55 protein-coding genes and 1 tRNA gene (2 of these 56 cut by a window edge) are annotated in these 57671 nt (G+C 59.5%); 12 read left to right on the top strand and 44 right to left on the bottom strand.

From position 1 onward, the window contains the following. The 15 genes from MLD04_RS03525 to flhA form a co-directional block, all read right to left on the bottom strand. Positions 1–959, bottom strand: partial view of an ATPase, T2SS/T4P/T4SS family gene (locus MLD04_RS03525; protein ID WP_248154813.1) — the 5' end (the start) only. The gene continues 1324 nt to the left of window position 1, outside the view; 959 of the gene's 2283 nt are visible here — the first part of the coding sequence; the start codon lies at positions 957–959; the stop codon falls past the left edge of the window. Positions 960–985: 26 nt separating this feature from the next. Next, on the bottom strand, positions 986–1378 hold the full coding sequence (locus MLD04_RS03520) for a DUF2802 domain-containing protein (protein ID WP_248154811.1): 393 nt from the start codon (positions 1376–1378) through the stop codon (positions 986–988). 65 nt (positions 1379–1443) lie between these two features. After that, positions 1444–1932, bottom strand: coding sequence for a chemotaxis protein CheW (locus MLD04_RS03515; RefSeq protein WP_008938792.1), 489 nt, complete (start codon positions 1930–1932; stop codon positions 1444–1446). Positions 1933–2067: 135 nt separating this feature from the next. After that, positions 2068–2892 (bottom strand): chemotaxis protein CheW, encoded by an 825-nt coding sequence (locus tag MLD04_RS03510; protein ID WP_248154809.1) that lies wholly within the window; start codon positions 2890–2892, stop codon positions 2068–2070. Then, complete coding sequence (locus MLD04_RS03505; RefSeq protein ID WP_008938794.1) at positions 2885–3682, bottom strand: ParA family protein; 798 nt, start codon at positions 3680–3682, stop codon at positions 2885–2887. The genes MLD04_RS03510 and MLD04_RS03505 overlap by 8 nt, the downstream gene beginning before the upstream one ends. 187 nt (positions 3683–3869) lie before the next feature. Further along, positions 3870–4652 (bottom strand): flagellar motor protein MotD, encoded by a 783-nt coding sequence (motD, locus tag MLD04_RS03500; protein WP_248154806.1) that lies wholly within the window; start codon positions 4650–4652, stop codon positions 3870–3872. Between the two features lie 15 nt (positions 4653–4667). Then, complete coding sequence (locus tag MLD04_RS03495; RefSeq protein ID WP_248154804.1) at positions 4668–5408, bottom strand: flagellar motor protein; 741 nt, start codon at positions 5406–5408, stop codon at positions 4668–4670. Then, on the bottom strand, positions 5408–6544 hold the full coding sequence (locus MLD04_RS03490; protein ID WP_248154802.1) for a protein-glutamate methylesterase/protein-glutamine glutaminase: 1137 nt from the start codon (positions 6542–6544) through the stop codon (positions 5408–5410). Before MLD04_RS03490 ends, MLD04_RS03495 begins: the two co-directional genes overlap by 1 nt. Positions 6545–6594: 50 nt before the next feature. Next, a complete protein-coding gene (locus MLD04_RS03485) occupies positions 6595–8712 on the bottom strand; it encodes a chemotaxis protein CheA (RefSeq protein ID WP_248154800.1) in 2118 nt (705 codons plus the stop codon). Between the two features lie 16 nt (positions 8713–8728). Continuing rightward, the gene (locus MLD04_RS03480; protein ID WP_248154798.1) at positions 8729–9514 is read right to left on the bottom strand and encodes a protein phosphatase CheZ; all 786 of its coding nucleotides are present in this window, start codon (positions 9512–9514) and stop codon (positions 8729–8731) included. A gap of 20 nt (positions 9515–9534) precedes the next feature. Further along, complete coding sequence (gene cheY, locus MLD04_RS03475; protein ID WP_008938800.1) at positions 9535–9918, bottom strand: chemotaxis response regulator CheY; 384 nt, start codon at positions 9916–9918, stop codon at positions 9535–9537. Between the two features lie 162 nt (positions 9919–10080). After that, complete coding sequence (locus MLD04_RS03470) at positions 10081–10824, bottom strand: RNA polymerase sigma factor FliA (protein ID WP_248154796.1); 744 nt, start codon at positions 10822–10824, stop codon at positions 10081–10083. Between the two features lie 34 nt (positions 10825–10858). Next, positions 10859–11671, bottom strand: coding sequence for a MinD/ParA family protein (locus tag MLD04_RS03465; protein ID WP_248154794.1), 813 nt, complete (start codon positions 11669–11671; stop codon positions 10859–10861). 103 nt (positions 11672–11774) lie between these two features. Then, the gene (gene flhF / locus MLD04_RS03460; protein WP_248154792.1) at positions 11775–13061 is read right to left on the bottom strand and encodes a flagellar biosynthesis GTPase FlhF; all 1287 of its coding nucleotides are present in this window, start codon (positions 13059–13061) and stop codon (positions 11775–11777) included. A 57-nt stretch (positions 13062–13118) separates the two neighbouring features. Continuing rightward, positions 13119–15302: a flagellar biosynthesis protein FlhA gene (gene flhA, locus MLD04_RS03455; RefSeq protein ID WP_248154790.1), complete on the bottom strand. Its 2184-nt coding sequence runs from the start codon at positions 15300–15302 to the stop codon at positions 13119–13121. Between the two features lie 231 nt (positions 15303–15533). On the opposite strand from flhA, the gene upp reads away from it, so the two are divergent. Genes upp through MLD04_RS03440 form a run of 3 tightly spaced genes read left to right on the top strand, consistent with a single transcriptional unit; the run spans position 15534 to position 18273 of the window. Continuing rightward, positions 15534–16172 (top strand): uracil phosphoribosyltransferase, encoded by a 639-nt coding sequence (gene upp / locus MLD04_RS03450; RefSeq protein ID WP_008938805.1) that lies wholly within the window; start codon positions 15534–15536, stop codon positions 16170–16172. Between the two features lie 3 nt (positions 16173–16175). Beyond that, positions 16176–17432 (top strand): uracil-xanthine permease family protein, encoded by a 1257-nt coding sequence (locus MLD04_RS03445; RefSeq protein WP_248154788.1) that lies wholly within the window; start codon positions 16176–16178, stop codon positions 17430–17432. Further along, positions 17413–18273 carry a class I SAM-dependent methyltransferase gene (locus MLD04_RS03440; RefSeq protein ID WP_248154787.1) on the top strand — a complete coding sequence of 287 codons (861 nt, stop codon included), beginning with the start codon at positions 17413–17415 and terminating at the stop codon, positions 18271–18273. Before MLD04_RS03445 ends, MLD04_RS03440 begins: the two co-directional genes overlap by 20 nt. On the opposite strand, the gene flhB is transcribed toward MLD04_RS03440, so the two are convergent. The 23 genes from flhB to MLD04_RS03325 form a co-directional block, all read right to left on the bottom strand. Continuing rightward, positions 18270–19406: a flagellar biosynthesis protein FlhB gene (gene flhB, locus MLD04_RS03435; RefSeq protein ID WP_248154785.1), complete on the bottom strand. Its 1137-nt coding sequence runs from the start codon at positions 19404–19406 to the stop codon at positions 18270–18272. The two genes, MLD04_RS03440 and flhB, sit on opposite strands and share 4 nt — an antisense overlap. A gap of 16 nt (positions 19407–19422) precedes the next feature. Then, positions 19423–20208, bottom strand: a complete 786-nt coding sequence (fliR, locus tag MLD04_RS03430) for a flagellar biosynthetic protein FliR (protein WP_248154783.1) — start codon at positions 20206–20208, stop codon at positions 19423–19425. A 3-nt stretch (positions 20209–20211) separates the two neighbouring features. Further along, positions 20212–20481 (bottom strand): flagellar biosynthesis protein FliQ, encoded by a 270-nt coding sequence (fliQ, locus tag MLD04_RS03425; RefSeq protein WP_008938810.1) that lies wholly within the window; start codon positions 20479–20481, stop codon positions 20212–20214. Positions 20482–20491: 10 nt separating this feature from the next. Continuing rightward, complete coding sequence (gene fliP / locus MLD04_RS03420) at positions 20492–21259, bottom strand: flagellar type III secretion system pore protein FliP (protein ID WP_282451714.1); 768 nt, start codon at positions 21257–21259, stop codon at positions 20492–20494. Between the two features lie 8 nt (positions 21260–21267). Then, the gene (gene fliO / locus MLD04_RS03415) at positions 21268–21708 is read right to left on the bottom strand and encodes a flagellar biosynthetic protein FliO (RefSeq protein ID WP_248154781.1); all 441 of its coding nucleotides are present in this window, start codon (positions 21706–21708) and stop codon (positions 21268–21270) included. 1 nt (position 21709) lies between these two features. Beyond that, a complete protein-coding gene (fliN, locus tag MLD04_RS03410) occupies positions 21710–22216 on the bottom strand; it encodes a flagellar motor switch protein FliN (RefSeq protein WP_248154779.1) in 507 nt (168 codons plus the stop codon). Continuing rightward, positions 22209–23207 carry a flagellar motor switch protein FliM gene (gene fliM / locus MLD04_RS03405; RefSeq protein ID WP_248154776.1) on the bottom strand — a complete coding sequence of 333 codons (999 nt, stop codon included), beginning with the start codon at positions 23205–23207 and terminating at the stop codon, positions 22209–22211. The genes fliN and fliM overlap by 8 nt, the downstream gene beginning before the upstream one ends. 41 nt (positions 23208–23248) lie before the next feature. Continuing rightward, positions 23249–23749 (bottom strand): flagellar basal body-associated FliL family protein, encoded by a 501-nt coding sequence (locus MLD04_RS03400; RefSeq protein WP_248154774.1) that lies wholly within the window; start codon positions 23747–23749, stop codon positions 23249–23251. Positions 23750–23934: 185 nt separating this feature from the next. Beyond that, positions 23935–25155: a flagellar hook-length control protein FliK gene (locus MLD04_RS03395; RefSeq protein WP_248154772.1), complete on the bottom strand. Its 1221-nt coding sequence runs from the start codon at positions 25153–25155 to the stop codon at positions 23935–23937. Positions 25156–25251: 96 nt separating this feature from the next. Beyond that, positions 25252–25599 carry an Hpt domain-containing protein gene (locus tag MLD04_RS03390; protein ID WP_248154770.1) on the bottom strand — a complete coding sequence of 116 codons (348 nt, stop codon included), beginning with the start codon at positions 25597–25599 and terminating at the stop codon, positions 25252–25254. A gap of 16 nt (positions 25600–25615) precedes the next feature. Then, positions 25616–27382, bottom strand: coding sequence for an ATP-binding SpoIIE family protein phosphatase (locus tag MLD04_RS03385; RefSeq protein WP_248154769.1), 1767 nt, complete (start codon positions 27380–27382; stop codon positions 25616–25618). Next, on the bottom strand, positions 27379–27684 hold the full coding sequence (locus MLD04_RS03380) for an STAS domain-containing protein (RefSeq protein ID WP_008938819.1): 306 nt from the start codon (positions 27682–27684) through the stop codon (positions 27379–27381). Before MLD04_RS03380 ends, MLD04_RS03385 begins: the two co-directional genes overlap by 4 nt. Before the next feature lie 132 nt (positions 27685–27816). Continuing rightward, entirely contained in the window at positions 27817–28260 is a 444-nt protein-coding gene (gene fliJ, locus MLD04_RS03375; protein ID WP_248155393.1) for a flagellar export protein FliJ, read from the bottom strand. Next, positions 28260–29651, bottom strand: a complete 1392-nt coding sequence (fliI, locus tag MLD04_RS03370; RefSeq protein ID WP_248154766.1) for a flagellar protein export ATPase FliI — start codon at positions 29649–29651, stop codon at positions 28260–28262. Before fliI ends, fliJ begins: the two co-directional genes overlap by 1 nt. After that, positions 29632–30525: a flagellar assembly protein FliH gene (locus tag MLD04_RS03365; protein ID WP_248154764.1), complete on the bottom strand. Its 894-nt coding sequence runs from the start codon at positions 30523–30525 to the stop codon at positions 29632–29634. Before MLD04_RS03365 ends, fliI begins: the two co-directional genes overlap by 20 nt. Further along, positions 30525–31565 (bottom strand): flagellar motor switch protein FliG, encoded by a 1041-nt coding sequence (gene fliG / locus MLD04_RS03360; protein ID WP_008938823.1) that lies wholly within the window; start codon positions 31563–31565, stop codon positions 30525–30527. The genes MLD04_RS03365 and fliG overlap by 1 nt, the downstream gene beginning before the upstream one ends. Further along, positions 31558–33294, bottom strand: coding sequence for a flagellar basal-body MS-ring/collar protein FliF (gene fliF, locus MLD04_RS03355; RefSeq protein WP_248154761.1), 1737 nt, complete (start codon positions 33292–33294; stop codon positions 31558–31560). Before fliF ends, fliG begins: the two co-directional genes overlap by 8 nt. Before the next feature lie 15 nt (positions 33295–33309). Then, complete coding sequence (fliE, locus tag MLD04_RS03350) at positions 33310–33678, bottom strand: flagellar hook-basal body complex protein FliE (protein ID WP_008938825.1); 369 nt, start codon at positions 33676–33678, stop codon at positions 33310–33312. A 250-nt stretch (positions 33679–33928) separates the two neighbouring features. Further along, positions 33929–35383 (bottom strand): sigma-54-dependent transcriptional regulator, encoded by a 1455-nt coding sequence (locus tag MLD04_RS03345; protein ID WP_248154759.1) that lies wholly within the window; start codon positions 35381–35383, stop codon positions 33929–33931. An 18-nt stretch (positions 35384–35401) separates the two neighbouring features. Further along, positions 35402–36634, bottom strand: a complete 1233-nt coding sequence (locus tag MLD04_RS03340) for a sensor histidine kinase (RefSeq protein WP_248154757.1) — start codon at positions 36632–36634, stop codon at positions 35402–35404. A 221-nt stretch (positions 36635–36855) separates the two neighbouring features. Further along, positions 36856–38304, bottom strand: a complete 1449-nt coding sequence (locus MLD04_RS03335; RefSeq protein WP_248154755.1) for a sigma-54 dependent transcriptional regulator — start codon at positions 38302–38304, stop codon at positions 36856–36858. Between the two features lie 70 nt (positions 38305–38374). Continuing rightward, on the bottom strand, positions 38375–38704 hold the full coding sequence (fliT, locus tag MLD04_RS03330) for a flagellar protein FliT (RefSeq protein WP_248154753.1): 330 nt from the start codon (positions 38702–38704) through the stop codon (positions 38375–38377). A gap of 76 nt (positions 38705–38780) precedes the next feature. Continuing rightward, a complete protein-coding gene (locus MLD04_RS03325) occupies positions 38781–40139 on the bottom strand; it encodes a DUF1329 domain-containing protein (protein ID WP_248154751.1) in 1359 nt (452 codons plus the stop codon). A gap of 202 nt (positions 40140–40341) precedes the next feature. Here MLD04_RS03325 and MLD04_RS03320 point away from each other — a divergent pair, with 202 nt between their 5' ends. Together MLD04_RS03320 and MLD04_RS03315 are read left to right on the top strand one after the other, a co-directional pair. Continuing rightward, positions 40342–40854, top strand: a complete 513-nt coding sequence (locus MLD04_RS03320) for a DUF6586 family protein (protein WP_345799600.1) — start codon at positions 40342–40344, stop codon at positions 40852–40854. Between the two features lie 51 nt (positions 40855–40905). After that, positions 40906–41166, top strand: a complete 261-nt coding sequence (locus MLD04_RS03315; protein ID WP_248154747.1) for a hypothetical protein — start codon at positions 40906–40908, stop codon at positions 41164–41166. 38 nt (positions 41167–41204) lie between these two features. On the opposite strand, the gene MLD04_RS03310 is transcribed toward MLD04_RS03315, so the two are convergent. Further along, the gene (locus MLD04_RS03310) at positions 41205–41696 is read right to left on the bottom strand and encodes a cell division inhibitor SulA (protein WP_248154745.1); all 492 of its coding nucleotides are present in this window, start codon (positions 41694–41696) and stop codon (positions 41205–41207) included. Between the two features lie 32 nt (positions 41697–41728). Further along, positions 41729–42337, bottom strand: coding sequence for a transcriptional repressor LexA (gene lexA / locus MLD04_RS03305; protein WP_248154743.1), 609 nt, complete (start codon positions 42335–42337; stop codon positions 41729–41731). A 199-nt stretch (positions 42338–42536) separates the two neighbouring features. Here lexA and MLD04_RS03300 point away from each other — a divergent pair, with 199 nt between their 5' ends. From MLD04_RS03300 to MLD04_RS03290, 3 genes are read left to right on the top strand one after another with little or no spacing between them, the layout of a single operon-like run. Further along, positions 42537–43538: an amidoligase family protein gene (locus tag MLD04_RS03300; protein ID WP_248154741.1), complete on the top strand. Its 1002-nt coding sequence runs from the start codon at positions 42537–42539 to the stop codon at positions 43536–43538. Next, positions 43531–44265 (top strand): gamma-glutamyl-gamma-aminobutyrate hydrolase family protein, encoded by a 735-nt coding sequence (locus tag MLD04_RS03295; protein WP_248154740.1) that lies wholly within the window; start codon positions 43531–43533, stop codon positions 44263–44265. Before MLD04_RS03300 ends, MLD04_RS03295 begins: the two co-directional genes overlap by 8 nt. A gap of 13 nt (positions 44266–44278) precedes the next feature. Beyond that, complete coding sequence (locus tag MLD04_RS03290) at positions 44279–44971, top strand: SIMPL domain-containing protein (RefSeq protein WP_248154738.1); 693 nt, start codon at positions 44279–44281, stop codon at positions 44969–44971. A gap of 6 nt (positions 44972–44977) precedes the next feature. On the opposite strand, the gene MLD04_RS03285 is transcribed toward MLD04_RS03290, so the two are convergent. Beyond that, positions 44978–48721, bottom strand: a complete 3744-nt coding sequence (locus MLD04_RS03285; protein WP_248154736.1) for a translocation/assembly module TamB domain-containing protein — start codon at positions 48719–48721, stop codon at positions 44978–44980. Next, positions 48718–50397, bottom strand: a complete 1680-nt coding sequence (locus MLD04_RS03280) for an autotransporter assembly complex protein TamA (protein WP_248154734.1) — start codon at positions 50395–50397, stop codon at positions 48718–48720. Before MLD04_RS03280 ends, MLD04_RS03285 begins: the two co-directional genes overlap by 4 nt. A gap of 245 nt (positions 50398–50642) precedes the next feature. On the opposite strand from MLD04_RS03280, the gene MLD04_RS03275 reads away from it, so the two are divergent. The 3 genes from MLD04_RS03275 to MLD04_RS03265 all read left to right on the top strand — a co-directional run bounded on the left by MLD04_RS03275 (position 50643) and on the right by MLD04_RS03265 (position 54579). Next, positions 50643–51650, top strand: a complete 1008-nt coding sequence (locus tag MLD04_RS03275; protein WP_248154732.1) for a hypothetical protein — start codon at positions 50643–50645, stop codon at positions 51648–51650. A 36-nt stretch (positions 51651–51686) separates the two neighbouring features. Then, the gene (locus tag MLD04_RS03270) at positions 51687–53156 is read left to right on the top strand and encodes an amidase (RefSeq protein ID WP_248154730.1); all 1470 of its coding nucleotides are present in this window, start codon (positions 51687–51689) and stop codon (positions 53154–53156) included. A gap of 85 nt (positions 53157–53241) precedes the next feature. Beyond that, complete coding sequence (locus MLD04_RS03265; RefSeq protein ID WP_248154728.1) at positions 53242–54579, top strand: peptidoglycan DD-metalloendopeptidase family protein; 1338 nt, start codon at positions 53242–53244, stop codon at positions 54577–54579. Between the two features lie 125 nt (positions 54580–54704). Here the strand turns inward: MLD04_RS03265 and MLD04_RS03260 are convergent. Both MLD04_RS03260 and MLD04_RS03255 read right to left on the bottom strand, forming a co-directional pair. Then, positions 54705–54781: transfer RNA gene (locus MLD04_RS03260), tRNA-Met, on the bottom strand. A gap of 91 nt (positions 54782–54872) precedes the next feature. Continuing rightward, a complete protein-coding gene (locus MLD04_RS03255; protein ID WP_248154726.1) occupies positions 54873–56198 on the bottom strand; it encodes an acetyl-CoA C-acetyltransferase in 1326 nt (441 codons plus the stop codon). Positions 56199–56514: 316 nt separating this feature from the next. On the opposite strand from MLD04_RS03255, the gene MLD04_RS03250 reads away from it, so the two are divergent. After that, a protein-coding gene (locus tag MLD04_RS03250) for a 3-oxoacyl-ACP reductase (RefSeq protein ID WP_248154724.1) crosses the window boundary here: on the top strand, positions 56515–57671 show its 5' portion. The gene runs 250 nt beyond the window's last position; the window shows 1157 of its 1407 coding nt (coding positions 1–1157); it begins with the start codon at positions 56515–56517; its stop codon lies off the right edge, out of view.

The raw sequence follows: 57671 nt of genomic DNA, 5'->3' as shown, positions 1-57671 counted from the left end.
GTCAGATCCAGGGACGACCAGATGCGCCGGAAATCCGTGGGCGTGACCAACAGGCATTGGATCGAAGACTGGGGTGTCAGTCGTTCAAGCTGATCGGTCCGGACATCGGGATCGTCGGTGATGACAGTGATCTGCCCGCCGCTCTCGCTGACCGGAACCATTCGTGACAAGTCCAGGAACGTCCGCGAAAAACGTCGGAACAGCGCCGGCTGCAATTGGGGCATCAGTTCCTCGGCATCGACGAACGTCATGCCACGTTGCTGTGCCAGCTTACGATACAGGTCAATCTCGTCGAGATTGAGCTTTCGACGAACCAGGTCGAGCACCCGGGTGTTGCTTTTTGCGGCCTCGGTCCGGGCCTCGGCGAGCATTTTCTCGTCGATGACCCCGAGATCGATCAGGATCTGTTCCGCATTGCGGTTGAAGTCCACCCAGCCCAGCGTCCTGACCCGGTTCAGTGCCTCACCCCGCTTTTCAAACATGGCCAGGCTGGGCACCGGCCCGGCCCGCCCCTCCAGACACAGCAGCGAGCCCCCCTCCCGGAGAAAAGGCGCCATAATCTCCGGCTTGGGTACGAATGTCGTACAGAGGATGAGATCACAGTTGTCATCAAGAGCGGGCAAGTCGGCGATGTCAGAGGCAATCACGTCCACGTTGTGCATGCCGAGCCGGAAAAAACGGGCCCGGGCTGCCTCCGCCACCACCGGATTACGCTCCACGTAGATGACCCGATGCGCCAATTCGGACAACACCGCGGCCAGGTAGCCGGAGCCGCCGCCCACGTGCATGACCGTCTGGTCCGGCTCGATTTCCGGCATCAGCGACAGCAGGTGTTGAACGATTTCTTCTCGGGGAATGGAGTGGCCGGTAATGGAAGGAGTGAGATCGGAACCGGCGACGAATTCATGACGGGAAACAGCAAGGAGGGCCGCCTGGGCCCTCGGGGAGATCTTCTTCATCCACAAACGTCCATTACGTCGAAGAGTCAGGCCACCTGTCGTTTCCTAAGAGCAGACACGAGTTCGGCCTCGGGACGGGATATACCGCATGTGTTCATAAGATCGTCGATATCGGCGCCAAGATCAACCAGGCGCGATGCTTCATCGTAGGAAATCCGGAGGGGATCGTTCTGGCGCATCTCGTCGATAACGGTGCGCAGTTCATGGAGCTGGCGTTCGCAGGTAACCACGCGCTGGCCCATGCCCATACTGCCACTGGCGGTGGCGTGCAATTCCTTGCCAAGGATATCGCAACGCTCCTTGACGGACCGCTGCAACCGCTCAACCTGACGACGATGAAGGATACCCTGGACAAACAGCAACACGAACGCCGCAGCCGCGAAGGTCCAGGGAAGGTAGGCAGAAATTTGGTCGAACATGACGGACGTCTCCCGTTTTGTCGAGGAGAGGGACATCCGTCGTTCGTCTGTATGGCTACCGGGCCTTACAGAGTGGCGATTTCAGCCCACTCGTCCTCTGACAGCATCTTGTCGAACTCAACCAGAATGATGAGTTCACCGTTCTTGTTGCAGACACCCTGGATGAACTTGGCGCTTTCCTCGTTCCCCACGTTGGGTGCCGTCTCGATTTCACTGGCTTTCAGGTACACCACCTCGGCCACGGAATCCACAAGGATGCCCATCACCTGGTTCGAAGACTCCATCACCACGATCCGCGTAGCATCGGTCACTTCGGCGTCAGCCAGACCGAAACGGCGACGGGTGTCGATCACCGTAACCACGTTACCCCGAAGGTTGATGATGCCCAGAACATAATCCGGGGCACCCGGCACCGGGGCAATCTCGGTGTAGCGCAACACTTCCTGAATCTGCATGACGTTGATGCCATAGGTTTCGTCATCCAGCTTGAAGGTTACGTACTGCAGTACCTGATCATCCTGGACCTGATTCTGTTGTCCGCTCGGGGATGCCATAACGCTCTTTCTCCTCGTTGGCTGCCCGACGGGCAACCTGATCGTCAAAAATCCATCATCAGTGCCCAATACTATCGTTAAGGGCACAAACCGTGCCACCCTGGCACGGTTTCAATCCGTAACCGTTGTGTACACTCAACTAAGATCCAGATGATGCTCCCTTTCGGCCCGGACCAGCAGGTTTGCCATGGTCCGGACATCAATAAGCGCGCACATCTGATCGATCACCGTACCCGCCAGCCAGGGGCGCTTGCTCCTGGCCGTCCGCCAGCGCACCTCATCCGGCTTGAGCGTGAAAGACTGGGCCACATCATCGCACGCCAGTCCCCAGTCACTATCGTCCAGACGGATCACGAAACGGTAGTTTTCCCGGGCGCCGGCAGGTACACGACCGGCCATAATCCATTCTGCCGTATCAACCACTCTCAGATTCTGGTCGGCGTCCGCCCGGATGCCCATGTACCACCGAGGACTACCGGGAATGGGGCGAATCTCCTCTTCGATCCGGTGGATCGCCCCCAACAGGACGAGTGGCACGGCAAGCTGAAGCCCGGCAACGGTAAAGATAAGGCATTCAAACGGGGATTCCGACCAATCGGGACGTGCCGGAGGCCCGGATTCCGGACCGGGCTGGGCTTTCAATTCCGCTTCTGTATTGGTCTTGGGAATCGACGGCGCCTCGGGAACCACGGTTTCCCGGACTGGAGCCCGGGCCGGTGTCGGTCTTTTGACATCGTGCGCGACGCGGCGGGCGCGCTCTCGCGGAGGTGCCTTGCTGACACTTTCCGCTTTGGTCCTGACGTCGGTCCTGGTCTGGATCTCTGGCTCGGTGGTTGCGGCTGCCGGGAGCTCAACCTCCTCCTTCGACGCCGCATCCGTTGCCGTGTGAAGCAGCTCATCGAGATAACTGGCGATGGCTGCTTCCGGATCCGCCAGCCTTGTCAATTTTTCGTCAGCCATGCTGACGCTCCTTCACCGCGCCGGCCCGGGCGAGGAGATCGTCCAGAAGGTGGGTGTAGGCCCGGACGCCGTGGGTTTCGGCATCCAGCGCCGACGGCACAATACCACCCTGACTGGCATCACGGAATTTGGTATCCACCGGGATCGCGAATCGCCAGAGTGTGTCCGGATAGGTTTTACGCAACAGGTTAAGACTCTTGACGGAAGCCTGCGTCCGGCGATCATAGAGCGTAGGTACGATGGTATAGGGAAGCTCGTTCTTCTGGGACCGCATGATCATCTGCAACGTGTGCAGCATGCGCTCCAACCCCTTGATCGCCAGGAATTCGGTTTGTACCGGAATGATCAGGTGCTGGGCCGCGGCCAGGGCATTCACCATAAGCACACCGAGCGACGGGGTATTATCGAGCAGCACATAATCGAAGTCATCCCAGAGCTGGGCAAGGGCCCGGGAGATAATCAGCCCCATGCCCTCGACGCCCACCATTCGCCGCTCAAGGGTTGCAAGGGCGGTGCTGGCAGGCAACAGGGACAACCCCGGGCACGATGTCTCGGTAACCAGCTGTGCCGGCAGGCCTTCAGGGACCTTGCCCTGGTGTTGAAAAAGGTCGAATACGCTGTGCTTGAGCGTGTCCGGATCGTAGCCAAACCAGCTGGTGAGAGACCCATGGGGATCCAGGTCCATCACCAACACCCTGTGGCCCCGCTCTGCCAGCAGCCCTCCCAGGGTGACGACGGATGTCGTTTTACCAACCCCGCCTTTTTGATTCGCTACTGCCCAGATTCGCACTATTGTGCCTCCAATACCTTTCTGCCACCGGAACGCCGGCGCTGTTTCGCGTTTATCGGCCGGAGTGATCTCAACTTGAGTTCCTCCTGACCTGACGGCCACGGCAAACCCTTGCCGCCTACCGACCCTGAACAGCTATTAATACAGAAATCATGCCATCAACCTATACGCATCCGCCGCAGAGGCATTAACGCATGGCACCGCGGATACTGGCATCCCTGGAAATCAACAAGACCACGCGCCGGTTTCGACGCCGCCCGGCATCGGTGTCGTTACGTGCAACTGGCTGATACTGGCCATAGCCGACGGCGGCCAACCGTTCCGGCTCGACGCCCTCACGGACCAGCATTCGGACAACCGCGGCGGCACGGGCGGCAGACAGTTCCCAGTTGGACGGAAATTTTGACGTGCTGATCGGCTGGTTATCGGTAAACCCCTCGACCCGAACCGCGTTGTCACGATCCCGGAGAACGCTGGCAATCTTTTCCACCACGTCAAAGGCATCGTAGTGAGGTTCCGCGTCACCACTGCCGAACAGCATGCTGTTGGGAAGGTTCAATTCCAGCCACTTGTCGCTGGTTTCGAGAGTAACCACACCCTGGTTGATCAGTTCGTCGAACTCCATGGTCAACTTATCCGCCATGGCACGCAGGGCCCTGGTCCGGGCCTGGAGATCCGCTTGCGGATTTTGCGGCGCTTCAGCGACCGGAGGGGGAATTACGTTGTCGGCTGGCGCGTTCACCGATCGCTGCGGACGTTCGCCCACCGTAATCGGATTCACGGAATGCTGGGGCGCATTGAAAACGCCATTCAGGGTTTCGGAGAGGACCTTGTACTTCCCCTCGTTGACCGAAGACACCGAGTACATGACCACGAAGAAAGCGAAAAGCAGCGTGATGAAATCCGCGTAGGAAATCAGCCAGCGCTCCTTGTTATGCAATTCGTCAGTGGATCGCCTGCGTCGCCGCATAGAGCCCGCCTGTTCCTACTGCAGGAATCCCCGCAGTCGCAACTCAATGGATTTGGGGTTTTCGCCTTCGGCAATGGCAATGATGCCGTCAATCATCATGTCCTCGTAACGGGTTCGCTCCCGCACGATGCCCCGAAGCTTGTTGGCAACCGGAAAAAACAGCAGGTTGGCAAGGGCCACCCCGTATATGGTGGCCACGAACGCGGTCGCGATGCCGCCGCCGAGGGTCTGGGGATCTTCCAGGTTGGTCATCACCTGAATCAGGCCCATGACCGCACCGATGATGCCGATGGTCGGAGAATATCCGCCCATGGCATCGAACACCTTGGCCGACTCGAGATCTCTCTGTTCACGGGACTCCAGGTCCACTTCCATGATGCCCCGGATGGTCTCTGTTTCAGCGCCATCAACCAGGAGCTGGAGCCCTTTACGGGCGAAAGGCTCAGGCTCCCGTTCTGCAAGGGCTTCCAGACCGAGCAAGCCTTGCTTGCGGGCCTTGACGCTCCAGTCGATTACCTTGCCAATCCCGTCCTCCATACTGACAAACGGCGGCAGGAACACCCAGCGGGACTGCGCAAACGCCCGCTTCAGCAGAGGCCAAGAGGTTTGCAGAATGGTGGCTGCCAGGGTACCGCCGATGACAATCAGAGCCGCCGGACCGTTGAACAGAGAGCCCAGTGCCCCGCCTTCCAGGAGATTGCCTCCCAGAATCGCCGCGAATGCCAGGATGATGCCAAGGAGGCTGAGGATATCCATCAGCACACACCTTCGACCAGACGCGCCCCGATTTCGTCCAGCGACAGGACTTCGTCCGACAGTCCCGCCTTGGCCACCGCCATGGGCATGCCATAGATAACGGAGGACTTTTCATCCTGAGACCAGATATCGGAACCGGTCTGCTTCATCATCCGACAGCCTTCCCGACCGTCCGCGCCCATACCCGTCAGAATGACACCCAGGGTCTTGCCGGGGAAGCTACGGGCAAGGGATCCGAAAGTCACGTCCACGCAGGGCTTGTAATTGAGACGTTCGTCACCGGGGAGGATGCGCACGCGGGGCTGACCGCCGCGGCTTTCAATCATCATCTGTTTGCCCCCGGGGGCCAGCAATGCCAGGCCGGGGCGAAGCACATCGCCATCCGCCGCCTGGCGGACCTCGATCTTGCACAGTCGGTTCAGCCGCTCGGCAAAGGCCGGGGTGAAGCTTGCCGGCATATGCTGCACCAGGACGATCGGAGCCGGAAACGAAGCCGGCAGGACCGTCAAGACTTTCTGGAGCGCAACCGGACCGCCGGTCGACGTGCCAATACCGACAACGCTGTAATGCTTTGCCGCGCGATGTACCGTTCTTCGGGGCGGTTCCGGCTCCCGGACAGGCCGCTCCACACGCTCACGAACCGGGGCTGCGGGCCGGTGTTCGGCACGGGGTCTCTCTGTCGGGCGCGGCGACTGCGGTTCGGCCGGTCTGGCGCGGGTCGCCGATGCGCCGCCAGGCCGACTCCTGGCAACATCAAGCACCCGGTCAATGAGGATTTTCTGGAGCTGGCTGGAGTCCCGGGCGATCTCCTCGAAGTTCTTGGGCAGAAAGTCGACGGCCCCCGCCTCCAGGGCGTCGAGCGTTACCCGTGCGCCTTCGTAGGTCAGGGAAGAGAACATCAGGACCGGCGTGGGGTGCCGGCGCATGATTTCACGGACCGCCGAGATGCCGTCCATCACCGGCATCTCGTAGTCCATGGTGATCACGTCGGGACGCAGGCGCTCCGCCATGTCGACGCCTTCGCGCCCGTTGGAAGCTGCGCCCACAACCCGGATCTGCCCGGAAGCGGACAGAATTTCCGTCAGACGTTTGCGGAAAAACCCTGAATCATCAACGACCAGGACCGAAACTGTCATCCATTTCTCCTACCCAATACGCCGGCCTTCCGGTCTCCGGACGTGAACAATCAACTGTAATTCTGCAAAAGGCTGGGAACGTCAATAATCAACGCGATGCGACCATCGCCGGTGATTGTCGCGCCCGCCATACCCGGTGTGCCCTGCAAAGCCCTGCCAAGGGGCTTGATGACCACTTCTTCCTGGCCAATCAACTGGTCCACCACGAACCCCACCTGCTTGGTGCCCATGGCGACGATGACCACGTGGGCATTCTCCGGTTCTTCCTGCCCGGCTTCGCCACGAACCAGCCAGCGTTTGATGTGGAACAGCGGGAACACCTTGTCCCGGACAACGATACACTCGCGCCCGTCGACAATGTTGGTCTTGGTGAGATCCAGGTGGAAGATTTCCACCACGTTCACCAGAGGCAACGCAAAGGACTGATCCCCCAGCATGATCATCAGGGTGGGCATGATGGCGAGCGTCAGCGGCACCTTGATCAGGATGCGCGTACCCTTGCCCAGCTCCGACACGATGTTGATCTGGCCGTTGAGCTGACCGATCTTGGTTTTCACCACATCCATGCCCACACCGCGACCGGACACATCGGAGATCTGGTCTTTGGTGGAAAAACCGGCGGCAAAGATAAGATTGAAGCACTCGTTGTCGGTCAGACGATCGGCGGCGTCCTGATCGTAAATCCCCTTTTCAACCGCCTTCTGGCGAAGTTTCTCGGGATCCATACCGGCACCGTCGTCCTCGATGGTCAGGAGGATATGGTCCCCTTCCTGCTCGGCCGACAGCGTGACCGTACCGGCCCTCGGCTTGCCGGCTTTCTCGCGGACGTCCGGTGACTCGATACCGTGGTCAACGGAGTTCCGGACCAGGTGAACCAGCGGATCCGACAGGGCTTCCACGAGGTTCTTGTCGAGGTCGGTCTCCTCACCGTGCATGACCAGGCTGACTTCTTTCTTGAGGCTTCTGGCCAGATCGCGCACCACGCGCGGGAAGCGACCAAAGACCTTCTTGATCGGCTGCATGCGGGTCTGCATAACCGCCGACTGCAAATCGGTGGTGACCACGTCGAGGTTGGCCACCGCCTTGTGCATCTGTTCGTCTTCACTGGCGTTACCCAGTCGCTGCAGGCGGTTACGGACCAGCACCAGTTCGCCCACCATGTTCATGATGTCATCAAGGCGTTTGGTGTCGACCCGGACGGTGGTCTCGCCCGCTGGCGCAGCCTCCCGGGGCGGCGTTGGCGGCTTCGCAGCGGCTTTCGGAGCAGCAGGCTCCCTGGCTGTCTCGGGCTCGGGGCGGGATGCGGATTCCGGTTTCGGTTCCGGTTGGGATTTGGCCGGTGATTGGCCGCCGGCCGCGCTGTCGGCTCCAGTAGGGGCGCCGCCCTTGCCATGCAGTTCGTCCAGCAGCTTCTCGAATTCGTCGTCGGTAATCAGATCGTCGCCGGCAGCAGAGCCGGCATTGTCACCCGCGCCTTCCGTGGAAGGCTTTTCAGGCGCGGCATCTGCGGGGGGCGCTCCGGAAAACTTGCCTTCCCCATGCAATTCATCCAGCAGCTTTTCAAATTCATCGTCGGTAATTTCATCATCACCGTCTTCTGCGCCAGCACTCTCTTCGGCGGCCGGGGCAGAAGGTGCAGACTGATCGCTCTGGTCACCACCATCAAGTGCATCAAGCAGTTGCTCAAACTCGTCGTCGGTGATGTCACCACCATCTGTTTCAGCAGACGTTGAAGCAGGCTCGGACGCCGGGGGTTCGGCACTGACGCTAGCCGCTCCCTCGGGCTGTGCCAGGGCATCAAGGGCCGCGATCAGCTCATCGGGAGCCGGCGTAGGCTCTTCGTGGTTGCGAACTTCCTCGAACATGGCGTTAACGTTGTCCAGGGCCTCCAGAACAACGTCCATCAGCTCGGCATCAACCTTGCGTTTGTGGTTACGCAGGATATCGAACACGTTTTCCGCGGAGTGGCAGCAATTGACCAGGGCGTCGAGCTGGAGGAAACCGGCACCGCCCTTTACGGTGTGAAAGCCACGGAAAATGGCGTTGAGCAGATCGCTGTCATCGGGATGCTGTTCGAGATCGACCAACTGCTCCGACAATTTTTCGAGAATCTCTCCGGCTTCGACCAGAAAGTCCTGGAGAATCTCTTCATCAGCATCGAACGCCATGTACTACCCTCTTTCGTCAAAAACCGAGACTGGACAACAAATCGTCCACGTCGTCCTGTCCGGAAACCACGTCATCACGCTCTTCGGCGTTCATCTGCGGCCCAACACCCTCTTCGGCCGAAACCTGTTTGTCCTCGATCTGATGGACCGTACCGGTGAGCTGATCGACGTGGCTCGCCATGACCACCAGGCTCAGAAGATGCTCCTCAACCTCCTTGACCAGGTTGGTCACCTTCTGGATAACCTGACCGGTCAGATCCTGGAAGTCCTGCGCCAGCAGAATTTCCGAGAGGTTGCTGTAGATAGTATCGGCCTCGGTGGAAAGACTTGAGAAAAACCGGTCAATCCGCCCGTACAGCTCGCGGAATTCCGCAGGCGCCATTTCCCGACGCCGCAACCTCGCCCACTCGGCACTGAGCGCCCGCGCCTCATCCCGGATGGCGTGGGCCATCGGCATGGACACTTCAACCAGATCCATCGTGCGGTTGGCCGCCTGGCCCGTCATCTGCACGACGTATTCGAGCCGGTCCGAGGCATCCGACATTTTGGAGAGCGCTTCTTTCTGCTCTGCGTTGCGGGGATCGATCTGGAAGTTCCGGATGGCCTCGTGCAGGCTCCGGGTAAGACGACCGACTTCCCGGTACAGACTCTGATCCCTCGTGTCACTCAGTTCATTGATCAGGGTCATCGCCCGGGCATAATCTCCGGCCTGAACACTCTCGGCGAGTTCCGCCGACTGGCTTTCGAGCTTCGCCGCGACTTCCGGATCGAGGCTCTGATGGTTCTTGTTGCTATCGCTCATGAGAGCCATCCGACCTCTGGTTACTGGATTCGTTCGAAGATCTTTTCAATCTTCTCCTTGAGAACGGCGGCGGTGAACGGCTTGACCACGTATCCATTCACACCGGCCTGGGCGGCGGCTACGATCTGGTCACGCTTGGCTTCTGCCGTGACCATGAGCACCGGCAGATTTTTCAGGTTCTCATCTGCACGAACCGCTTTGAGAAGATCGAAACCGGACATACCTGGCATGTTCCAGTCGGTGACCAGAAAATCGTATTTCCCGCTTTTCAACATCGGCAGCGCGGAATTGCCATCGTCCGCTTCATCCGTGTTGGTGAAACCGAGATCGCGCAACAGGTTCTTGATGATGCGTCTCATCGTAGAAAAGTCGTCCACGATGAGGATTTTCATGTTCTTGTCCAATGGGACCTCCAGTTAGTCACTCCCGGCATTCATTTGAGCATAGTGCCCAACCCCCGGCACCACTTGAATCAATCGCTTATTGTCGGGCGTTTACGCCGGTTGTAAAGCGCTGTTTACCAAAAAGCTACAGACCGGAAAGCACTTGCAACACAGAGCGCTGTTTCAGACGCCCGATTCATCCCGCCAGTCTGTCAGCCTGCCCCGCAGGCGCAATGCCGCCTGACTGTGTATCTGGCTGACGCGGCTTTCGCTGACCCCGATCACCGCACCAATTTCCTTGAGGTTCAGTTCTTCCTGGTAATACAGGCTGAGAACCAATTTCTCGCGCTCGGGCAACTCCTCGATCGCCTGCGCCAGGCTCCGGCGAAATGCGTCCGAAGACAGCCCCTCAAAGGGATTATCACTGGTTTCTGAATGTTCTATCGGCAGCTCGCCGGATTCATTGAGCTCATCAAGGCTAAAAAGTCGTCCGCCGTTCGAGTCACTGAGCGACGCATGGTATTCGGCAAGGTCCATGCCCAGCTCTTCAGCGACCTCGCTGTCCTGGGCCTCCCGGCCCAGCCGGTCCTCCACGACCTTGATGGCCTGGGAGATGCGCCGGGCATTGCGGTGGACAGATCGGGGAACCCAGTCGCCTTTGCGAATCTCATCCACCATCGCACCACGGATGCGGATGCCCGCATAGGTTTCGAACGTCGCACCGCCAGTGGAACTGTATCGCTGTGCCGCTTCCAGCAAACCAATCATGCCGGCCTGCATGAGATCTTCCAGTTGAACCGAAGCAGGAAGACGGGCCATCAGGTGGAGGGCGATTTTCTTGACCAGCGGAGCATGCTCCTCAACCAGCCCGGAGGGTGTCGAGGCAACAGCTTGATGGTACATTCCCAGACGTTTCGCCAATGTCATCTATCCGGTGTTTTTATCGTTGACAGGATCCGATTCAGACTTCGACGAGCCGCTCCACAAAAAATTCCAGATGCCCCCGGGGAGAAGAAGGTAATGGCCAGTTATCGACCTTTTCGGCCAGCGCCTTGATGGCGAGGGATGCCTTGGCCCGGGGATAGGCATCAAGAACGGCACGCTGTCTTTGCACTGCTTTCCTGACTGCTTCGTCGTACGGCACCATACCCACATATTGTAGTGCCACATCAAGGAACCGCTCAGTGACCCGGGTCAGTTTCTCGAACAGGTGACGGCCTTCCTGATCGTTGCGAACCTGATTGGCCAGGATCCGGAAGCGGTTGACGCCGTAGTCCCGATTCATCAGTTTGATCAACGCATAGGCATCGGTGATCGAGGTCGGCTCGTCACAGACAACCAGCAACAGCTCCTGGGACGCACGAAGAAAGCTGACCACCGATTCGGATATACCCGCTGCGGTATCCACGATCAGCACATCGATCTGATCGCCCAGTTCGCTGAACGCGTTGATCAGGCCGGCATGCTCCATCGCCGTAAGCTGGGTCATCCGCTGGGTACCCGAGGACGCGGGAACGATCTTGATGCCCCCGGGGCCATTGACCAGCACGTCCCGAAGATCACACTCCCCCGCCAGAACATCCTGCAGGTTCCGGTTGGCCGTTATTCCGAGCAGGACGTCGATGTTGGCAAGGCCCAGATCCGCATCCAGCAGGACCACCCGCCGGCCTTTCTGCGCCAGTGCGATCCCGAGGTTGACCGAGACGTTACTCTTTCCCACCCCGCCTTTTCCGCCGGAAACTGCAATCACCTGAACCGGATGTGCTTTGCTCATACTGTCTATTGTCTCTTGCCACGTTTCAACGAACGCTCATTGTTCTGTTAACCGCACTTGATGCCCGCAGGATAAACCGTCATCCGGCACGGCGGAACCCCGGTCAGGCCCCCTCGGCAACGGCCTGCTGTCGCTGCAGCATCTTGAGCCGTTCAACGGCCAATCTCACCAGTGGGACGGCCTCTGCGTGATGGAGGTCTTCGGGAATCCTCTGGCCATCTGTGTACCAGGCCACCGGAAGTCCCGTTTCCATCACAAACCCGAGGGACTCACCCAGGGTCAGGGCTTCATCGATCTTGGTCATGACGCAGCCCGCGAGTTCTGCCATCTTATAGCAATGCCAGACGGATTTCATGATACGGGGCTGGCTGGTGGCCGAAACCACAAGGTGGGTCCGGACGTTGTGATGACTCCGGGCGAGTTCGGCCAGCTGTTCCTGGTAACCCCGATCACTGCTGGTCAGGCCGGCGGTATCGATCAGGACCAGGTGGCGGTCGGACAATTCGTCGAGAATATCATCCAGGGAATGGCTCTCATCGACCACCCGAACCGGCACATTGAGGATGCGACCGAAGACAAACAGCTGCTCGTGCGCGGCCACGCGGAAGCGATCGGTTGTCACCAGCGCCAGGGAATCGGCGCCGTGGCGAAGCACATAGCGAGCCGCCAGCTTACCGATTGTCGTGGTCTTGCCGGAACCGGTCGGGCCAACCAGCGCATAGACGCCGCCTTCATCCAGCCAGTCCTGGCGGGAGGTCCGAACCCCGGTCGCCAGCATTTTCAGCGACTGTTTCCAGCCATCCTCAAGCTTTCCACCCCGGTGACGCCGGGACAGTGACCCGGCCAGATCCGCGCCAAGACCGAATTCCTGCAACCGTTCCGCCAGCCTCTGCTGAACCGCATTGCCTGGCGATTTTTCGACAGCAGGTTGCTGACCGCGAACCATGTCCCGGAGGGAACTGATTTCGGCACGCATCTGGGCCAACTCGTCGGAATACCCCGTTTGGGCGGGAGCGGCTTCGGCGGGCTGGAAAGCCTCGGACGCTGCTTCCTGCAATTCGGCAAAGGATGCGCTCTCGTACCCCTGACCCTGTGCGGCCCGCTTCTCGCGGACTTCACGGATTCGGTCCCGGGACCGGTTCAGCTCTTCCTCAAGCCGGCGATGCTGCTCAGCCTGGAGCTCCGCCAGACGGGAACCATTGCTTGCCTCCGCAGCTTTTTCACCAAGCCGCTGACGCGCCATATTTTCGTCGTAGTCCAGCGCCGTCACTATTTCGACGCCGCCATCGACCCGGCGATTGGAGAGAATCACGGCATCCGGCCCCATTTCGTGGCTGACCTGCTTCAGCGCTTCTGCCATTGTCTGAGCGAAAAACCGTTTTACCTTCATTATGCTTCCTCCAGCGACATCGCGTTCATGACGCTTGCCGACTCACACCCGCCAGGCTCACTGCCCCACGGATGCCACGATGGTGACCTGTTTGTTATCCGGTATTTCCTGGTACGACAACACGTGCAATCGTTCCACTCCGTAGCTGGCGAACCTCGCCAGAACCGGGCGAAGGGGCCCGGACACCAGAAGAATGGCGGGCTTGCCGAGCATCTCCTGTCGCTGCACGCTGTCCTGCAGGGAGCGCTGGAGCTTTTCAACCATGTTCGGCTCCAGCACCAACCCTATGTCATCCTGACCGCCGGATTGTTGACTCTGTTGAACAGACTTAAGCAACAACTGTTCCAGGTCCGGGTCCAGCGTAATCACGGGAATCTCGGACTCGTTGCCACAGATGCTCTGGACAATCATCCGGCGCAGGGCCTGACGCGCCACGGTAGTCAGTATCTTGGGATCCTGACTGCGCGGATGAACGTTCACGATTGCCTCCGCAATCGAACGCATATCCCGGATCGGAACTTCTTCCTTGAGCAGGTTCTGCAGGACTTTCAGAAGCAGACTGATCGAAATGGTGGTCGGCACCAACTCTTCCGCGAGCTTGGGTGAAATCTTTTCCAGCTGATCCAGCCACTTCTGGGCCTCTTCGTGCCCGATCAGTTCGTGGGCGTGCTTCTGAAGAATCTGGTTCAGGTGGGTGGCGACCACGGTACTGGCATCCACTACCGTGTATCCGAGGGTCTGGGCCTGATCCTTCTTGTCCGGCTCAATCCAGGACGCATCGAGCCCGAAAGCCGGGTCCTTGCCTTCAATGCCGTCGATCTTCCCGAACACCTGGCCCGGATCAATGGCCAGCTCACGATCGGGGTGAATTTCAGCTTCGGCAATGGTCACGCCCATGAGCGTGACCCGATACACATTGGGCATGAGGTCCAGGTTGTCGCGAATGTGAACGGACGGCATCAGGAAGCCGAGATCCTGAGACAGCTTTTTCCGGACGCCCTTGATCCGGCTCAGCAGTTGACCGCCCTGGGATTTATCCACGAGCGGAATGAGCCGGTAACCGACCTCCAGACCCACAATATCGACGGTGGCGACGTCATCCCAACCCAACTCCCGGTTCTCACCGGCCGGAGCCGGAAGCTGTGCATTCTCACCGCCGCCACTGTCGCTACCCGGCGGCAGATCACGGCCAGAGGGCGCCTGCCCTGACAATCCCGGTCCCCGCGACGGGAAACCGCCGCCCTCTTCCACGGTCTGCCGATCCTGCTTCCAGATATACCAGGCGGCACCGCCTGCAATGGCACCCAGACCAAGGAACGCCAGGTGCGGCATGCCGGGAATCAGCCCCAGCAGAATCAGGATGCCGGCGGCAATCGCCAGTGCCTTGGGCGCACTGAACATCTGCTGGATAATCTGACCGCCCAGCTCCTGACTGGAGGTTACCCGCGTGACCATGATGGCAGCGGAGGTGGACAGCAGCAGGGAGGGAATCTGGGCCACCAGGCCGTCACCGATGGTGAGCAGTGCATAGCGCTGCATGGCCAGTCCGAAGGTGAGGTCGTGCTGCATCATCCCGATGGCAACGCCACCGACGATGTTGATCGCGAGGATCAGCAAACCGGCAACGGCGTCGCCCTTGACGAACTTGGAGGCACCGTCCATGGAGCCGTAGAAGTCGGCTTCCTGGGCCACTTCCGACCGGCGATGCTTGGCTTCGTCCTGGTTAATCAGCCCCGCATTCAGATCCGCGTCAATGGCCATCTGCTTGCCGGGCATGGCATCGAGGGTAAAGCGGGCGCTCACCTCCGAGACCCGGCCGGCACCCTTGGTAACCACCATGAAGTTGATGATCATGAGAATGGCGAACACCACCAGCCCCACGGCATAGTTGCCGCCGATCAGCACCTCACCGAAAGACTGGATCACCTTACCCGCAGCATCCCCGCCCTGATGCCCTTCCAGAAGCACAATACGTGTGGATGCAACGTTCAGCGCCAGTCGAAGCAGCGTCGCGACCAGAAGCACGGTCGGGAACGAGGCGAACTCCATAGGCCGCAAGGCGTAAACACACACCAGCAGAATCACGATGGACAGCGTAATGTTGAACGTGAAAAAGACGTCCAGGAGGAACGCCGGCATGGGCAGAATCATCATGCCCAGAAGTCCCATCAACATGATGGGAATGCCGAGGTTGCCTCGCGTCAGGGATTTGACGTTGTGAAGGACTAACGCTCTGTCCATTCGGGAAACTTCTCCGGTTTGCCGTGCCCCATGGGCCACGACGTGGTCGAAAATCTGACGCCGGTGCGTCGTTTGGAGGGTTCTTCGCAAGATCCGTACCACTCCTTACGAAATCGTCCCGGGCAATACCGCCAACAAGCCTGACGGGACCCGTCAGATACGGTATCCTTGCGCCATTTGTTCGCGCCCGTCGCGAACACGACCCACACAGACAGACACACAGGTGACACCATGCCAATCCACGAGGTAAAGCACCCCCTGATCCGACACAAACTCGGTCTTATGCGCCGGGCGGACATCAGCACCAAGAATTTTCGTGAACTGGCACAGGAGGTCGGCGCCCTGCTGACTTACGAAGCCACCAAGGACTTCAATCTCCAGGAAAAAACCATTGAGGGGTGGGCGGGCCCGGTTTCCGTCGAACAGATCCACGGCAAAAAAGTCACCATCGTGCCGATTCTCCGGGCCGGTCTGGGCATGCTGGACGGCGTCCTGAGTCTGATTCCGGTGGCGCGGGTAAGCGTGGTCGGTCAGATTCGTAACGAAGAAACCCTGGAGGCCAGCACCTACCTGGAAAAACTGGTCGGAGAGCTGGACCAGCGCATGGCCCTGATCGTCGATCCGATGCTGGCGACCGGCGGCTCCATGATCTCCACCATCGACCTGCTGAAGAAGGCCGGCAGCACTGAAATCCGGGCCCTGGTTCTCGTCGCCGCCCCCGAGGGTGTCGAGCGGGTGCTCGAAGCGCATCCGGATGTCTCCATTTACACCGCCTCGGTGGACGACCACCTGAACGACAAGGGTTATATCCTCCCGGGTCTGGGCGACGCCGGCGACAAGATTTTCGGCACCAAACAGAAGGACGTCTGAATCATGCAGGACCATTCGAACGACCCGATCTGGAAGCAGGTCATCGCGGGCTCACAAATGTTGCTGGTGGCATTCGGTGCCCTGGTGCTCATGCCCCTGATTACCGGCCTCGACCCGAACGTGGCATTGTTCACGGCGGGGATCGGCACCCTGATTTTCCACATAGTGACCGGCGGCCAGATTCCCATCTTTCTGGCGTCCTCCTTCGCGTTTATCGCTCCGGTGATCGCCTCGAAAGGCAAATTCGGCCTGGAAGAAACCCTGGGCGGCCTGATGGCGGCTGGCATCCTGTACGTTCTGCTCAGCGGCGCTATTCGCCTTCGCGGTACCGGTTTTATCCGGCAACTGCTGCCGCCGGTGGTTATCGCTCCGGTGATCATGACCATCGGCCTGGGTCTCGCCCCGGTGGCCGTCCACATGGCGTCCGGCAGGACCGGTGATGGTTCCAGCCAACTGGTTCCCCACGACACCGCGATCTGGATCTCGATGATTTCACTGGCCGTGACCATCGTGATGTCGGTCTGGGCCAAGGGCATTTTCCGCCTGATTCCGATCATGTTTGGCGTCGTGGTGGGCTATGTCGTGTCTGCGCTCATGGGCATTGTCGACACCACCCCGATTGAGAACGCGCCCTGGTTTGCCGTCCCCAACTTCGTGACCCCCGAGTTCAGCTGGGGCGCCGTCCTGTTCATGATTCCGGTGGCGATCGCACCGGCCATCGAGCACATCGGCGACATCCTGGCGATTGGCAACGTGACCCGCCGGAACTACCTGGAAAAGCCGGGACTGCACCGGACCCTCCTCGGGGACGGCCTCGCCACAAGTGCCGCAGCACTCTTTGGCGGCCCGCCCAATACCACCTACTCGGAAGTCACCGGCGCCGTCATGCTGACCCGCAACTTCAACCCCAGGGTCATGTGGTGGGCCGCCATTGTTGCCATCGTACTGGCTTTCATCGGCAAATTCGGCGCCGCCCTCCAGACCATCCCGGCGCCGGTCATGGGCGGGATTCTCTGCCTGCTGTTTGGTTCGATTGCCGTGGTCGGTCTGAATACCCTGATCCGCCACCAGGTGGATCTGTCGGAATCCCGGAACCTGGTCATCGTGGGTGTTACCCTGGTGTTCGGGATCGGCGGTATGGTGCTGGGCCACCTCGAGGGCATCGCCCTGTGTGCGGTGGCGGCCATCATACTCAACCTGGTACTGCCGGGCCGCCGCGAAGCCTGGGGCAAGGCCATCTATGAGCAAGCGACGGACTGACAGCTCGGGCATCAGCTTTACCGCCCTCTATACCGGTGCCGTCTGGCACCGGTATGGCCTTTCCGACGATGCGCTGACAACCCGGGAAGGCCAACTCCTCTATCACCTGATGACTCCGTTCGAAGCCGCAAGCAAGGCGGCCATCGGGGGCAACATCCGTACCTTCCTGCTCCAGCGTCACCTGATCATTGATCATCTGATCGAGACGGCGATCCGGGAACAGGGCATCACCCAGGTCCTCGAAATCGCCGCAGGCATGTCTCCCCGTGGCATCCGACTGCGAGAGCGACACCCAACGCTGCACATGGTGGAAGCGGATTTGCCCGACATGGCAGCCAGAAAGGCGCTTCGGCTTATGGCGGCGGGCAGGCTGGGGCCCCACCACCAGATCACTCCCATCGACATTCTGGCTGAGCAAGGAGAGCAGGCCCTCGAAACGGTGATTGACCGGGTATTCGACAATGACAAACCAGTGGTGGTCGTGACCGAAGGCCTGACCAGCTACTTCCCACTGACGGTGATCAGCGATTTCTGGCGGCGACTTGCGAAAGTGCTGAGCAGGCGCCCGGGATCGGTCTACCTGTCGGAGAGTTATTACCGCCCGGGTCAGCCGCTGCTGAATGGCACGCTTAACACCCTGGGCCACCTCCTGGGCGCGGCGACACGAAGCCGGGTCAGCTTCCATTTCAGATCGGATCCGGAGGCCCGGCAACATTTTTCAGGCTGCGGCTTTACGGACGTCACCGTTCACGACCCACGGGCCTGGTATGGCATCCTTCCGATCCCTGAAAGCCGGGGGGAACCCATGGTCCGCGTCATCGAAGCCCGCGTGCCGGCCTAGACATCCCGCCTGAGGTCGGAGGGAATCGGGAAATCCGGCATACCCGGCTTGGGGCCCCTGCCCTTGCGGAATTGCCGGAGCTGGAACACGTAGGCCAGAACCTGGGCGATGGCCATGTAGAGCCCGTCCGGGATTTCCTCGCCAATCTCGGTATTGTGGTACACCGCCCGGGTCAGCGGCGGTGTACGAAGGACTTCCACCTTGTTCTCCCGGGCGATTTCCATGATCTTGAAAGCGATCTGGTCGGCCCCCTTGGCCACGACTACCGGCGCGGCCATGGCCTTCTGGTCGTACTTCAGGGCAACGGCGTAGTGAGTAGGGTTGGTGATCACCACGTCGGCCGTGGGCACATCCTGCATCATCCGGCGCTGGGCCATCTCCCGCTGGAGCTGACGTATCTTGCCCTTCACCTCGGGCTTGCCCTCCGTGTCCTTGTACTCGTCCTTGACCTCCTGCTTGGTCATGCGCAGCTTTTTCTGGTGGTCGTAGATCTGGAAAGGCACGTCGATCGCGGCGATGATAATGGTCGCTGCCGACAGCAGGAAAAAACTCCAGCCAAGCGTCCATAGCACATGCTTCATCGCCGGCACCGCTGGCTCTTCGGCAATACTGAGCAGGTCTTCGGTACGCACATTGAGAATCAGAATGGCGATGACCAGTACCAGCCCCACCTTGGCGATCGCTTTTACCAGTTCAACCAGCGAACGGGCGGAAAACATCTTCCCCACGCCCTTGATCGGGTTCATCCGGCTCAGCTGAGGCTGAATGGCCTTGCCACTGAACAGCAAGCCTCCGATTCCGATGGATCCGGCAATCGCGGCGATGAGCACCAGCACAAGGATCGGCGCCAATGCCCAGGCAGCTTCCTTGGCCGATGCGATCAACTGGACACTCATGTGGCGGGTATCGAAGATAGCGGAGCGCTCAAGCACAAAGCTGTCGCGCATGATGGCCTCAAGCGCGGCGCCGAGATGCGACCCAAACATGAGGAGACCACCCGCTCCGGCCATCAGCACCGCCATGGTGGCGAGTTCCCGGGATCGGGCCGTCTGCCCCTCCTCCCTGGCTTTTTCAAGTCGTCGGGGGGTCGCTTCTTCCGTTTTTTCCTGACTGTTGTCGTTCTCTTCAGCCATGCGTCATATCCACCGGTCAGGGCACACCCTGCAACTGCCGCATGAAATCGTAGGTCTCCCGGGCATACTGCTCGAAATGCGGCAGGAAATTGGCGTGCAGTACCCAGATAGCAAACAATCCAAAAATCAGGCCAATTGGAAAGCCGAGGGAGAAGATGTTCATCTGGGGTGCCGCCCGGGTCATGACACCGAACGAAATATTGACGATCAGAACCGCAGTCACCGCCGGCAGGGCCAGCAGCATGGCAGACGCAAACATCCAGCTGATCCGGTGCGCCAGCTCCCAAACACCGGCCTGACCCAGCCCTTCCATTCCGATGGGCAGAGTCCGGAAACTCTCCACGAACACCTCCAGTGCCACCAGGTGTCCGTTCATCGCCAGGAACAGCAACGTGATGGTGATGGTGTAAATCTGGGACAGGACCGGAACGTTAACGCCGTTGGCCGGATCCACCATGGACGCAAACCCAAGTCCCATCTGCATGGCGATCATCTGCCCGGCGATAACGAACAGCTGCCACAGGGCCGTCAGGGCAAACCCCAGACCAATGCCGATGAGAATCTGCTGCAGGGTGATAACCACCGCATCGGCACTGAGCGCATCCACCGCCGGCGCCTCGGGAATCATCGGCACCACAAGGATGGTCATCAGCAGAGCCAGTCCCAGCCGGACCCGGGCCGGAACCAGCTGAGTACCAAAGATGGGAATCACCATCAGAAAGGAAGCAATCCGGAACAGCGGCCACAGGTGCTGCCCCACCCACTGGCCGATCAGGTCTGCACTGAGCTCCGCCGGCAGCATCCGTCAGCCGATCAGGTAGGGAATGCTGGAAATCAGCCGGTGCGCATGATCCAGCAACTGGGTGAGCATCCAGGGGCCTGCCACGATAATCACGATCAGGGTCACCAGCAGACGCGGCAGGAAGCTCAGCGTCTGCTCGTTGATCTGGGTCGCGGCCTGAAAGGTACTGACGATCAGACCGACCACCAGCCCCGGGCCGATGATCACCGATGACAGCATGACAATCATCCAGAGTGCTTCCCGGAGAATGTCGATTACGGTTTCCGGCGTCATGGCACCTCCTCTAGAGCCCGTAACTGGCGGCGAGAGTGCCCATGATCAGGGCCCAGCCATCCACCAGCACAAACAGCATGATTTTGAACGGAAGCGAGATGATGATGGGCGAGAGCATCATCATGCCCATCGCCATGAGGACACTGGCCACCACCATGTCGATGATGAGGAACGGAATGAACAGTATGAACCCGATCTGGAAGGCGGTTTTCAGTTCGCTGGTCACAAAGGCCGGCATGAGCACCCAGAAAGACACGTCTTCAGGCGTGTCGTATTTTACGTCCGCCATTCGCATGAACAGGGCCAGATCGTCTTCCCGGGTCTGCGCCATCATGAATTTCCGGAACGGCTCGCTGGCGAGCTTCACGGCCTCAATGGAGGTCACCTGCTCCTGAAGATAGGGCTGGAGAGCAACCTGGTTGGCCTCTTCAAGAACCGGCTTCATGATAAAGATACTCAGGAACAGCGCCAGCCCCAGAAGGATCTGGTTCGAGGGCGTTGCCTGCAGCCCGAGCGCCTGGCGCAGGATGGCGAACACCACGATGATGCGGGTGAAGGACGTCATCATCATCAGCATGGCCGGCAGGAAGGTCAGCGCCGTCATCAACGCCAGAATCTGCAGGGTGACGGAATATTCCTGGGTTCCGTCGCCCTCGCCCGGCGTCATGGTCACCGCCGGAATACCGGGAATCGCCTGGGCATGGGCCAGGGGGGCCCACAACACACCGAGTAACGGTACCAGAATGGGCAGCATTCGTTTCAGGAGGGAAAACGTCATCGCCTCGGTTATTCCTTGTGGGACGGGTTCCAGGATTTACCGATCATACCCTGCAGGCGGCGGGCGAAGTCGCCCGACGGAGGGTTGGCGGAATCCACCACGGGCTCGTCGAAAACGTGCAGGGTCCGGATAGCGGACGGCGTGATACCCAACAGGATCTGTTGTCCGCCAACTTCGATCAATGCCAGGCGTTCCCGTGCGCCAATGGCCATCACCGAGACCACCTTGATCGCGTTGTTGTTCATGCCGGTCATGCCGTTCATCCGGCGAATCAGCCAGGCACAACCGTAGATGATTGCGATCACCGCCGCCAGCCCGAGCCCCAGGCTCACCATGGTTGCCAGGGTATCCGGTGCACGGGTTACCGGCTGGTCCGGATCCACACCGGCTTCCTGGGCCCGGGCCGACAGGGACAGCGCGCACAGCGACAGCCAGACAAGTGCGCGCATGTTACTTCTGGAGACGCTTGATGCGTTCGCCCGGACTGATGACGTCAGTCAGCCGGATACCGAACTTTTCGTTGACCATGACCACCTCACCATGGGCAATCAGCGTACCGTTGACCAGCACATCCAGCGGTTCACCCGCCAGCCGGTCCAGTTCGATCACCGAGCCCTGGTTCAGTTGCAACAGGTTACGGATAGCAATCTGGGTGTTCCCCACTTCCATGGAGATGGTCACCGGTATATCCAGAATGACATCCAGGTCTGGCGAAGACCCGTCGAGCGATGGCTGACTGACCTCGTCAAACTCCTCCATGGGGGCTGCCCGGACGTTATCCTCCGGCTTTTCTTCCTCTTCCGAAGACTCAGCCTCAGCCATTGCAGACGCCCAGTCGTCTTCGCTGACACTGTCGCCATCGCCGGATTCTTCCATCGCCGCTTCCCACTCGGCGGCCAACTTTTCGTCTTCGCTGAGTTCCTGTTCGTCTTTTTTATCTTTATCGTCTTCAGCCATGTCGACCCACCTTGAATTGCTTTTTGACCTTCGGCTTCGTTGCCTTATCTTGAATCCTGAGCGCCAGTTTTCCGTCGCGGGTTCCGAGAGTTGCCGTGTAGATCGGAATTCCGTTGGCGGTCACCGTCAGGTATTCGGGAATCTCCACCGGAATGATGTCACCCTCTTTCATCCTGGCGACCTCCCGCAGTGAAATCCGGCGGCGGCAAACATTCGCGTTCACCGGCACGTTCACATCCTTGACGTCTTCCTGGAGCGCATTGACCCAACGCTCGTCGACATCGTCGATATCGCTCTGAACCCCTGCATCCAGGACATCGCGGATCGGCTCGATCATCGAGTACGGAAGCGCAAAGTGGAGTTCTCCGCCGCCACCGTCCAGCTCGATATGAAAGGTGCTTACGACCACCACTTCACTCGGGCTGACGATGTTCGCCATCGCGGGATTCACTTCCGAACTGAGGTATTCGAAGTCCACCTTCAGCACCGCGTGCCAGGCTTCGGCCATATCGTGAAACACCTGATCCAGCACCATCTGAACGATGCGGGTCTCCGTGGGCGTAAACTCACGACCCTCGATCTTGGCATGGCGCCCCTCGCCACCAAAGAAGTTGTCCACGAGCTTGAAGACCAGTTTGGCATCCAGCACGAACAGCGAGGTACCCCGCAGGGGGCGAACCTTGCACAGATTGAGACTGGTCGGCACATAGAGGGTATGGATGTACTCGCCGAACTTCATGATTTGCACGCCACCGGTGGAGACATCGGCGTTTCGGCGTAACAGGTTGAACAGGCTGATCCGGGTATAGCGGGCAAATCGCTCGTTGATCATCTCCAGCGTCGGCATCCGACCACGGACGATGCGATCCTGACTGGAGAGATCGTAAGACTTGATCCCTGTATCGTCGGTCTCTTCGTAGGTATCGATGTCGCCATCGTCCACACCGTGGAGAAGCGCGTCGATCTCGTCCTGTGACAGTAAGTCCTGCATAACTGTTCCTGCCGCTTGAATGCCTTGCCCGCTAACGGGCCCTATTGCACCACAAAATTTCTGAACAGAACGCCGTCGATGGCGGGTTTACCTTCCTGTTCGAGTACCTGGTTAACCGTCGCGAGCATTTTTTCCGCCAGACCACGACGGCCTTCCGGCGTCTGCAACTCCATGAACTGGCTACTGCTCAGGACCATCACCAGCTGGCTGCGAATCAACGGCATGTGCAACTCCGCCGCTGCCAGTGCCTCCGGATCCGTTGCCGACAGTGACACAAATACCTGGGCATACCGTTGCCGACCTTCGGCCTGGACGGTCGTGACCAGAGGCTTTTCGATATCGACGTAGGAGCTCGGGACGAACGCCTCCTCGGCGGGAGCGGACTCCTCGCTGTCGCTTCCCGGAAGACCGTCCCCCAGAAACCAGAGCGTGCCGGCAACGGAAAGCCCGATCGCAAGGATCAGCACCACGGTGATCAGAATGATCAGTTTCAGCTTGCCTTTCTTGGCGGGTGCGCCATCGGACGCCGTATTTTCAGCCATAATCGTCGCTTTGTCAGAATTCCGTCAGGGACGGCCGGTTTTGATGACTTTACAGGACAAGAAGCAAGGGACGGGCCAGAAACCCCATCCTCCCCTCATGAAACAGCAGTTTAGCGTTGCCGGGAAGGATGGGCAAAGGAGTTTGAAGCGGAAAGGAATTCTACCGGACGCGAGACATCCTCAAATCAGGCGAAAATATCCACTTCGCCTTTCCAACTCAGATCCAGCGCTCCGATGCTCTGCTCCGAATCCACCGCTTCTCCGTCCAGAAGACCGCCTCCGGGCGCTGAAGAACCGTCACGATCACCGTCCGCCGATGCCTCGCCACCGGGCTGCTGACCGGCCTGGTCGGAGACATCAAACTGCGCCAGCGACAGCCCCTGGTCACTCAGCATGTCACGGAGCCGGTGGGAGTTCATTTCCAGTTGGTCACGAACCACAGGGTTCGCAGAATGCACGGTGATTGTGGCCTGGTCATGATGCACCCGGACCTTGACTTCCATTGGCCCCATATCCGGCGGCGTCAGATGGATCTCGGCCACCGACATATTCCTGGCGGTCAACCAGCTGAGTTTACCGACGACTTTATCCCCCCATTCCGCGTGCCCGACCGGGACATCGACGGATGTCGAGTAGCTGCGGAGCGGGACTGCCGCTTCAGCGGGAACACGAACTCCGTTGCTCCCCTGTGACGCCTGGGAGTGCTGGGACTGCTGGGCGGCAAGATCCATCACCCCCTGGAAGCGAAGGCCGGAGGCCAGGTTACCGGAATCGGAAGCGCCGGACTTTTCAGCCTTGAATGCGTTACCGACGAGATCTGCAAGGCTCGTCCCTCCGGCACCCGCGGAACCTTTCAGGAGCGCCCCGGGCGTGAGAGTTCCGGCATTACCATCGGCAGACATACCCGGTGGTACCAGGGCGGAAAAGCTCTGCCCCACTCCGGCAGCAGCCTGGCCATTGGCAGCCGCGGCAGATCCGATCGCTTTCTTGTCAGATGACGTCAATAATGCCTGGAGGTCCGCAAAGGTAATGGGTGCATCCGGCTGGTCGACCTCGGTTTTGTCGACCTCTCCCTTTTTCGCGGAAGCGGAGGCTGCGCGGGTGTCCTCGCTATCGCCGGATGACGCTTCTCGATCCTTGCCGGTGGCTTTCTCGGGAGCCTGACTGTCGGATTTGCCGTCTACGACGGAATCTTGGTCCCCGTTGGCCCGCTCATCGGCGTCTGAGGGGTGGGAGGTTTCGCGGGATTCGCTGTGTTTCGAATCCATGCGTCGCTGTTCTGCGCGAGAGACCGAGTCAAACCGGCTTTCGCCGCCGTCGGCTTTCCGCGCAGATCCGGCTTTGGCCGGCGATGTATCCTGCGCCTGGTCAGTGCCCAGGGCTTGTGGGAGTACCATTTGTGGCATGGCAACCTCTTGCCGCTTTTCAGAGTTGGGTCAGCTTCTGACCGTATTCTGCAAAAGCGATGCCACAATGAGCGCATCTCGGCCCGCCGCGGAATCCTATCGAACCAGGAGTTCCCCGAGCATCTCGGACACGGTCCTGAACTCTTCCTCAATGCGCTGGATGATCGCATCGGCCCCGGTCAGGTCCTCCGACTTGCCTGCCTGCTCGGCCTCAAGGCAGAGTTCGCCAAGCCTCGGAGCACCAATGTTGATACAACTTCCCTTGAAACTGTGGGCCGTTTTGGCGAACGCGTCGGCGTCCTGATGTTCCAGGGCACGTTTCAGTGCGGCAATGCGCTCCCGAGAGTCGCTGACGTAGGTCTGGATCAGGACCTCGAACTCGTCCTCCATGACATCCTGAAGTTCGGCGAGCGCTTCTTCATCGAGGTGCGATTTATCGGTCATTCCTAACCCCCTTGGGTCATTGCCTCTGTTTGCCCGGATCCGTGGCGGGTCCATCGTCGGATTCTGCGACCGGTAGCCTCCAATCGTACACGATTTCCACACGGTTACCTTTACCGTGAAATGTGATGTTTTTGGTCAGCCGTTTCAAGAGGAAGAGGCCGCGACCGGCATAACGGGGCCAGTCCGCATGACGTTCATCGCTCTCCAATACAGGATGACGGCTGAAATCAAAACCGGGACCACTGTCTTCACAAATAACACGCAGCTGACCTCCCCAGGGTTTCCGGGTGTGGTGCAGGCTGAAACGGATGAAATGATCCCCGACGGTTTTGAGCCGTCGTTGCCGCTCCGCGTAATATTGCTCAAATCCGTCCCGGCTGTGCTTCCATTCCGAAGGCAAGGCCAGGATGCCATGCTCCAGCGCGTTGTTGTAGATCTCCGACAACAGCGTATAGATCTCGCCACTTCTGGCCCGTAGCCCGGGTACCTCCATGCAGATGTGCAATAGCAGTGGTAACGGACTGAATTCCCCCAGGGTCTGCTCACGGATTTCGTAGTCACAACGCCATTCGGTCGGGCCAGCCAGGGCAGAAGAACTAGCCGATTCGGGAAGCGTAGCCAACCCCGGATTTCCTGACATTTCCAGACAGAAAAGCGTCAGATCGTCCGATTCCCTTGCCCCCTTGCTAAAGGCTTCCACGCCCTCCAACATCGCGTCGAACGGGTGCCCCGCCTCCGGTCTTTGCCGAAGCGTGCGCCGGACTCCTGCTTCGCCGAACAGCTCACCCTCTGCGTTCTGACGCTCAAGCAGTCCGTCCGTCATCATCAGCAGATAATCGCCATCCCGCGCCTGCAGGGTTTCCAGGCTGCTGTCAAAACGTTCAGGCGGCAGAATGCCCAATGGCAAAAACCGTGAGGAACACGCCAGGGGTTCACCCTGTGAACCGATCAGCCACAGCTCCGGGAGGCCGCCGTTCCAGACCTTGAGCTGTCCCAACTTGAAATCGGCTTCCGCCATCGCCCCGCAACAGAACCGTCCGGTTGGCAGAATGCGCCCCAGTTTCCGATTGATTTCCTTCAGGATATCCGCCGCGCCGAAGCCTTTGCTGGCCATGCCGTAGAAAATCTCCGCCACCGGCATGGCGCCGATCGCAGCCGGGAGGCCATGCCCGGTGAAATCCCCAAGGAACACCAGCATGCCACCGTCAGGCCTTGGGGAGGCAAACAGGACATCGCCATTGAAGATCGAAAGAGGTGACGCGTGGTAACGAATGTTGGGCGCATTCAGACAACCCGTGTGAGCAACATTATCAAACACACGCTTGGCAATGGTCTGCTCTTCCAGCAAATGCTGATTACGATCGTGGATCATATCCCGCTGGCGGGAGAGTGTGTCGTGCATTCGCTGCATGCGGCCAAATGCGTGGATCTTGGCTTCAATAATCACCCGGTTGTATGGCTTGGTGAGAAAGTCATCCCCTCCGGCCTCAAGGCAACGCGCCAGATCTTCGGCCTCATTGAGTGAGGTCAGAAAGATCAGGGGCACCATCCGCTCTCCCGAGAGGGCCTTGATATGACGGGCGGCCTCCATGCCGTCCATCTGGGGCATCAAGGCATCAAGCAATACGATATCCGGCTGTTCCCGCTGGAATATGGCCACCGCTTCAAGGCCATCGGCGGCTTCAAGCACCTCGTGCCCGATCCGTTTTAGCAGGCTTTTCAGGATCAACCGATCCGTCCCGCTATCATCGGCAATGAGCACTCGCAGCGAATCGTCGCTCACTTGATTGCGAACAGCTGCTCGAAATTGGAGATGGAGAGAATTCGACGGACGTCGCTGTTGCAGTTCTCAATGGATATCCGGGCACTGTCGCCGCCGGCGTAATCCCGTAACAGAAGCAACATTCCCAGAGCAGAGCTGTCCAGATAGGTGGTGTCGGTCAGATCGACGACATAGCGGTGGACTCCAGACTCGCCGTGTTCATAGGCGTCACGGAAAGCCTGGTGGGTACTGAAATCAAAGCGGCCTTCAATGCTGATCACCAGCGTTTCGCCATCATCTGCAAGACGCGTCTGTATAGACATTCACACAACCTCCAAAAGCAAGCGGAAGGGTTCCTGCGACCATTGTATCGAAGCCGCGATCCCGATGTCTCTCGCTTAAGGATAGCCAAGGTTGGACGCTTTGGCCTGCCAAGCCGGACAAGACCCCGCAAGTCAGCGATGACGTCGGGCAAACGCCCGACCGGCAGCTTCGTCAGCGGCCTTCTGTTCGCGGGCGTCACGCTCACGGGCCTCCTGTTGCCGGCAGCTCTCGATGTATTTCTCCATGCCCCGGCGACGCTCCCAGGCTTCGTGCCAGTCTTTCCGACGCGCTTCGAACAGCTCCCTGGCCTGGGCCAGTTGCTGCTCCTGATGCCGAATCACCTGGTCCAGCTGGGCGATGAACGCCTGCCAGGCCTGCAGGCGGGTCACGGCAATCGCTCCCTGCTGGCTCTGCCGCATCTGCTGCCGGTACTCGTCCTGGTACTGGTTCAGGTTTGCCAACTGTTCCTGGTGCTGATCCACCTGTTTGCGAGCCTCGCCCATTCGTTCGAGCGCCGCCTGCTCCTTCCGCTCTTCAACGGTCAGAACCACCTGCAACCGCTCGGATCGCAGCATCATTCAGTCCCCTGGCCGGCTGAAGGATTAGGCACGGCATCCCGACGCCTGTCGGGGGAGCGGCGCTCCGGCACCACCGCCAGCAGCTGCTCAATGCTGTCCCGCAGTGGCGAGCGTTCATTCAGGCCCTGCTGCAGGAACTGGCGCATATTGGGCATGTGCTGGATCGCAAAGTCGGTTTCAGGATCCGAGCCCTTCACGTAGGCACCCACGCTGATCAGGTCCCGGGCCTGCTGGTAACGGGAATAGACCTGCTTGAAACGCTGGGCTCGGGAAAAGTGCTCGGTTTCGGTCACCTGCGGCATCACCCGACTGATCGAGGCCTCCACATCGATCGCCGGATAATGCCCTTCTTCGGCGAGCCGGCGGGACAACACAATGTGACCGTCGAGTATCGCGCGCGCCGCGTCGGCAATCGGATCCTGCTGATCGTCGCCTTCGGTCAGGACCGTATAGAAAGCCGTGATCGAGCCGCCGCCCGGGCGGCCATTACCGGTTCTCTCGACCAGTTGCGGCAACTTGGCAAACACCGAGGGTGGATAGCCTTTGGTGGCGGGAGGCTCACCCACCGCCAACGCGATTTCCCGCTGCGCCTGGGCATAACGGGTCAACGAATCCATCAGGAGCAGGACCCGTTTGCCCTGGTCCCGATAATATTCAGCAATGCGGGTGGTCAGCATGGCGGCGCGGAGCCGCATCAGGGGCGAATCATCCGCCGGTGACGCCACCACGACGGAGCGGGACAATCCCTCATCTCCGAGAATATCCTCGATGAATTCCTTGACCTCACGGCCCCGCTCACCGATCAGGCCAACAACCGTGATGTCGGCGTCGGTAAACCGGGTCATCATGCCCAGCAGCATACTTTTACCAACACCACTGCCGGCAAACAGGCCCAGCCGCTGCCCCTGGCCCACGGTCATGAGGGCATTGATCGCCCGAATGCCGACATCCATGGACTGGCGCACCGGTGCACGATTAAGAGGGTTGATGATCTCGCCTGAGAGAGGCACGCGGGCTTCCGCGTGTAACGGACCTTTCCCGTCCAGGGGCTCACCGCTGCCGTCAAGGACCCGCCCGAGCATTTGCGGGCCGACCGGAACCCGACTGGCGGCCGACAGTGGAATCACCCGGGCGCCGGGCTTGAGGCCATCAATGGCGGTTAGCGGCATCAGGTATACTTTTTCGTCTTCAAAGCCGACGACCTCCGCCTCAACGCTGCCGAGGCCCTGGCCCTGAATAACGCAGCGATCTCCGACGACCATCGGACAGCCGACGCATTCCAGCGTCAGGCCCACCATGCGCGTCAGGCGGCCGGACAGCTCGGGCTCCGGCTCGGAGCCGACAAACTCTTTCAGCCGGTCCAGTCGCTCAGCCAGGCGGGACGTCATTGTCACCTTCCTCCTGCTCACCGGCCGACGGTGCATCCGGCTCGACTTCGCCCGCCGAGCCGCTGAGGACATCCCGGTGGAAATCGGTCAGATCGCCCATCAGCGAATCCAGCTCTTCCGCGTCGACGGCCTCGCCCTCACCGAGTTGCTGGTCCAGCATGTCCTGCACCGCCCGCTGGAAGCGTTTCTCCACGGTAAAATCCACGAGACTGTGCCGGGTCTCGACCCGGCAGCCACCGGGCAGAACCGTCTCATCCTCAACCACGGAAGCCGGCGTATCCAGACGGCCAGCAACCTCCTCGACCAGTTCCGAATCGTCCGGGTGTATGTGAATGCGAACCGCATCGGCCGTGGATGGCAGGGAATCGAGCGCCCGCCGAACGACCTGTTGGATCTGGGAAGAATCGATAGACAACTCCCGGTACACGACGGCCCGGGCCAGCACGGTTGTCAGATTCACAAGAGCCGTCTCAATTTCATCTTCATGGCGTCGGATCGGGAGCAAGAGTTCGGCCAGCAAATGCTCCAGACGATCCAGCTTGGCGTCCACCTCTTTCCGGGTGTCTTCAAGCCCGGTGGAACGCCCCTCTTCGCGGCCCTCCGAAAGACCGGTCTCGCGGCCTTCCGCCCGACCCTGCTCGAACCCCTCGGCGTGCCCTTCCCGGTAGCCGGTTTCCCGTCCCTCCCGGAATCCGTCCTCCCGGGCAGCTTCACGAATCTCCTTGAGGTCTGAAGCCGTCAGCGGTTTGACGTTCCGTTCCTCTTCACGGGGAACCTCGTTGCCCTTTTCATCAAGCAGGGGCAATTCCCACCGTTCATAGGCGGTCAGCTTTTCCTTGGGAATACGATGAAGATCTTTCTGGGAACCTTTCATTACATCATTTCTTCGCCGGCACCGCCGAGGGTGATTTCACCGGCTTCGGCCATACGGCGGGCAATGGTAATAATGTCTTTCTGGGCCGCTTCGACCTCACTGACACGGACCGGCCCTTTCGCCTCCAGGTCGTCCTGAAGCAGTTCTGCCGCACGCTTGGACATGTTCTTGAAGATCTTCTCCTTGACGCTTTCATCGGAGCCCTTGAGTGCTACCACCAGCACCTCGGAGGACACTTCCCGCAGCAGGGCCTGGATGCCCCGGTCGTCCACGTCCTTGAGGTTGTCGAAGACGAACATCAGATCTTCGATGGTGGAGGCCAGATCCGGATCCATGTCCTTGATCGAATCCATCAGATTGCCTTCGATCGACCGATCCATGAAGTTCATGATGTCCGCCGCACGTTTGACCCCGCCAATCCGGCTGGTCTGGGCAGCCGAGCCACCGGAGAACTGTTTCTCAAGGATATCATTCAGCTCCTGCAATGCCTGGGGCTGGATACTTTCGAGCGAAGCAACCCGCATCATCACGTCCAGCCGCACCTTCTCGTCCAGGGTGCCAAGGATTTCCGCGGCCTGGTCCGGATCCAGGTACGAGATAACAATGGCCTGGATCTGGGGATGTTCGTATCGGATGATATCGCCGACGGCACGGGGCTCCATCCACTTGAGCGTATCCAGACCGGTGGTGTTGCCACCGATCAGGATGCGATCAATCAGGCTGGCCGCCTTGTCGTCGCCCAGTGCCTGGGTCAGCATGGCGCGAATATAGTCGTCGTTGCCCACACCAAGCCCGGTCTGTCCGCCGACGGCATCGACAAACTGGTTCAGAACAAAGGTCACATCGTCCTTGCTGACGTCCCGCATCTGGGCCATGGCCACGCCAACCCGCTGGACCTCTTTCGGCCCCATGTGCTTGAGCACTTCGGCCGCGTCTGCTTCACCCAGCGACATCAACAGGATGGCTGCCTGCTCCACCCGGGGAATCTTGCGCTGCGGTTTGCTCGGGGCGTCGCCGCCCTGATTGGCTTGGTCAGTCATCCACATTCACCCATTGGCGCATGACCTGGGCGACCCTGGCCGGGTCTTCCGCAATCAGGCCTTTCAATGCATTCAACTGCCTATCATAGCTGTCGGTCGCGCCCGGCAAAAGAAGTTCATCGTCTGAAGTCATGGCCTGCCGGAGGGCGTCTCCGCCTTCGATGTTATCCAGTTCGCCGTAGCCCGATTCGTCTCCGCCACCGCGCTCACGACGACCGCCACCGGAGAGTGACTTCAGTGTCGGACGGAGCAGGCCGAGGACGAGCACCAGAATGACCAGACCCGCCAGCACCTGCTTCATCAGATCCCAGAACCATGGCTGCTGCCAGAAGGCCGGCGTCTCGATCTGGACGTCCTCTTCGGGAGCAAAGGCTGTATTCATGACCGTCACGCTGTCTCCCCGCGCCGCAGAATAGCCCACGGCATCACGCACCAGCATGTTCAGACGCTGCAGCTCCTGTTCCGGCCACGGCTGGTAGCTGACCGCACCGGTGTCCGGATCCACCACTTTCATGTCATCCACTGCGAGCGCCACGGTGAGCCGTTTGATCCGGCCCTGCTCCTGCCGATGATAGCTGACCGTGCGATCCATTTCGTAATTGCGGGTAGCCTCCTGACGCACATCCAGAGGCTGCTGGGCCTGTTGACCCTGCTGATTCTGCTGGCCCTGCTGCTGGTTTTGCTGGCCGTTCCCGGCGTTGGTCTGCTGGGGTACCGTGGCGTTGCCGGGGGGCTGATTGGAGAGCGCACCGGGGATGCCCTGGGGGCCGCTGCCGGGCGCGCGACGCTCGGTCAGTTCCCGCTCACTGCGGACGGCTTTCTGATCCGGATTGTAAAGCTCCTGGGCCTGCTCCCGGGATGAAAAATCCAGATCCGCGGAGACTTCGGTACGGAAACGGCCGTCACCGACAATAGGACCGATCAGTGACGCCACTCGCTGGCTCAGCCGCTCTTCCACCCTGGAAGTGTACTCATACTGATCCTTCATCCGAGCGGTATTGCTGCCGTCTTCCTTGCCGGTCAGAAGGTTGCCGTTCTGGTCTACGACCGTGACATTGTCCTTGTTCATCATGGGTATACTGCCGGCCACCAGATTGACGATGGCATCAATCTGTTCCTGGCCCGGGCGGCGCCCACCGAACACTTCGAGGAATACAGAGGCAGAGGGTTCCCGGGCGTCCCGGATAAAGACTGACCGTTCGGGAATGGCAAGATGAACCCGGGCGCCACGGACACCACGCATGGCGCCTATAGTGCGGGCCAGTTCGCCCTCCAGGCCCCGACGGTAACTGATGGTCTCCATGAACTGGGACGTGCCCAGCCCCCGCTCCTGATCGAGCAGCTCATAGCCCATCGCCTTCTGGTCGGTGACCCCTTCCGCTGCCAGCTTCAGGCGGGCGTCGTAAACCTGGTCCGACGGCACCAGCAGCGCGCCGCTACGGGGATCCATTTTGTAGTCGATACCGTTGCTTTCGAGAATCGACGTCACGTCCTGGGGGTTGTAGGAAGACAGATCGCCCACCACCGGCTGGTAATTCGGCTCCTGAGCCCAGAGAACAACAGCAACGCCCAGGGCAACACTGGCCGCGAGCCCCACCATCAAGCCGATCTGGCGAAGCAGGTTGAGGCGGTTGAAGCCCATCATAAGATCACTGCGGCTCTCCGGCGAGTCCTCCTCGCGGGATGCGGGCACATTGGTCTGGGCGGTTTCTGCAGGTACGCTGGCCATGTCTGTGCTCCGTTATCAGATCGGCATGTTCATGATGTCTTCGTACGCCTTGACCACCCGGTTGCGCACCTGTGTCAACGCTTCAAAGGAAACCGAGGACTTCTGCGAGGCAATCATGACTCGCGTGATATCGACGTTGGGGTCGCCCATTTCATAGGCCGAGCGAAGCTCACTGGCGTTCTGCTGCAGTTCGTTGACGTTATTGACTGCATTGCCAAGCATATCGCTGAAACTCGGAACCTCTCCGGTTTCGTCCACCTGGCGCGGACGATCAATGCGACCGCGCACCGACTGATCCATCTCAACCCGCTGATTCTGCATCATCTGAGAACGCAGGTTTCGAATTTCAGACAGAACGTTGTTGATGTCGGCACGTTGAACCATAACTCTCTCCCGGCCCCGCTGTGTGGGTAACGCCGTTTCCTTTATCGGACAATTACCAGACGGAAAGCAATGACCAGGCCAGATTACATATTTTTATTATTTTCAATACTTTAACGAGCACGCAAGGGTTTGAACATAAACCTGCGTCGGAGTTTTGACAGAGACCGGTCATCATCCGGGCCCGGGCGGGCAGGAGAAGATAAAAAAATGGCACCCGAAAGGGTGCCAACAAGGAGTGGGTTGGAGACTATCAGGCCGTAGCCAGTTCGGCATCCAGATCGATCCCGGCATCGCGCATCTGAGCCAGCTTGTATCGAAGGGTCCGAGGGCTGATGCCCAGCTGCTCTGCCGCGCGATTACGACGTCCGCGCTCTTTCTTCAACGTCTGGATGATTATACGGAACTCCTGCTGCCGCAGATCATCGCCCAGTGAGCCGGCGGCAAAGTCCTCGTCACTATCGGCCTGGACTGCCGTCTCCGCAGGGGACTCAAGTGGCTGCCCCATGGGTGCCGCCCCGGAAGACGAATATTCGGAAACAGCGGCCGGACTGGCGCTCAAATCCGGCCTGCCGGTAATGCCAAGTTCAAGACAGAGGTCTCCGGCGTGAATGACATTGCCCTGGTGCAGAACCAGCGCCCGCTGGATCGCATTATCCAGCTCCCTGACATTCCCGGGCCATTGGTGCTGGGTCAGCGCATTACGGGCATCGGGCGCAAAGCTGATACCGGTCAGCTTCATTTTCTGGCAATGCTTGCGCAACAGGGAATTGGCCAGCGGCATGACGTCAAGCGGACGCTCCCGCAGCGGTTGCCAGTGCATCGGGAACACGGTCAGCCGGTAATAGAGGTCCTCGCGAAATTTTCCTTCCCGGACGTAATCCGCAAGATCGCGGTTGGTCGTGGCAATCACCCGGACATCCAGGGAAATGGTCTTGCGACCGCCGACCCGTTCCACTTCCCGCTCCTGAAGCACCCGCAGCAGCTTGGACTGCAGCCCCAGGTCCATTTCCGAGATTTCGTCCAGCAGGATCGTACCGCCGTTCGCCTGCTCGAATTTGCCCGGGGACGAGGCGACCGCCCCCGTGAAGGCGCCCTTCTCGTGGCCAAACAGGATAGCCTCCAACATGTTTTCAGGAATGGCTGCGCAATTGATCGCAACAAACGGCTGACCGGCGCGGGGGGACTGCTGGTGGATGTAACGGGCCAGCACTTCTTTACCGGTGCCGCTTTCCCCGGAAATCATGACCGTCGATTCGGACTGCGCCACTTTCGTTGCCAACTGGAACATGCGCTTGCTGACAGGATCTTCCGCCACCGGCTCATCGCCGGCTTTCTGTCGCTGGCCACCGACGACCCGGGTTACCGCCTCGACGAGAACCTGTGGCTCGAACGGTTTGACCAGATAATCGATCGCACCCGATTGCATGGCCGATACCGCATGGCTGATCTGGCCATAGGCGGTAATCAACATCATGGGAAGTCCGGGATACAGCCTCTGCACCTCCCGAAGCAACTCGTGGCCGGACAAACCAGGCATATTCACATCACTGACGACCATGTCGACAGGCGATTCCGCGAGCCGGGCCAGAGCCTCTTCGGCGTTTGCAGCTTCACGAACCCGAAAGCGCGCCAGCTCAAGGGTGGTTACCAGCGCCTCACGCAGGTCATGGTCGTCTTCAACAATCAGAATCTGGGCCTTCGCCATGGTCGCCTCCGATCAGTCCTAATTCTTCAACAGTGGCAGGCACAGTGTCGCAACCGCGCCGCCGTCTTTGCCCGGAGCAATGGAAAACCGCCCCTGGTGTGCCTTTGTCACTGCCTGGACAACAGCAAGCCCCAGGCCCGTGCCATGGAATTTGGTGGTGTAGAAAGCCTCCATCAAACGCTCCGCGTCGGCCTCATCGAAGCCCGGACCGTTATCTGCCACACGAATGCTCAACTCGCGACCGGTGGACGCCAGTTCCACGCTAACTCGAGTGGCGCCTGCCTCCAGACTGTTATTGATCAGATTTGTACAGGCACCCACCAGCGCATCGCGGTTGCACATCAGCCGGGGCTCTCCATCGAGTCGATCATCCAGAGACACGGAGACGCCAGTGGCTGTACGCAGGGATTCCATGGCAGAACTGAGCGCGGTCACGAGCGTCCCCGCAGAGAGCTCTTCGGCCAACCGGGTTTCGCCTCGGGCGAAAATCAGCATGTCACGCACCTGTTGTTCCAGGTGAGTCAATCGGGACATCAGACGCGATGCACAGCGCTGCCGCATCTCTTCATCCAGTTCCTGTTCACTCAGATGGCCGCCGTAGAGGATGGCCGCCGACAGCGGCGTCCGGATCTGATGTGCCAGCGACGCGACCATCTTGCCCATGGCGGACAAACGCTGGGCATGCGCAAGCTGGGACTGCAACTGTCGGGTTTCTGTCAGGTCGGTCAGCAGTATCAGCTGCCCGGGCTGATTCTCCATGGTCCGGATCTCGATACTGACGCGCCGGCCGTCTTTCAATGACACCTCATGACCATCATCCCGCCTTGGTGCAAAGCAACGCTGAATGACATCGATCCACCGCTCCCCCTCCAGGGGCTCGCCCAACAGCGACACGGCCGCCGGATTGGTCTGGCTCACCACGCCCTGGCTGTCCAGCACTACGACGCCTGCGGGCAGAGCAGTCAGCAACGTGGAAAGCCTGTCTGCAAGGCGCTCCTTCTCTTCCAGTTCCTGCTGGCGCTGAAGAGATTCCTGGGTCAGCTCACCAGACAACTGGTTCACGCGGGACTCGAGCGTACGGTAGGAATCGGTAATCTGCTGGGACATCCGGTTGAACAGCTTGAGTGCGGAATCCACCGCCTCATCGCCCTGCTCTGGAAACAGGGCCGTGACCTTGTCATTCACGTCAGCTGCGGCATTGCCATGCGAATCCCGGATATCGGATTCCATTGCAAATTGGGAATGATTCATACGCTCGCTCTCCTGACCCGCCCCATCGTGGGCGTTGTCTTCGGATTTATTCGTTAGCGAGCACTAAAGCCAGCTTCGTGCCAGGTTTTATTTTTCTTTATATTTCAATAGGTAGGAAGTTCAATAAAGAAGGGGTTGACGATATTTCGTCGCTTTTCAAGAGGCGCGGCGCCCAGGGTTACGAACCTTTGACGCCTTTATCCCAAGAGTTTGGGGAGCCGTCAGGACTCCTCGGTTTCCTCTCGAAGGCCGTATTTGCGAACCTTCTCGACCAGGGTGGTGCGCCTGATCCGAAGCTTCTCTGCGGCGCGGGCAACCACCCCGCCAGCTTCGTCCAATGCCTGCTGTATCAACTGCTTTTCCAGGTTGGCAAGATAATCCTTGAGATCGATGCCGTTTACCGGCAGCAGGGCCGGCGCATCGAGCCCCACCAGCCCGGGAATCCCGGATGGCATACCGGAATCCTCGACCGGTCGATTTTCATCGTAGTCGTCGACATAACGGAATTTCTTGGGCAATTCCTGAACGCCGATAACCGCATAGGGGTGCATGATCGCCAGGCGCTCAACCAGGTTGGCCAGCTCGCGAACGTTTCCCGGCCAGTCATGCCGACAGAGGCTCATGATCGCCGCAGAGTTCAGGCGCAAGGATCCCCGCTTCTCCTTCTCCATGCGGGAGATCAGTTCGTTGATCAACAGGGGGATATCCTCCACCCGCTCCCGGAGTGACGGCATTTCAATCGGAAAGACATTGAGACGGTAGTAGAGATCCTCCCGGAAATTTCCGGCCTCGATCATGTCTTCGAGATTCTTGTGCGTGGCCGCAATGACCCTGACGTCGGCACTCTGGGTACGATTGCTGCCCACCCGCTCGAATGTCCGTTCCTGAAGCACCCGAAGAATCTTGACCTGCATGTTCAGCGGCATGTCACCAATTTCATCGAGGAACAGTGTTCCGCCCTCAGCCATTTCGAACCGACCGACCCGGGCGGTGATGGCACCGGTAAAAGCACCCTTCTCATGGCCGAACAGTTCACTTTCGAGCAGCTCCGCTGGAATGGCACCACAGTTAACCGGGACGAACGGTCTGTCACGACGGGACGAGTGATAGTGCAGATTGCGAGCCACCACCTCTTTACCAGTACCCGACTCGCCGGTGATCAGAACACTGACGTCCTTGTCGGCCACCTGCTCCATCAGCTGACGAACCTGCTGTACCTTTCGGCTGGTTCCCACCAGACTCCGGAATAACTGGACGCCTCGCTGCTGGCCGCGGTCACGGCTGCGATCAAACTGGTCCCGAAAAATCTGCGCCCGATAGAGCGAGTCAACAAACTTGGTGTAATTCAGGGGCCATTCCAGCCGGGCAATGATCCGGCTCGCCTGATCAGCGGACAACTCGGAGATGTCCGGATCACCCACCATCAGGACCGGCACGCCCTCAACCTGATTGCACAGATGGGCGACGTGGCGAACCCCCTCCGGCTCTTCGCCGTTAACGATGGCGACCGCGATGTCGGCAAGTGCCTCGGTATCGTCTGCCGCAAGCAGTTCCCGGGCGTCATCGCCTGCGAAGATCTCTTCTTCACCTATGAACTCAAGAATGGTCACCATATCGCGCCGTCTTGAGTCATCCGTACTCAACACCAGCACTTTGTTATTTTTGGACATTCACGGAAATCTCTTTGGGGATTTGTGCGGTATTTAAGACTGTCAGGCTCCGCGAGTCAATTTTATGACGCTATTTGATCCGATCGGACGAAACATTCTGATAAGCACGGGCCGCACTGCGGTTTCGGGTGACGTCGCGCAGTTCGGATTCCGCTCTGGCGCGAGCCCGGGTGGCACTTTCATTCGCCGCGTCAACAAACTGTTGCAACTCCTCCAGACGCTGCCTGACCGGGTCGGCTTCGACTTCACCGGCCTCCAGGGCGACCATCAGCGGTTCCACTGTCGGCTTGACGGAAGCGTTCAGTCGGGCCAACTCCTCCCAGTCTTCCCGCGCCAACGCTTTGCCCAGGTCAGCCAGAAGCTGATCGAGGTGCTCGAAGTGAACAGGGGAATCGGCCATTACACAGTCTCCGTCATTCAGTCATCGTGAATGATGGCAGGCCGGGGCGGGAGGTACAAGCGCCCCGGCCCCGCCCTTAACGGCGGGCCGCCCGACGCGCCGCCGACGCGGAGAATTCGGTGCTGCGGAATCCCGGACTGAAATCGTAAGGGGGGAAACCTTCGTCCAGACCATCGATGTAGTAACGACCGGCTTTGAGATCGTAGGTCATTTCCATCGTGGTCCAGAACACAGGTTCACTGTAATAGCTGATGTTGTGGGCTTCGGATACACGCCAGAGCTTGCCGGCATCGTCGTATTCTTCAGACACCAGAATCTGCCAGCTGTCCTCGTCCACATAGAAGACCCTGCGGGAATAGATATGACTGATCCCGGTCCTGAGCTTGGCCTCGACCACCCACACGCGATGCAGCTCATAACGGGTCAGGGCCTGGTTAACGTGTTGGGGCCGGATAACATCCGCCGGACGCACACCGGCCTCATGGAGACGGTAAGCGTTATACGGGACGTAGATTTCGCGTTTGCCCTTTAGCGTCCAGTTGTACTGGTTAGGCGCCCCGTTATACATGTCCTTCTGATCGACGGACCGCAGGGACGACGAATTGGGAAGATCGGTCTCATAAGCCAGATTCGGTGAGCGACGCAGCCGCCGTGAGCCCGCATCGTATCGCCATGCCAGGCGGGGTGAACGAACCTGGTCCAGTGTCTCGTGCACCAGCGTGATGGTTCCGGCCAGCGTTGACGGTGCAACGGTGTTGGTTTTCAGATAGAAAATCTTGTTGTCGATGTCCTGGAGCTCCGCCCCCTTCTTGCTGTATGCGAAGAAGTACTCGTAATCATTCACCACAGGGTTATAGGCACCATCGACTTGTGGCGTTGCCGATGCACTTCGGAACGCCACTTCCTGGCCCCGGTAACGCAGGATATGGTTCCAGATGACCTCCAGGCCGCTCTTCGGAATTGGAAAGGGGCTGGTCATGATCGTGTTGCGAACGCCATTCCCGTTCTCGAGCAGCTCCGCGGTCCGGGCATTCTCCATGGATTTCTTGTAGACAATGTCCGGGAACGCCGCCGTTCTCCGGGTCTGGTAGATCGGCATGAAAAAGTCAGGACCGTACTTCTCCAGCATCCGCCGGTGCCCGTCGGTCAGTTTTGACTTGTAGAGATCCATATTGTCCCGGGTAATCACGAACAGGGGTTCGTCTTCGGGGAATGGGTCCGTTTCAATCGTACCCGACTTCCAACCCTGAGGCGGTTGCCTGAGACCACCCTGCCACTCCGGGATGGCGCCCGACGCATTTCCGCTCCGCTCCGCTCCGACCGGGGTCAGGTCGTTCCCGAGTCTGGCAGCCTCTGACGGTTGAACGGCAGACATCGCCGCACCCGAGAACCCGAACAACATTGCCAAAAGACCCGTCGAGATCTGACTTCGCATGACCGACACCTCTTGAGTTTTGATAGGACGGTCCGCTTTTTGCCAAATTCAAACGGTCGTTTCAAGCGTTTGTTTGTATCTTCTTGTGAAGCTGACGGATGAAATTGCCGTCAGGTGCAGAAATTTCTCACTGAAAATGATATCATTCGAGGTTTACTGACGATCTGCTTCTCCAACTTTGTTTCTTGACCTCAGGTAGTCCATGGCCTCTCAGTGGTATTCGCTGGTTTCCCAAAAGCTGTTCCTGGCGCAAACGTTATTAGGCCAGCTTGAACCAGGGTCCCGTTTCGGAACCGGGGAGAGCATGACGGAGGCAGAGAAAGCCCTGAATCGCGAGGCAGCGACTCAAGGGGCTGTGGAATTGATGCTGCGGGGACGGCAACTACTGTTGGTACTGGTTGCGAATCTGTACCAGCATCGCCATGCACAACCCGAATCACTGAGTCAGTTGCAGACGTTAACCGGTCCGGAAAATCAGGACGTCCAACGGCTCGCGGAGCTGGCCGCCCAGCCCGGTAGTTGGTGGAGTCATCTGGATCAACTTGAGTACAGCCAGGGCCACCCACCGGTTACCCGCAAAACCGTCAGTGATGAAAACATCATTGCTGTCGCAGCGGAGCCGGGACCCGACCGATCACCCTCCGGGTTGATGAAGACCCTGGAGGCGCTCAGACACTTTGCCGAGGCCCTTAACGAACAGCACAGCGAATGGTAAAGCCTTCAGCGCTGCACGTTCACAGGCCCCAACAACAGACAGGTTTACCGAATGTCACCATCTTTTTTCGAGATCGTACAACTGAGCAATGGAGACTATGCGCTTCGTCGCGTCGATGACGACAGCGCCCCGCTGGTGAAAATTTCCTTTTCCGAGGAAGCGCGGGAAATGATGGAAGATCGCGACATGAATGTTGCCAAGGCGATGATCGCCGCAGGCATCGAAGCCGTCGGCAACGTTGCCCACGACATCGATTGGGAAGAGGACGATATCGAGGCGATTGACCCGCAACCGTCGTACACTCTGCACTGACATGACTGACCGGCGGGCACCGTGGCCTCAGCCAGCGCTTACCGCTGTCGCAATACCACTCCGTGACTTTTACCCTCAGCCGAAGCCCGCTGAAGCGATTCAAACCCTGCCCTGCTCAGCTTTTGCGTCCAGAGAACGACGGCATGGCAGGTGCCCGCTTTCAGAGCGCGCTCGGCAAGTCGCTGGGCTGGTAGCTCGCTGGTCGACCTCAGAATAAGAAGTTCGCCCGCCACGATTCCATGCATTTTCTGCCACTTGCTGACCAGCGCCTGCGGCGGATCAATCCACGCAAGCCAGCGTTTCTCCTGATTCAGCTGCGTCAACATTGGCAGCAAAAGCTGAAAATTCTCGACTTGCCCCTCAGGCAGGATGATTTCCGTGACATTACCGGCAACCTCAGCGGGCTGCACCTCTCTGACCCTGCGCGCCCGGAGTACGGACCTGCGATCCGTGCCAGTCGGGCCAGCAACTGTGCCCGCCAGAGCGCCCTGATGGTATGCCAGATTCTGATTAAAGCTCAGCTGTTCCATATTTCACCCGCTTCGACTGGTCACGCTTTGATTCAGTGCAGGTCCGAACGCCGGATTACACCGACACCCAGGCCTTCGATAAACAGTTCCTGTTCAGCCAGATCCACTTCGATCGGATCGAACTCCTCGTTTTCGGCGATGAGATAGACCTTGCTGCCTTCCCGCCGGAACCGCTTGACCGTCACTTCATCGCCTATTCTTGCGACGACTACCTGCCCATTGTGGACGTCCTGAGTGCTGTGCACCGCGAGCAGGTCACCATCCAGGATTCCGATATCCTTCATACTCATCCCCCGGACACGAAGGAGATAGTCCGCTGAGGGTGAGAAGAAGTCCGGCTGAAGCGTGCAGTGATCCTCGATATGCTCCTGGGCAAGAATCGGACTGCCAGCGGCGACCTGACCGATAACGGGCAAACCGAGATCCTCCTCGGCTTCGGGCAACCGGATGCCCCGACTGGCACCGGGAACCATTTCGATGGCTCCTTTGCGGGCCAGCGCCCTGAGATGTTCTTCCGCTGCATTTGCCGAGCGAAAGCCGAGTTCCGCCGCAATTTCCGCACGTGTCGGCGGATATCCGGTTTCATCAAGGTATCGCCGGATGATGTCGAGTACCTGGGATTGCCTTGCTGTTAGCTTCATTCGGGAACTCCGACTGGGCCCTGAGCCGGACGTTACCGAGCCGGACAGAGCCTGTTTTTTTATACAGTAATCGAACTATATACAGTGTTTTATCCAGTGTAAAGTCGCGGAACTCAAAATTTGTAACCTGCGCCGGAGGGCTGCCCTCTCGCCGGGTATGCTATGGTGTCCGGACCATGGACCGAAGGGCGGGAATCCTATGCCAAACGCCGACACCTGCAGGTTGCCGGACGTACAAACAACCCACACCGGTGAGGAACGCCGTGTGGGCGTCGAGGTCGAACTCTCCGGCCTTGGATACCGGGATCTGGTCGACCTGGTATCGCAACTGCTCCAGACCCCGGCCGAGTCGGAGGCCCGTTACGTCTCCCGGGTGACAACCGAACTCGGAACCTTTGCCATCGAACTGGATTCCGACCCGATCAAGGAACTGGACCTGACCGATGAACGACTGCCCGAATCCATCCGGGAGATCGGCGGACAGGCCATGGGCGTTATCGATGCTGCGGCCGAGCGCATCGTCCCGCTGGAGGTGGTAACACCGGCCATCCCGTTCTCGCGCCTGCAGGAGGTGGAATCACTGGTGGATTCACTCCATCTGGCCGGCGCCCAGGGCAGCCGGGAAGCCATCTACTTTGCCTTTGGACTGCAACTGAACCCGGAGTTGCCGGATCTTGAGGCGGGGACCATCGTGCGGTACCTCCAGGCGTTTGCCGCACTTTACGACTGGCTGAAGTCCAGACACCAACTCGACATCAGCCGGAAGTTCACCACCTACATAGAGCCCTGGCACAGTCGCTACTCCGAGCAGATCATGGCGGATGACTATGCGCCGGATCGGGAATCACTGATGCGCGACTACCTGGAGCTCAACCCGACCCGAAACCGGGCGCTTGACCTGCTTCCCCTGTTCGCTCATCTGGACAAGGCGCTTCTGGACCAGTATGTCCAGGACCCCAGGATCAAGAGCCGTCCGACGCTGCATTACCGACTACCCGACTGTGACATCGGCAACCCCGAATGGCATTTTTCGAATGTCTGGAACGACTGGGTTGTGGTTGAACAGATCGCCAACCATGCGGAACATCTGGCGGAACTCCGCGCGGCCTTCCGCGACAGCCAGAAATTCAGTTTTTACAACCTGACTCACAGCTGGCCGGAAATGACGTCCCAGTGGCTGAGTGACAAAGGCTATGTCTGAGCAGGAGACCGACACACCCGGGCTGACGATCGGCATCAGCGGACCCGCCCACCGCGGCCTTGCCCATCGGCTGATCAGCCTCGGCCTCCGGATGCAGGGAGCCGGCACCTTCTATATTCGGCCAGGCTCCACCGTCGACGTCAGCCTCCTTGATGGCCTGATTCTGTCGGGAGGAACCCACGTTCACCCATCGAATTACGGCCAGCAACCCCAGGTGACAGCCCGTTACGATCGCCGCCGGGACGCAACAGACCGACGGCTGCTGAACGATGCCGAAGCGCTCGGCATCCCGGTAATGGGAATCTGTCGGGGCGCCCAGTTCATCAATGTGTTTCACGGCGGATCTTTGTGCCAGAACGTCACACCGTTGAGGGTAAACACCCGTCATCGCCCGCTGCTGCTGCCCCTGCAAACGGTGAAGGTGGTGGCCGGCACACGGCTCAGTCGTCTGATGAAAGCACCCGTGATCGGGGCCAACCGGATTCACAGCCAGGCCATCAAACGCCTGGGACGAAACCTCAGGGTGGTCGCCGTGGACAACGATCTCTTCGTGCAGGCCTTCGAAAATACCGGTCGCCAATGGCTGATGGGCGTTCAGTGGCATCCGGAATACTTGCTCTACCACGGTGGCCATCGGCGGATCTTCCGTGAATTCGTCGACGCTGCCCGGGCTTTCAAGCGCACCCGGCTCGAGCCGGAAAACAACGATCAAACCCCCTCTGGCTGAAGGAGATCACGCCATGAAGATACAACGAAGGAGTTCCCCGGGACTGGTTGCCGGACTGACACTTGCCCTGGCCACCACATCGGCCATGGCCGGAGAATTGTCCCTGACCGGTGAAGGATCCGTGCGCTACGAACCGGACAGCGCCAATCTGCAGTTCACCGCCAATGCAGAAGCCGCCACCACCACAGAGGCCGCCGAGCAGGTCCACGCCACCATTGCGCAGTGGCGACAACAGACCGAAAAGTGGCGGAGTCAGTTCCGGGACTACAGCGATGCACGCCTGAGCCTGTATACCCGAACTCGCCCTCCGGTCGAGCGAAATGAAGATCCCACACAGGTAGCCGTTGCCAATCAGACGGTGAGTTTCAGCATTCAGGACCTGAAATTGCTGAACCCGATTCTCGAGAAGGCACAATCGCTCGGCCTGGAGTACCACCTGAGTCCGAACCAGTTCTTCCATTCCGACCCGGACAGCCTCAAGCAGGAAGCGCTTCGCAAAGCCATCGCGGACGCCCGCCGTCAGTGTGAGTTTGTGGCGCGCCAGCTGAACCAGCAATGCGGAGAGGTGGTCACCATGACCGTCAACGGTGGCTTCCGTCCGATGCCCGTGATGATGGCCGAATCCCGGGCCGTCAAGGACACCGTCGGCAGCGTGGGACCACAGGAAATCGAAGCCTCGGTCAGCGCCACCTTCAAGCTTGAGTGAGCCAAATCAGAAATCCCGGGTATAGAAGATATCGAGCGAGGCGGCCAGTCCACTGGCCGCTTCAAGGTAGAAGTACTTGCCCAGGTCGTATCGCAGGGCAAAGGTGGTGATCGGCTGAAAGATTCCGACCCCGTATCGCACACTGAGATCATCGGTCAGGTAACCACTGGCGACAACGGACGTCTGCTCCCCTGTGCCCTCCGCCTCCAGTGCCAGGTTGCGGATACCCAGCTCCTCCCCGACTTTGCCGGTCAGCTTGCTCGCCTGGGTGAGGCCCAGGGAGAGTGCCGCCCGGTTCATCTGTCCCCGGTCACCCTGGCTCTGGGGCGCACGTCCGAGAATCAGGTAAGACAGGGCGTCGGTCTGAGGCATGTCGGGCGTTGAAAACACCTCGGTCGATGGTGAACGAACCGGACCGCTCAGACGCAATCCGGCAGTCACCGACCCAACCTCCCGAATCGCCTCGACATCCAGGTAGGGTTGCGTCAGGTTACCGACGAAAAGCAACCGCGCCTGTCGGAGCTCAAGTTCCTGGCCGTAGGCCTCGTAATGCCCCTTCACCAACTGAAGAGTGCCCCGCGTATCCATATCGTTCCCGATCCGCAGCGTTCCCTCGAGATTGCCGGTGATACCGAAGGCGCTGAAGCTGACCTCATCCGCACCAACCCGTACGGTCACATTCATGTTCATGCTCCGAATCGCGGGCTTTTCCGTTTCGACACCGACCACCACCTCGTCATCCGATACCTGAACGGCCTGGTCAGGCAGGGACTGGATCTCGATACTGCCCCGGGGCACCGAGATGTCGCCGGACACACTCAGCCTTCCCTGACTGAACTCGATGGCCAGATCCGGCCCAACCTCCAGGTGAGCGTAGGGCTCAATATTCAACGGAACCCTTGAGCCCTTCACCGCAACCCGACCTTTCCAGCCGTCGGTCCAATCCAGCGAACCGTCAAGAATCGTGTCACTCCGGGCGTTGCTCCGGATCCGCCCACTGATATCCGCCGAATGACCTTTGAGATCCACCTGCATGACGATGCTTTCCATCGGGACGGGCAGCGAGGGATCCATCACCCGGCCATCGGTTAATGCCAACTGACCAGTCACTTCGGGATTCATCAGAGCCCCTGACAATCGGCCCTGCCCATTGATCTCGCCGGCAACCTCCTTGAAACGAGTGAACACGCCCGCCACTGCCACGTCCAGACCTGCAAGACTGAACTTGCCATCGATCTCGCGGTCCGGACTGGACGGGTCGACGGACAGGTCCAGGTTTAGGTCTCCAAGGCCTTTTCCGGAGAGATTGACCGCCAGCCTGGCCACGTCCGGTTCGAGATTCAGCTCGGTGACGAAGGTCTGATAGCCAAGACTCTGCCAGTCGCCATCCACCAGCACCTCAAACTTGCCACTGCCCGCGTCGACACGGATATGCCCCCTGGGTCCGGCGTCCGACAGGGTCAGTGCGACCTGTCCATTCAATTCCGACTCCCAGCGCAGCGTCTCTGGCAGAAGCGGAGACAGCGCACTCGCCGGAAAACGCTCGATCCGGTAAGCGATATCCGGTTGCGGCCAGAGCTGCTGCTCCTCCGCGCACACCGAACTCTGTTGCCAGGCCCAGCAATGGGCACCGAACCGGACCTGTTTGCCACCCTGCCATGACAGCGACGCGGGAGACTGCAATAGCCATTGCTGGTTCTGGCTGGCGATATCAATACGGCCACTGGCGAGCCGCCCCTGCCACTGGGACCATCCGGATTCAAATCCGCCAGAGAAGGAAAGAGCAACAGTGGCGTCGTCCTGCTGAAGGTCCACCTTTAGCGTGTGAGCCCCCTCCGTACCCGTGGCGTTCAGAGTCACCGTATCGATCCGTTGTCCGCCGGCGGCCAGGCCTTTTCCCTTCAGCTCTGCGGTCAGTCGCTGGCCTTCGGCCAACGATGCCGTTGCATCAAGGTCATCCAGGGCGACTTTCCCCTGCCAGGCCAGTTCCTGGCCTTTGAGGGAGAGGTTGCCCGTCGGATCTGCCCGGGTTCCACCCAGGTGTATCTGCCCCTGGAGCTGACCCTCCAGGCCAGCCAGTAACTGCTCTGGTGATGGGGCGTCCAGAGAGAGATCACCCTCGATCTGGTCGCCCCATGCGCCGCTGCCAGACACCCGATTGTTCCCAACGAGAAGTTCGAAATCAGACAGCAACCACCGCCCACTGCGGGTATCAACATTTCCGGTAGCCCGGGTATCGTGGGTACGCCAGGTCCCCTGCAGATTCCAGTTGGCCGTCATTTCGGGGATAGCGCCCGAATGCCATGAACCTTCACTGCGAACCTGGCCATTCAGACTGGCTTCGAGCATGGGGAACCAGGTACCAGGATTGAATCCACTGAGATCCAACGCCGCGTTCCAGGTCAGCGGCCCGTCGAAGCCCACTTTGCCCTGGCCGGTCAGTGAACCGGCTTCGCTGGAGAGCTTGAGCTCCGACACCGTTACGGACTGAAAGTCTCCGTTCAAAGAGGTGTCGATGTCAGCGGCCCCCTGGGGACCGTCCGTGCTGGCGTGCAAGGTTGCCTGGTATTCCCGACCCTCAAGCGACAGCTGGCCGGTCAGGGTCTTCAGTTCAATGGCCGGCTCGGCCATCTCGGGGATCAGCGTATACCAGGGGAAGTGCTCCATCGTCAGGTCTGCCTGCGCACGGATTCCCTCCAGCCAGTGCACACTGCCCTGAAGCCGAACGGTTCCGGCGGAGGGCCCTCGGCCGGAGAGTTTCAGTGTGGTATCCCGGGCGCCGGCAGTCGTCAACAGACCGGATAAAGCCAGATCCACCGGCCCGGCCGTGCCAGGCAGCGTGGCCTGTCCGTGAGTCTGAAATCCGTTTTGCAGGGACCCTTTCGCTTCAATCCGTATATCGGAAAAGGCCAGCGTGGAGGGCAGGCTCGATAACCCTCTGAATTGGTCCGACCGCACGGTCAGCTGTGCCGGCAAAGCCGGGTCCAGGGGAGAGACCTGACCGGCCAGCGATGCACTTAGATAGCCCTTGCTGGTTCCATTCACCCTCAGCGACCGCACACTTCCGGCCAACTGCAGGTTAACCAGCCAACGGTCGCCCTCCGGCGGCGGGAGGGAGGCCTGGACGTCCAGGTCTACCGGCCAGTCCCCACGCGTGGTGATTTGACCACTGGCGGTCACGGCATAATCTGCCAACCTGTACGAAACACGCCCGAGTGACCAGTCCGCACCCGAGCCCGCGCCCTCCAGTTCGAAACGGTCCCAGATCCGGGATTGATTCAACTCGAACGGCCCCAACTGGACATCGGCCAGGCGGATCGAGACGGGTATATCGAGTGTTGGCAGCTGCAGACCTGCTGAAGCCCCCTGATCGCTGTCCGAGGGAGCGGTCGTCACGGTGATCCTGTCGGCATGAAGGGTGTCGAGGCAAACTTGCTTCTGCAGCAGGCAGGAGGGCGACCAGTCGATCCTGGGCGCCACAAGATCCAGGGTAATGCCGTAACCCTGCCAGTGGAGATGCCGCGCCTGCCAGTTTCCCAGCAAGCTCCCGCGACCGGACTGAACGGACAGTCCCGGCACCTGCTGAATCACCCAGGTCGTTCCGGTCTCCGAGCGCAGGGCCAACAGAATACCGGCCACCAGCAACACCAGAATCAGGGCAAGCAGCCCGGGCACCAGAACAATCCAGCGCAAGGGATGTCTGCGCTCGGTTGTTTCGGACGCCGGCTCTGGCCGTTTTTCGTCTGTCACAGCTCCGGCCCCATCGAGAAGTGAATACGCCAATCGCCCCCGAGCTCGGAATTCAGACCCTTGGCAAAGTCCAGCCGAAGGGGCCCTACGGGACTGATCCAGCGTATACCGACCCCAACCCCGGTTGCGAGCGGATCGAGTAAGTCGTTAATTGCATTACCATGATCAACAAACACCGCTGCCCGCCAACGATCGGCAAACTCGTACTGGTACTCGCCACTGCCCACCAGCAGGTAACGCCCGCCGACCGGAACTCCGTCGTCATTCTCGGGAGACAGCGTCTGGTAACCATAACCCCGGACACTCTGGTCGCCACCGGCGAAGAAGCGCAGGGACGGCGGCACGTCCTCGAACCGGTTGGTGGCGACACCACCAAACTGGAAACGGGCCAGAAAGCGATGCCTGCCCGCCAGTGTGTAAAGCCCCTTCATCTGCGTGTATACGTGAAGGATATCCACGTCGGATAGCACGGCCCGGTGGGACCCGGATACATCGAACTGCAGGCGATACCCCTGCGACGGGTCCAGCGCCGAGTCCTGATGCAGCTTCGTGTAACTGGCACCCGGTAGCAACAGGCTGCTTTTGCCGGTATCGGCACCATCGATATCGTAGCGTTCCCCTTCCCAGCGTAACGACAGCACCTGCAGCCAGCCACTGTCCAGTTGATGCTGCCATTGCTGCCCCAGGGTAAGACGGTCCGACGCGATGTTTTCAATGTCCTCACCCTGGTAACCAGCGGTCAGACGAATGGAGTCCGTCATCGGAGGGTCCAGCGGCAGCTCGTACCACGTGGTCAGATTCTGGCGCGGTTTGGAAAGTTCCGTCTCAGCCCCGCGTTTGTGCCCCATCGGGTTGATCCAGTGCTCCCGCCAGGTGCCTCGGAAGCGGGGGCCGACATCGGTGGAGAAGCCGACACCCGCCGCCACGGAGCGCGGATCGCGGCGCGTGAGCGTTACCCGGACGGGAATCTCCCGATCAACTGCCTGGTTTGGCGATGCGTCGATATCCACGCCCGAAAAATAGCCACTGCTGGACAGGTTTCGGCTTAACCGGGCAATGATATCCGCGTCGTAGGGTGTACCCGGTTCGAAGGTCACAAAGTCCTCCAGCAGCGACGTTTCAAAATAGTGATCGTCGGCGAAGGTGACCTCTCCCAAACGGTAGCGTTGACCGGACTGGAACACCAGGCGAATTTGCGCACTTTTTTCTTCGGGATTCACCTTCAGCGTATGGGACAGAAACTGGCCATCGAAATAGCCCAGTTTCCGGGCGCGACTGCGGATCGTATCTTTGAGATTGGAGTAGGCTCCGTGATCGAGAACCTCACCAACCGACGGTGACTGCGGAATGGCGTCGGTAAAGTCCGGGTCGTCTCCGGCAGGCCCCTCGATGGTCACGTTGCGGGAAGTAATCTTGACCGGCTCACCCGGCGAGATTTTCAGAGCGAGGCGAGCCAGTGCCTCCGAATCACTGGCAACGATGTCCCAGGTAATCGTCGGTCGATAATACCCGAGTGCTCTCAGCGCCTCTTTGGCCTGACCGACCGCAGTCGGTGCATACCGTCTCAGGTTATCCTCACTGCGTCCGTCCACCTCGCCGATGAAGGCCTCGACGTTGGATACCAGCTCGGGGTGGTCGCCTTCGACCTGCACCTCTACCTGCTGGGCCAGGCCCATGGCCGGAGCCATCAACCAAAGCAGCAGGAGCGGTCGAAATAAGGCGCGTGTCAGGGTCGGCTTGATAAATGGACTCCGCTTGGTCGTTTTCCGCTCACGGGACCGGATGGGAACGGATCAAGACTGGAATTTTAGCGCCAGAGGGTCAAGTTAATCCATGGCGAGCAAACAGGTCGTGCTGCGTAGGCAAATACGCTAACCTGTCAGACACTTAGAGACCCCATGCAGGATTGGTTGGCCGTTTCATGTTGCAGATTAACCGGGAAAACCTGAAATCCAGTCATCAGCTCGTCTGGTTCATCATCGATTTTCTGATGCTCGGCCTGCTGATTCTGAACCTCGCCTTTATCATCTGGGACTCGATCTATGGTTTCGTGGCTGTGCAGCACCTGTTGCAGCAGCACCTGCCTGCGCTGCAGTCGGCCTACCATCCGATTCATGAACGCTTCATTTTTTACGATCTGATTTTTGTCGGCATCTTCCTCACCGAGTTCTTCATTCGCTGGGGATACGCCATCAAGGCCAGCATCTATGACCGCTGGTACTTCTACCCGTTCATCCACTGGTACGACCTGGTGGGCTGCATCCCCGTTGGCAGCCTGCGCTTTCTGCGTATCCTGCGGGTCATTTCAATTGTCTACCGGCTCCACCAGTACCGGATCATCGATATTACCAGCACCCGCATCTACCAGTTCTTCAACTTCTACTACGAAGCCTTCATGGAGGAGCTGTCGGACCGGATCGTCCTGAAGGTCCTGACCGGGGTGCAGGAGGAGGTGCGTCGTGGCTCACCCCTGTTCGACCACATCCAGCAGGATATTCTCTATCCGAGGCGGGGCATGCTCTCGGACTGGATATCCCGCCGCGTTGCCGAGGCGGCCCAGGAAGGCTATGTCCCCAACCGGGGTGCGCTACGGCACTACCTTGAAAACCGCGTCGACCATGCCCTGAAACAGAACCTGGAACTGTCCAGATTGAAATATCTTCCGGTTGTGGGTTCAACCATCCAGGAAACGCTGGAGGGAGCGGTCGGCGATATCGTGGCCAACGTCATTCACCAGATTCTCGAAGATCTGGCCTCCGCCTCGAACCATGCCTTTATTGAAGATATCGTCAATGTCTTCCTGCCAACGCCGGAAGGTGTGGCGGCCGATGACTCCCAGAACCAGGCTTTGATCGAGCTGATTATCGAAATTATCGATGCCATCAAGGGACAGGTCCGCGTCAAGCATTGGCGGGCACAATTGCCCTGACAACGGACGCCCGAATCACAACAACAAGGATCTCCGATGAACGCATTGCACTACCAGCCTGCGCACCAGCTTCTCCGACAAATGGAACAGGGGGAGCTGACCAGTGAAGCCCTGGCCACATCCTTGCTGGCCCGTATCCGGGAACTCAATCCGGCCATCAATGCGGTGGTGGCACTCGACGAACAGGCTGTACTGGAACAGGCCCGCAAGGCTGACCAGGAACGCCGGGCCAACCAGATCCGGGGCCCCCTGCACGGCCTGCCACTGACACTGAAAGATACCTGGGAGGTGGCCGGCATGACCTGCACTGCCGGTGCTCCCGTGCTGGAACAGCACCGACCGGATCGACACGCCGACGTGGTTCAGCGACTGGAGGATGCCGGCGCCATTATCCTGGGCAAAACCAATGTTCCGCTTTATGCCACGGACCTGCAGAGCTACAACAAACTGTTCGGCACCACCCGCAACCCCTACGATCCACAACGGACACCCGGCGGCTCGTCTGGCGGCGCCGCAGCGGCACTGGCCGCCGGTTTCACACCATTGGAGGTGGGCAGCGATCTGGCCGGTTCCATACGGACTCCCGCGCATTTCTGCGGCGTGTTCGGGCACAAACCGACACGGGCCCTGATCTCCTTCCGTGGTCACATCCCGGGGCCGCCCGGCACCCAGTCTCGCCCGGATCTGGTCGAGGCGGGCCCCATGGCGCGGACCGCCGCAGACCTTGAGTTGCTGCTGAATGTCATTGCCGGCCCCCGCCCGGCGGATGACCGCAGCTGGGACCTGGCCATGGAACCCACAAGAATCCATTCCCTGGAGCAGACACGGGTGGGCCTGTGGCTGGAGGACCGCCACTGCCCCGTGGATCGAGAGCTGACCGAAGCCTACCGGGAACTGGGCAAACATCTGGAAACGCAAGGCGCACTGGTGTCGGAGGCCAGACACCCACTGCTCGACATGGAGCACGTCCTGCCCGCCTATTTCAACCTGCTGGGTACACTGTTGAGCACCTCCCTGAAACCCGGGCAGAGACGCCAGATGAAATGGATCGCCCGACTGGAGCCCTGGCTTCACCTCTTCGGGCCGGTGACCTCCCACATCGGGGAATACGGACGCGGCGTCAATCAGAAAGTGCACGAATGGGCACTGTGGAACGAGATGCGGGAGAAGATGCGGGCGGAAATCGACGGGCTGTTCGACGAGTACGATGTCCTGCTCACCCCAATCACGCCGACCGTGGCGATCCGCCATGATCACAGCCAACCGGTGTTCAAGCGGCGCATTCAGGTCAACGGCCAGCCGCGGGCGTACATGGACCAGTTCTGCTGGATAGCACTGGCAACACTGCTGGGGCTTCCGGCTACCTCGATCCCCATTGGCCGGACCGCCGAAGGACTCCCGTTCAATGTCCAGTCCATTGGCGCACCGGGAGCCGACCTGACCACGATCCGGTTTGCTCAACTGCTTGAAGAAAAGGGTCTGGCCGGCTTTACCGAACCGTCATAATCCGATGGCCCCGGATGACCTGTCCGCAAAAAAGCATTATCCTTGGGCTCGAATGTGAACCGCTTTGTGCAGGAAATTCGAGCCCATGCAATCCCGACGTCGCTTAACACCCACCCATAAAATTTCCCTTGCCGTGAGTATGGCCTTTGTCCTGCTTGCGGGCATGTGGGTGTCTGGCAAATCCACCGCCGTGCCGGCACCGGCGACCTTCAAGCTGGATCCCCAGAGCCTGGTCTCCGATGACTCTCCCACCGGGACAACGCAGTCCTCTGACAACAGCGACGGTGACGCCAAAGGCCCGCTTGCGGTCGATTACGAAATCCAGAAGGGCGATACCCTGAGCGAAATCTTTGAGGATAAGGGCATTCCCGCCGCCCTGCTCCAACACATTCTGGAGGCCGATTCAGAGTATCTGTCGCTCGAAACCCTGATGCCCGGTAAGGTGCTTACCTTCCGGTACAATGATGAACACCAGCTGACGGCGCTGGACCTGCAACTGGACCCGGCCCGCAAGGTCAGCTTTGTACGACAGGACGACGACTCGTTCATCCACCAGCAGGTGGAGAGCAAAACCCACTGGGAATCCCAGATTCTCACCGGGGAGATACGAGGCAGTTTCTACGCCTCCGGCCTGAAAGCCGGGCTGAGCGATGCGCAGGTGGCCAGCCTGAGCCACCTCCTAAAGAACAAACTCAATTTCCGGCGGGACCTGCGAGCGGGAGACACCTTTGCCGTTATGCTGGGTCACGAGATCACGGAAGAGGATCAGGCGACCGGACAGATGCGCATCGAGGCGGTATCACTCTCCCGGGGCAAGCACGTCTACAATGCTTTCCTGTACAACGATGGCAATTATTACGACGAAAACGGCGAAAGCATCCTGCCGGCGTTCCTGCGTTGGCCGACAGCCCGCCATTTCCGGGTATCGTCACCCTTCAACCCGAAGCGACTGCATCCCGTTACGGGCCGCCGCGCGCCGCATAATGGCGTTGATCTGGCCACTCCGAGCGGCACACCGGTCCGGAGTACCGGCGATGGCGTTGTCACCCGTATTGGCAACCATCCCTATGCCGGCAAGTACATCGACATCGACCACAACGGGTCTTTCGAGACACGCTATCTGCATCTGAGCAAGATCATGGTGAAGCGGGGCGAGCGGGTGAAACGGGGCGAGAAAATCGCACTATCCGGCAACACCGGGCGCACCACTGGCCCTCACCTGCATTTTGAATTCCACGTTAAAGGACGTCCCGTCAACCCGCTGACCGCGGACATTCCCACGGCGGCCAGTGTACCGAGGAAAGACCTCGCGTCCTTCAAGTCCCAGGTTCACCAACAACTGGCGCTCATGCGTGCCGCTACGGATCCGGCGTCATTGGTCGCGACAGGTCCCGACCAGGGTTCGGATACCGCTACCAACTGAAACTGACAGCTGATGTCGGGGCGGGGCAACGGAAACAAAAAAGGCAGATCAGTTCCCGACTGATCTGCCTTTTTTCTGAAAGCCTAAAGCAACAAAGCCCGCGAATGCGGGCTTTGTTTCAATAGTGGTAGCGGGGGCTGGATTCGAACCAACGACCTTCGGGTTATGAGCCCGACGAGCTACCAGACTGCTCCACCCCGCATCAAAACTGGTTGTCTTTCGGGGAACCCCCGATCAACGTGGCGCGAATGATACGGGCTGGAATGTAACCTGTCAAAGGATATTCCAGAAACTTAGCGTTCCAGAATCGCAGTAACCCCCTGGCCGCCCGCGGCACAAATCGAGATCAACCCACGACCGCTTCCCTTTTCCTCCAGAAGCTTCGCCAGGGTTGCCACGATGCGTCCGCCGGTTGCTGCAAAGGGATGCCCGGTCGCCAGGCTGCTGCCCTTGACGTTCAACTTGTCCCGATCAATGCTGCCCAGCGGCGCGTCCAGCCCCAGCCGCTCTTTACAGAACGCCGGATTCTCCCATGCTTTCAGGGTTGAGAGCACCTGAGCGGCGAACGCTTCGTGGATTTCATAGAAATCGAAATCCTGCAGCGTAAGCCCCGCCCGCTCCAGCATCCGCGGAACCGCGTAGGCCGGGGCCATCAGCAGGCCCTCTTTCTTGTCGACGAAATCGACGGCGGCCACTTCCGAGAACGTCAGCCAGGCTTTCACTTCCAGGTTATTCTCCCTGGCCCAGTCCTCGCTGGCCAAAAGTACACAGGACGCGCCATCCGTCAACGCCGTGCTGTTGGCGGCCGTCATCGTGCCATGCTCCCGATCAAACACCGGTTTCAGGGTGGCCAGCTTTTCCAGTGTGGTGTCCGGACGCAGAATGTTGTCCTTCTCCAGACCGGCAAGCGGTGTCATCAGGTCGCTGAAGAAGCCTTCCTCGTAGGCTTTGGCCAGCTTCTGATGGCTCTCCCAGGCAAGCACATCCTGGTCTTCGCGAGGGATATCCCATTCCTTCGCCGTTACCTGACAATGCTCGCCCATCGACATGCCCGTCCGGGGCTCGCCATTTTCCGGAATTTCCGGAACCAGATGCCCGGGACGGAACCGTCCGAGAATCCTCAGTCGCTCTTTGGTGGTTTTCGCCCGGTTCAGATCCAGCAGAATTTCCCGCAGTCCCTCGCCAACACCAATGGGGGCATCTGAAGTGGTATCCGTACCGCCGGCAATACCACATTCAATCTGACCAAGCGCAATCTTGTTGGCCACCAGGATCGCTGCCTCCAATCCGGTACCACACGCCTGCTGAATGTCGTACGCCGACGTTTCCGGCGCCAGCCCGCAGCTGAGCACAGACTCCCGGGTCAGGTTGAAATCGCGGGAATGCTTGATGACCGCACCCGCCACGACCTCACCCATTCGCTTGCCCTGGAGATCAAACCGATCCACCAGACCGCGCAGCGCAGAGGTCAGCAGCTCCTGGTTACTGATCTTGCTGTAGGCAGTGTTGGATTTGGCGAAGGGAATGCGGTTTCCGCCGAGAACGGCGACCCGACGGATGCCATTATCAGTCTTGTTAGCGGATGACTTTTTCGATGTGCGTTTCGGGGCCTGTGCCATAATTTTTACCTGTTTGGGAGTGGAATTAAGGAATCGTGCCGAGGGGGATTGGGAATACCTGTCCAAAACACGCTCCTTGCGGCACGTCCATGTGACGCTTGAGCTCCGCCATCCATGGCTCCGCACAGTTTTGGACAGGTATTCCCAATCCCCCTTCCCGACATTCAAAAATCAGCACAGCCAGTCTAGCGCCGAGACAATCTTGCTCATTGGCGCCTCTGACAATCGACCATAGGCATTGAGTCAATACAAAAACTAAAGGATTCTTTACCCTGTAGGTCAAATTGACACTCATTGTGAACGCAAGGAAGAACCCATGTCTGACCTCTATCTCAAATTCGTCAATACACCGGTGGGTAAAACCGCCGCCCAATCACTGGGACTGCCATCTCCGATTCCGCTGAAACGCCTCAAGCGTACCGACCAGCCCTTCATCGAAGGTGATGTCCTGGTCGGTGCCGCCGATGGTGCCCGAGCCATCGCCACTGTTGGCGCTACTCTCGGAGCGAGCGCCGCTACCCTGCATCACGCCTCAGGTCCGGATACGCTCGCCGACTCCGCCAAAGCGGGAAACAAGGCTAAAGCGCTGGAGATTACCGGAGATATTAACCAGAAATTTTCAGCCCTGGTCTTTGACGCCACCGGCATCAAGACGCCGGAGGGACTGCGGGCGCTTTACGACTTCTTCCACCCTACCATTAAAAAGCTTGCCGTAAACGGGCGTGTTCTCGTGATCGGGATGGATCCGGCGAGCTGCCGAAAGGCACCTCAGGCAGCGGCCCAACAGGCGCTTGAGGGCTTCGTTCGGGCCGTGGGCAAGGAGATTGGCAAGAAAGGCGCGACCGCCAACCTGATTCGAATGGCGCCAGGGGCCGAGGAACAACTGGACTCCAGCGTCCGCTTTTTCCTCTCGGTACGGTCGGCCTATGTTGATGGTCAGGTCGTCCGCATTGGCAAGAGCACCGAAGCACCAGCCACGAACCCGGTGGCGCCGCTCACCGGCAAGGTGGCTCTGGTCACCGGCGCTTCCCGGGGTATCGGCGAAGCGATCGCGCGCACCCTGGCCCGTGACGGTGCAACGGTTATCGGGCTGGACATTCCACCCGCGATGGAAGACCTCCAGAAAGTCACCGATTCCATCAAGGGCAAAGCCTTGGCCTGCGACATCACCGATGAAAGCGCGCCCAAGCTGATCGCCGATTTTGCCGAGGAGCACTTTGGTGGTATCGACCTGGTGATCCACAACGCCGGGATCACGCGGGACAAAACACTCGGCAACATGCCCGAGCACTTCTGGGACATGGCCATCGCGGTTAACCTGTCTGCCGAAGAACACATCGATGAGGAACTGATGAAGCGGGCGCTGCTGCGCCAGAACGGGCGAATCGTCTGCATCTCTTCCATCAGCGGTATCGCCGGCAACTTTGGCCAGACCAATTACTCCACCGCCAAGGCCGGTGTCATCGGTTATGT

Source organism: Marinobacter koreensis, assembly GCF_023156285.1.
GTDB lineage: Bacteria > Pseudomonadota > Gammaproteobacteria > Pseudomonadales > Oleiphilaceae > Marinobacter > Marinobacter koreensis.
The sequence above is the reverse complement of the archived record's forward strand: the minus strand, read 5'-3'. Positions and strand labels throughout refer to the sequence as shown.

Excerpts from the sequence above, each read along its gene's own strand:
- MLD04_RS03520 (WP_248154811.1), bottom strand. The coding sequence starts at position 1,378 with ATGTTCGACCAAATTTCTGCCTACCTTCCCTGGACCTTCGCGGCTGCG.
- MLD04_RS03515 (WP_008938792.1), bottom strand. The coding sequence starts at position 1,932 with ATGGCATCCCCGAGCGGACAACAGAATCAGGTCCAGGATGATCAGGTA.
- MLD04_RS03510 (WP_248154809.1), bottom strand. The coding sequence starts at position 2,892 with ATGGCTGACGAAAAATTGACAAGGCTGGCGGATCCGGAAGCAGCCATC.
- motD (WP_248154806.1), bottom strand. The coding sequence starts at position 4,652 with ATGCGGCGACGCAGGCGATCCACTGACGAATTGCATAACAAGGAGCGC.
- MLD04_RS03495 (WP_248154804.1), bottom strand. The coding sequence starts at position 5,408 with ATGGATATCCTCAGCCTCCTTGGCATCATCCTGGCATTCGCGGCGATT.
- MLD04_RS03490 (WP_248154802.1), bottom strand. The coding sequence starts at position 6,544 with ATGACAGTTTCGGTCCTGGTCGTTGATGATTCAGGGTTTTTCCGCAAA.
- MLD04_RS03485 (WP_248154800.1), bottom strand. The coding sequence starts at position 8,712 with ATGGCGTTCGATGCTGATGAAGAGATTCTCCAGGACTTTCTGGTCGAA.
- MLD04_RS03480 (WP_248154798.1), bottom strand. The coding sequence starts at position 9,514 with ATGAGCGATAGCAACAAGAACCATCAGAGCCTCGATCCGGAAGTCGCG.
- MLD04_RS03470 (WP_248154796.1), bottom strand. The coding sequence starts at position 10,824 with ATGACATTGGCGAAACGTCTGGGAATGTACCATCAAGCTGTTGCCTCG.
- MLD04_RS03465 (WP_248154794.1), bottom strand. The coding sequence starts at position 11,671 with ATGAGCAAAGCACATCCGGTTCAGGTGATTGCAGTTTCCGGCGGAAAA.
- flhF (WP_248154792.1), bottom strand. The coding sequence starts at position 13,061 with ATGAAGGTAAAACGGTTTTTCGCTCAGACAATGGCAGAAGCGCTGAAG.
- flhA (WP_248154790.1), bottom strand. The coding sequence starts at position 15,302 with ATGGACAGAGCGTTAGTCCTTCACAACGTCAAATCCCTGACGCGAGGC.
- upp (WP_008938805.1), top strand. The coding sequence starts at position 15,534 with ATGCCAATCCACGAGGTAAAGCACCCCCTGATCCGACACAAACTCGGT.
- MLD04_RS03445 (WP_248154788.1), top strand. The coding sequence starts at position 16,176 with ATGCAGGACCATTCGAACGACCCGATCTGGAAGCAGGTCATCGCGGGC.
- MLD04_RS03440 (WP_248154787.1), top strand. The coding sequence starts at position 17,413 with ATGAGCAAGCGACGGACTGACAGCTCGGGCATCAGCTTTACCGCCCTC.
- flhB (WP_248154785.1), bottom strand. The coding sequence starts at position 19,406 with ATGGCTGAAGAGAACGACAACAGTCAGGAAAAAACGGAAGAAGCGACC.
- fliR (WP_248154783.1), bottom strand. The coding sequence starts at position 20,208 with ATGCTGCCGGCGGAGCTCAGTGCAGACCTGATCGGCCAGTGGGTGGGG.
- fliQ (WP_008938810.1), bottom strand. The coding sequence starts at position 20,481 with ATGACGCCGGAAACCGTAATCGACATTCTCCGGGAAGCACTCTGGATG.
- fliP (WP_282451714.1), bottom strand. The coding sequence starts at position 21,259 with ATGACGTTTTCCCTCCTGAAACGAATGCTGCCCATTCTGGTACCGTTA.
- fliO (WP_248154781.1), bottom strand. The coding sequence starts at position 21,708 with ATGCGCGCACTTGTCTGGCTGTCGCTGTGCGCGCTGTCCCTGTCGGCC.
- fliN (WP_248154779.1), bottom strand. The coding sequence starts at position 22,216 with ATGGCTGAAGACGATAAAGATAAAAAAGACGAACAGGAACTCAGCGAA.
- fliM (WP_248154776.1), bottom strand. The coding sequence starts at position 23,207 with ATGCAGGACTTACTGTCACAGGACGAGATCGACGCGCTTCTCCACGGT.
- MLD04_RS03400 (WP_248154774.1), bottom strand. The coding sequence starts at position 23,749 with ATGGCTGAAAATACGGCGTCCGATGGCGCACCCGCCAAGAAAGGCAAG.
- MLD04_RS03395 (WP_248154772.1), bottom strand. The coding sequence starts at position 25,155 with ATGCCACAAATGGTACTCCCACAAGCCCTGGGCACTGACCAGGCGCAG.
- MLD04_RS03390 (WP_248154770.1), bottom strand. The coding sequence starts at position 25,599 with ATGACCGATAAATCGCACCTCGATGAAGAAGCGCTCGCCGAACTTCAG.
- MLD04_RS03380 (WP_008938819.1), bottom strand. The coding sequence starts at position 27,684 with ATGTCTATACAGACGCGTCTTGCAGATGATGGCGAAACGCTGGTGATC.
- fliJ (WP_248155393.1), bottom strand. The coding sequence starts at position 28,260 with ATGCTGCGATCCGAGCGGTTGCAGGTGGTTCTGACCGTTGAAGAGCGG.
- fliI (WP_248154766.1), bottom strand. The coding sequence starts at position 29,651 with ATGACGTCCCGCCTGGCTGAGCGACTGGACCGGCTGAAAGAGTTTGTC.
- MLD04_RS03365 (WP_248154764.1), bottom strand. The coding sequence starts at position 30,525 with ATGAAAGGTTCCCAGAAAGATCTTCATCGTATTCCCAAGGAAAAGCTG.
- fliG (WP_008938823.1), bottom strand. The coding sequence starts at position 31,565 with ATGACTGACCAAGCCAATCAGGGCGGCGACGCCCCGAGCAAACCGCAG.
- fliF (WP_248154761.1), bottom strand. The coding sequence starts at position 33,294 with ATGGCCAGCGTACCTGCAGAAACCGCCCAGACCAATGTGCCCGCATCC.
- fliE (WP_008938825.1), bottom strand. The coding sequence starts at position 33,678 with ATGGTTCAACGTGCCGACATCAACAACGTTCTGTCTGAAATTCGAAAC.
- MLD04_RS03345 (WP_248154759.1), bottom strand. The coding sequence starts at position 35,383 with ATGGCGAAGGCCCAGATTCTGATTGTTGAAGACGACCATGACCTGCGT.
- MLD04_RS03340 (WP_248154757.1), bottom strand. The coding sequence starts at position 36,634 with ATGAATCATTCCCAATTTGCAATGGAATCCGATATCCGGGATTCGCAT.
- MLD04_RS03335 (WP_248154755.1), bottom strand. The coding sequence starts at position 38,304 with ATGTCCAAAAATAACAAAGTGCTGGTGTTGAGTACGGATGACTCAAGA.
- fliT (WP_248154753.1), bottom strand. The coding sequence starts at position 38,704 with ATGGCCGATTCCCCTGTTCACTTCGAGCACCTCGATCAGCTTCTGGCT.
- MLD04_RS03325 (WP_248154751.1), bottom strand. The coding sequence starts at position 40,139 with ATGCGAAGTCAGATCTCGACGGGTCTTTTGGCAATGTTGTTCGGGTTC.
- MLD04_RS03320 (WP_345799600.1), top strand. The coding sequence starts at position 40,342 with ATGGCCTCTCAGTGGTATTCGCTGGTTTCCCAAAAGCTGTTCCTGGCG.
- MLD04_RS03315 (WP_248154747.1), top strand. The coding sequence starts at position 40,906 with ATGTCACCATCTTTTTTCGAGATCGTACAACTGAGCAATGGAGACTAT.
- MLD04_RS03310 (WP_248154745.1), bottom strand. The coding sequence starts at position 41,696 with ATGGAACAGCTGAGCTTTAATCAGAATCTGGCATACCATCAGGGCGCT.
- lexA (WP_248154743.1), bottom strand. The coding sequence starts at position 42,337 with ATGAAGCTAACAGCAAGGCAATCCCAGGTACTCGACATCATCCGGCGA.
- MLD04_RS03300 (WP_248154741.1), top strand. The coding sequence starts at position 42,537 with ATGCCAAACGCCGACACCTGCAGGTTGCCGGACGTACAAACAACCCAC.
- MLD04_RS03295 (WP_248154740.1), top strand. The coding sequence starts at position 43,531 with ATGTCTGAGCAGGAGACCGACACACCCGGGCTGACGATCGGCATCAGC.
- MLD04_RS03290 (WP_248154738.1), top strand. The coding sequence starts at position 44,279 with ATGAAGATACAACGAAGGAGTTCCCCGGGACTGGTTGCCGGACTGACA.
- MLD04_RS03280 (WP_248154734.1), bottom strand. The coding sequence starts at position 50,397 with ATGGGCCTGGCCCAGCAGGTAGAGGTGCAGGTCGAAGGCGACCACCCC.
- MLD04_RS03275 (WP_248154732.1), top strand. The coding sequence starts at position 50,643 with ATGTTGCAGATTAACCGGGAAAACCTGAAATCCAGTCATCAGCTCGTC.
- MLD04_RS03270 (WP_248154730.1), top strand. The coding sequence starts at position 51,687 with ATGAACGCATTGCACTACCAGCCTGCGCACCAGCTTCTCCGACAAATG.
- MLD04_RS03265 (WP_248154728.1), top strand. The coding sequence starts at position 53,242 with ATGCAATCCCGACGTCGCTTAACACCCACCCATAAAATTTCCCTTGCC.
- MLD04_RS03255 (WP_248154726.1), bottom strand. The coding sequence starts at position 56,198 with ATGGCACAGGCCCCGAAACGCACATCGAAAAAGTCATCCGCTAACAAG.